Consider the following 57003-nt stretch of genomic DNA (forward strand, 5'->3'; position numbering starts at 1 on the left):
GCAATCGTCGGACGTCGAAGCGCTGGCCATGAGCGTTCCCGACAGCGGCGGGGTGATGCTGGTGCCGGCCTTCACCGGCCTAGGCGCGCCGCACTGGGATCCGTATGCGCGCGGCACCATCCTCGGCATGACGCGCGGCACCACGGCGGCCCATATCGCGCGCGCCGCGCTGGAGGCGATCGCTTACCAGAGCGCCGAACTGCTGGCGGCAATGCAGCTGGACGCCGCCTGTCCGGTGACCGAGATGCGCGCCGACGGCGGGGCGGCCCGCAACGACTTGCTGATGCAGTTCCAGGCCGACCTGCTCGGCATTCCCGTGGTGCGCCCGCGCGTGACCGAAACCACGGCCCTCGGCGCGGCCTACCTGGCGGGCCTGGCCTGTGGTTTCTGGAAGTCGCTGGAAGAGATCGGACAACAGTGGCAGGTCGAACGCCGCTTCGATCCGGTCATGCCTGTCGACCGGCGCGCCGAGCTGCTGGCACGCTGGGCACGCGCGGTGGCGCATGCGCAGGCATGGGCCACGCCGGAATAACCGATCTTGCATCGCTGCCAACGAGTGTTGCAGAAAACCAGCAAAATTGGCAGAGTCGAAAAAAGTGATGAAAATCATTTGATTCCGTACGGAAACGAGGTATCATATTTTCCGAGTTCAGCGATTTGTGCGGATCATGGTGACCGCCACTGACTACGGAGAATAATCATGTCGATCACGAAACGTACCCGCATCCTGGCAGCTGTCCTGGCAACCGTCCTGCCGTTTTCTACCGGTGTCGCCCAGGCCGCGGGTTCGAAGACTGCGACCTTCGATGTGACGATGCGCGTCGTGGCCGACTGCACCATCTCCGCCGCCGGTATCGATTTCGGCCAGACCGGCGTGATGGCCGCCGCCATCAACGGCACCTCGAACATCAATGTAACATGCACCAACACCACGCCTTACAATGTCGGCCTGGACGCCGGCACCGGCGCCGGTTCGACTGGCACCACCCGTTACATGGTGGGTGCTACCGGCGGCAACACGGATACCGTGGAACTCAAACTGTTCCGCCAGGCCGGTACCGGCCTGTGGGGCAACACCCAGGGTAGCGACACCGTCGGCGGGACTGGAAACGGTGTCGCCCAGGTGCTGACCGTGTACGGCGAGATTCCGAAGCAGAAAGCCGTCACCCCGGACACCTACAAGTCGACCATCACTGCCACGATTTATTTCTGATCATTGTTGACGGAGTTCTTGCATGCGGACTGTTCGTAGCGTTGCCCTGGCTGCGGCCCTGGCCTTCGGTGTGGTTGCAGGTATCGCGGCAAATTCAGCATATGCCGCCAACCTGCAGATTTCGCCGGTCTCGATCAGCTTCCAGCCGGGCCAGAACGCGGCCGGCATCCAGCTGCAGAACAACGGCGACACCCCGATCTACGGCCAGGTGCGCGTGTATGCATGGGACCAGAACGACGGCGCCGACGTCCTGACCCCGACCACCAATCTGGTGGCCAGCCCGCCGGTGATCGAGATCGCCGCCAACAGCGCCCAGACCATTCGCCTGGTGCGCCGCGCCGGTGCTGCCGCTGCCAATGGCGCCGAGCAGACCTATCGCATCCTGATCGACGAATTGCCGCGCGGCGACAGCCAGCAGGGCAACGTCGCGATCCGCCTCCAGTATTCCGTCCCCGCCTTCGTGCTGCCGGCCGACACCCAGGCCGCGCCCGCGCTCGAGTGGAGCACCTTCCAGCGCGCCGGCGCCTGGCACCTGCGCGCCAACAACAGCGGCGCATTGCACGCCCAGATCGGCGCCACCACGGTGCGCCTGGGCACCCAGAACATCGAACTGAGCAAGGGCCTGCTGGGCTATGCGCTGCCGGGCCGCAGCCGCGAATGGCAATTGCCGGCCGAGGTGGCGAAAGGCATGCCGGCGCCGCTGGCGATCCAGGCCACGGTCAACGCACGCGCGCAAAGCGCCAGCGCGGCCGTCGCGCGGGACTGATGTCCCCGCAATGCTGACCCGCCGCACGCGGTGGCGGGCGCTGCCCCCCGCCTGCCTGCTGGTCGCCAGCCTGACGCCGATCGCCGCCGCCGCCGCGACCCTGGCGGCGGGCGGCGCGTCCGCACCCGCACGCGCATCTGCATCTGCATCCGTATCCCCTGCGGCGTCCGGCGCCGCCGATCCCGTCACTGCCGCCGCTGCCGACAAGCTGGCCGCGCAGCCGGTCGAACTGTTCCTGGACGCCAGCATCGACGGCGAACGTACCGGCCTGCTGGTGTCGGTGATCCAGAGCGGCACCACGCTGCGTATGACGGTCGAGACGCTGCGCGAACTGGGCCTGGATCCGGCGCGCTTCGGCGTGGCGGACCGGGTCGACTTCGCGCTCGACGAGGTGCCGGGCCTGCGCTACCGCTACGACACCGCGGCCCAGACCCTCGACCTGAATCCCGCCGCCGCGCTGCGCGCCACCAACCAGCTGAGCGCGCGGGTTGCGCGCGCCAGCGCGCCGGCCCAGGCCAGCCGCGGCCTGCTGCTCAACTACAACCTGTTCGCGCAATCGGTCAGCGGCGCCGTCGCCGGCAGCGCCGAACTGCGCTACTTCGACCCGCACGGGACGCTCACCAGCACCGGCAGCGCCGTGCTGCGTGGTGAGCGCCGCGGCTATACGCGCTACGACACCAGCTGGGTGCGTCCGTTCCAGGACCGCCTCAGCACCCTGCAGCTGGGCGACACAGTGGCGCCGTCGCTGGGCTGGACCCGCGCGCTGCGCCTGGGCGGCATCGAATGGCGCCGCAACTTCGAATTGCGGCCCGACCTGGTAACCTATCCGGTGGCGTCGGTGGCCGGTTCGGCGGTGGTACCGAGCAGCGTCGACCTGTACGTCAACAACGTGCGCCAGTTCTCGACCGAGGTGCCGACCGGCCCGTTCGTGATCGACCAGGTGGCCGGCCTGAACGGCGCCGGCCAGGCCACCGTGATCACGCGCGACACCTTCGGGCGCCAGGTCGCCACCACGCTGCCGCTGTACGTCGACACCCGGCTGCTGGCGCGCGGCCTGAACGACTACGCGGTCTCGGTCGGCGCGCTGCGGCGCGACTACGGCCAGCATTCGTTCAGCTACGGCGGCCCGGCCGCGATCGGCTCGTGGCGCCATGGCTGGAGCGACACCATTACGCTTGAATCTCACGCTGAAGCGGGTCGCGGCCTGGGCCTGTTGGGCGCCGGCGTATTGGCCAAGGTGCCGGGCGCCGGCGTGGCCAGTGCCTCGCTGGCAGGGAGCAGCGGCCGTGTCGGTCAAAAAACGCGCGGCTGGCAGGCGGGCCTCGGCTACCAGTACGTGTCGCCGCGCTTCGCGCTCGACCTGCAATCGGTGCGCGCCAGCGCCGGCTACGGCGACCTCGGCGCGCTGGAGGGCACGCCGGTGCCGCGCGCGCTCGATCGCGCCAGCCTGAGCACCTCGTTCGCGGGCGGCCACAGCCTGAGCGCCAACTTCATCCAGTTGCGCATGCCACGGGCCTCGAGACCGATCCTGGTGCCCGACCCGCTCGGCCTGGGCGGCACCGTGGAGGAAAGCCCGGCGACCACGCGCACCGTGTCGCTGGCGTATTCGCGCAGCGTCGGCACGCGCGGCCACCTGAGCGTGAGCGCCTTCCAGGACCTGGAGCGGCGCGCCGAGCGCGGCATCAGCTTCACCTTCGGCATGGCCTTCGATTCGCGCATCTCGTTCAACACCAACGCCGGACGCCAGCGCGGCGAGAACGTGGCCTCGATGTCGCTCGGCCGCGCGCCCGACTTCGACGGCGGCATCGGCTGGGCGCTGCAGGCCGGCACCAACGGCGTCGCGCGCTACGACCAGGCGCAGGTGCAGTATCTCGGCTCGCACGGCCGCGCCACCGTCTCGACCCAGCGCGTGGGCGACACCCGGATCTCGAACGTCGACGTCAGCGGCGCGCTGGTGGCGATGGACGGCACCGTGGTCGCGGCGCGCCAGGTGGGCCGCGGCTTCGCGCTGGTATCGGTCGGCGTGCCCGATCTGCCGGTGTTGCAGGACAACCGCATGATCGGCCGCACCGATCGCGGCGGGCGCCTGCTGGTGCCGGACCTGATGCCGTACAGCGCCAACCGGATCGCGATCGACCCGTCCTCGCTGCCGCCGGACACCCGCATCGATATCACCAACCTCGACGTGGTGCCGCGCCAGTACGCCGGCGTGGTGGCGCGCTTCGCGCTCGAGCGCTTTGCGGCCGCCACCGTGGTGCTGGTGAAACCGGACGGCAAGGCGCCTGAAGTCGGCACCCCGGCGCGCCTGGAAGGCGGTGCGCAGGCGGCGGTGGTCGGTTACGATGGCGTGCTGTTCGTCGAAGGCTTACAAGAACAGAACCGGGTGCTGGTCGGCACCGGCAAGGACGCCTGCGAGGTGCGCTTTGCCTACAAGGCGGTGGCGGGCGAACTGCCGACCATCGGACCGCTGGTCTGCCAACCCGTGCAAGGAGAAACCAAATGATGACGCAATCCGTGCGGCCGGGCCGCTTCCTGAGATCGATGCTGGCGCCGTTGGCTGTGTTGGCGCTGTGGCTGCTGGCCGCCGCCGGCGCGCGCGCCGACACCTGCACCGTGACCATGACCGACATCGACTTCGGCCAGGTCAGCCCGATCGCGGCGCGCGACTACACGGCGCAGGGCACGCTGACGGTGACCTGCAACTGGACCCTGCTGTTGGGCCAGTCGGCGCTGCTGCTACCGGCGGCCAACGTCTGCGTCAATCTGGGCACCGGCAGCGGCGGCGGCACGGGCGACCCGCGCTACATGACCAACGCCGGCCGGCGCCTCGGCTTCAACCTGTACGGCGACCCGTCGTACACGCCAGCCTGGCTGTGGGGCGGCGCCGGCAGCAGCATCGGCGCCCAGCCGATCGCCGGCACCCTGGTCGGTCTGCTGGGGCTGGGCGGCGTCAACCAGAGCGTGACCATTTACGGCCGCATCCCGGCGTCGGCGCTGTCCGGCGTCGGCACCACCGGCAATGCCGACACGGTCTACATCAACAGCTTCGCCGGCCACGGCACGCTGCAGTATTCGTTCGGCGCCGGCAAGTCGTGCACCGCCGGCAGCACGGTCCCGTTCTCGTTCCAGGCGCGCGCCACGGTGGTCAACAACTGCGTGATCGGCACCAGCAACCTGACCTTCGGCACCGGCAGTCCCTTGAGCGACATGCGCACCAGCGCACCCCTGAGCGTCGCCTGCACCGCCAACAGCGCGTATCAGCTGTCGCTCAACGGCGGAACCTCGGGCAACCCGGCGGCGCGCACCATGATCAATGTCGCCACCGGCGAAAAAGTGAATTACCGGATATCGGCCACGCCGGACGGCCCGGCCTGGGGCGACGGCACCGGCGGCACCTCGGTCTACAGCGGCACCGGCAGCGGCGCCAGCCAGTCGGTGATGATGTACGGACTGGTGCCGAAGCAGAAGGCGCCGACGCCGGGGGATTACCGGGATACGGTGACGGTGCTGTTGACGTTCTGATGCGATGGACGAACCAGGGCAGCCCCAACAACCTATCCCAACCCGTCGGGGTCAGATCCGAAAAGTTGACACGAGCTGAGCAGTAAGTTCAAGGATTGCTGATGTGTTCGTGTCTACTTTTCGGATCTGACCCCGATTTTCTGTGTTCGGCAGTAATAACTTATTACCAGGTCATGCCTCCCGCATGCCGGGTGAAGCCGGCTTGCGGTATCCTGCATGCGTCCCATAGGGAGGCCCGATGAAAGCACTACCGATCGTGTTCGCACTTGGCTGCCTGCTTGCCGCCGGCGCCCAGGCCCAGCGCGTGGTTTCCGACCCCGCTGCGCAGCTGGAAAAGCAGGGCGTGCAAAAAACCGACCCGTTCGCCGGCAGTCACCAGCCATACCCGCGCGTCTATGGCGGCGACGCTGCCGCGCAACCGAACGACCATGTATTCCATGGCATGCGGCGCGATCCGCAACCGCTGGCCGGGGTCGAGGTGGCGCCCAACGTGGCGATCGAAGGCGGCGCCGTGCTGCTACCGGATCGTGGACTGCACCGCGTCGAGCCGGGCACCGAGAACGCGCCGATCGACCTCAAGGAGCGCGGCACCAGCAGCCACCTGGCCGCCAAATATGCGCTGCCCGAGAGCGATGGCGTGTCGGCTTACGGCAAGGTCGGCGTTGCGCACAGCGCGCGGCAAGTGGCCGGCAAATCGGTTACCGACACCGGCTTGTACACCGGCGCCGGCGCCAGGGTCAAGGTCGACAAGGCGACCACGGTCAGCGGCGAATACACGCGCCATGGCGACGCGGCCTCGAAGTTCGGGCGCCTGAGCAAGGATGGGATCAAGGCCAATCTGAAGATGGGTTTCTGACCCACCGGAGAAGGTCGATGCCGCCGGCGGCGGCATCGACGCGTCATGGCAGGGGGCTCAGCGCGCCTGGTCCGACGGCACCGCATGCAGCCAGCGCGCATGCACGAAGCGCGCCGCGTAGTCGAGCGCATAGCCCAGCAGGCCGATCAGGATGATCGCCGCCGTCAGTTCCGAATACGCCAGGCGGTCGCGCGTATCGAGGATGAAGTAACCCAGTCCCGCCGACACGCCCAGCATCTCGGCCGGCACCAGCACGATCCAGATGATGCCGATCGCCAGGCGCACGCCGGTGAGGATTTGCGCGGTAATCCCCGGCAGCACCAGGCGCCACACGACTTCCCACCTGGTCGCCGACAGCGAACGCCCCAGCAGCATCCAGTTCGGATCCAGCTGGGCCACGCCGGCCGCGGTGCTGAGCATCAGCGGCCACACCGCCGCGAAGGCCAGCAGAAAGTACACCGGCGCGTCGCCCACGCCCAGCACCATCACCGCCAGCGGCATCCACGACAGCGGCGAGACCATGCGCAGCAGCTGGAACAGCGGCGTGCCGGCCTGCGCGAAGGCTTTCGACATGCCGACCAGGATCCCCAGCGGCACCCCGACCAGGGTCGCGAACAGCAGGCCGATGCCCACGCGCTTGAGGCTGACGAGGACGTGCTCCCAGATATCCGGCCCGCTCACCATCGCGATGAAGGCGCGCCCGGTCTCGAGCGGCGCGAACATCGCCGCGATCGGCGTACGCGCCTCCAGGTGCTGCACCCCGAAACTCCACAGCACGACCGCGATCGCGAAGCCGACCAGCGGCCACAGAAAACGACCGATCATCGTCAGACCGCGATGGTTTCAGTGCGCAGCAGGTTGGCCGGCAGGCCGAACACGCCCGGACCGCCGGCGGCCGCGATCGATTTGCGCACGAAGCGGTCGTCGACCAGGTCTTTCGCCACGAACTTCGGATCGAGCTTGGTCAGGAAACTGGTGTCGCCTTCGACCTTGGTCTGGCCGATCGCCCGCACCAGCTCCTCGGTGTAGGAAGCGAACGGATACGGCTGGAAGTCGATGCGGCGCTGGTTCCACGCCGGATGCGCCACGATGCGGCGCTTTTCGTACTCGCTGTAGTCGGTGGTGGCCAGCACCTTGGTCAGCGCCTGCAGGTTGTGCGGGGTGTACTTGTTCGGACCGGTGCTGGCCAGCAGCTTGGCCGTCTCCAGCTGGTTCGAACGCGACCACAATTGGGCGTTGACGATGGCGTTGGTAACACGCTGCGACCATTCCGGCTTGTCGGCCAGGTCGCGCTCGGCCAGGAAGGTGACGCAGCAGGCGTGGTTCTTCCAGACGTCGCCCGAGAAGCGCAGCACCTTGCCGATGCGCGCGTTCTCGGCGGCGGCGTTGAACGGCTCGGCCACGATGTAGCCGGCGATCGACTTGGTCGCCAGCGCCGACACCATCTCGGACGGCGCCAGCACCACCAGATTGACTTCGTTCGGTTTCAGGGCCGCGCCGCGTGCGCGCGTGACGACAGTCAGCTTGTTCGCGGTGAGGAGCTTTTGCAGCAGGATGTTGTGGATCGAGTACCAGAACGGAATCGCCACCGTCTTGCCACCCAGGTCGGCCACCGAATTGATCTCGTTCTGCACCGTCAGCGCCGAGCCGTTGATGTGGTTCCAGGCCACCACCTTGGCCGGGAATTTCGAACCGTAGCGCACCCACAGCGTGGCCGGCGACAGCAGGTGGATCACGTTGACCTGGCCGGCGACGAAGGCCTCGATGATCTGGGCCCAGCTGCGGAACAGGCGCGGCGCCTCGACCTTCAGGCCTTGCGCTTCGAACAGCTTGCGGCCGTGCGCTACCAGGAGCGGCGCGGCGTCGGTGATCGGCAGATAGCCGATTTTGACAGGCTGGTCGTCGCCCTTGAAGTTCTGGGCCATGGCGTCACCCGCGAACAGCAGCGGCGCGCTAGCGCTGGCGCCGGCCAGCGCGGACATGCGCAGGAAGTCGCGCCGGGTCATGCCGCAGTCGCAGTCGGAGGAGAGGCAGATGTGGGGAGTGGACATGTTCTTTTCCATTATTCTTGAGGCCCGGTTCAGAGAGCGAGGTTCAAAGAGGGACGGTGGGAGTAACGCCGGCCTTGAGCGCGGCGACGATCTCGTAGCGCAGCGCGACCAGCGCGTCCGAATGTTCATGGCGCGGGCGCGGGATTTCCACCTTCCATTCGCGCACGATGTGGCCCGGCTGGCCCGCCATCAAGAGGATGCGGTCGGCCACCAGGATCGCTTCGTCGATGTCGTGCGTCACCAGGAGGGCCGCCGTATGCCAGCGGTGTACCAGGTCGACCAGCAGTTCCTGCATCTCGCTGCGGGTGACCGCGTCCAGCGCCGAGAAGGGTTCGTCGGCGAACAGCAGTTCCGGCTGGCGCGCCAGGGCGCGTGCCAGCGCCACGCGCTGGGCCTGGCCGCCGGACAGCTGGGCCGGATAAGCGTGCGCCCGCGCGCCCAGGCCGACCGCCTCGATCGCTTCGCGGATGCGGGCCTTGCGCGCTTCGCGCTCGATCTTCGGCTGGCGCGCGAAATCGAGGCCAAAGCCGACGTTGCCTTCCACGTCCAGCCACGGCAGCAGGCTCGGTTGCTGGAACACCAGCGCGGCGCGCGGATGCGGCTCGTGCAGGGCTTCGCCCAGGAAGCTGACGCTGCCCGCTTGCGGGGCGCTCAGGCCGGCCAGGCCGCGCAGCAGCGTCGACTTGCCGCAGCCGCTGCCGCCCAGCAGGCAGACGATTTCGCGCTTGTCGATGTTGAGCGAGATATCGTCGACCACGGTCTTGCCGCCGTAGCCGATGCGCAGCTTGCGCGCCGAGAGGGCTTGCAATCCGGCGGTGTGCAGGCCGGCCGCGCCTTCGGACAGGGAAGGGGAAGGAATCGACGCCATCATGCCTGCGCGTGCTTCTGCAATTCGGTCTGCAACTGCGTCAGGCTCGGCGTGACGATCGGGATGAAGGCCGATTCGCGCAGGCGCCGTGCGAAGCTGCGGTCGCGGTCCTGCAGGTAGGCGCGGCCGCCGCTGGCCTGCAGTTCGAGCATCACGGCCTGCTGCACGGTCTCGGCCAGTGCGATGCGCAGGCGGAAGGCGCCGGCGGCGGCGCTCTTGAAGCTGCCGTCCACGACGCCGGCCTTCAGCTGCGCCGCCTGCTGTTCGAGTTCGGCCTGCAGCGCTTCGACGCGCGGCAGCAGCGGGCCGCGCATGCTGGTGCAAAGGTCGTGCGCCGCGCGCAGGCTGGCGCGCGCCAGTCCGATCGAGAGGCCGCACTGCATGCCGAGGAAGGCCGGACGCACGCCCGGCAGCCAGGCGCGCGCATTCGGATGCAGCACTTCCAGTTCGCCGATCTGCACGCCGTTGATCTTCACCGCGGCGGTATTACTGCCGCGCAGAGCCATCAGGTCGAGGTCGGGGCTGCGCGCCACGCCATCGCTGTCGCTGACGAAGGCGACCACCGCCGGCGGCGCTTCGGCGCCGTCGGCATCGCTCATGTTGACGGCGGCGGCGGCGATGAAGCCTTCCTTGCGCAGGTTGGTGATCCAGGCCAGCGAGCCGTCCAACTGCCAGCCGTCTGCGTTCGGCGTTGCGGTGATTTGCAGCGACTCGATCCCGGACAGGAATTTCATCGCGTTCGACAGGCCGGTGGCGCCGCCGAATTCGCCGTTCACCAGCTTGGCCAGCCAGCGCTCGCGCAGGGCCGCGTTCGGGCTTTGCAGCAGGTATTCGATGAAGGTGCGCTGGCCCCAGAACACGAAGGCGGCGGTGACCGAGTATTCGCCCACGGCGGCGATGGCGTCGATCGCGTCGGCGGTGCTGCCGCCCTTGCCGCCCAGCGCTTCAGGCACGCCGATGGCGAACAGGCCGGCGCCGGCCAGGCGCGGCACCACTTCCGACGCCAGGTCGGCGCTGGTGTCGAGCAGGTCGGCGTTGGCCTGCAGCCACGCCACCAGATCCACCGGCAGCGACGAAGGTGCTTGACGGCTGTCCGGCATTAGATCGCTCCGCTGGCGAACGGTTGCAGCTGCGGGTTGATCGCGCTGCCGGCCAGCGAATTGGCGAAGTTGCACAGGGTGGCCAGGCTGACGCCGAGCACCACTTCCAGCGCTTGCTGTTCGTTGTAGCCGGCGCCCAGGAAGGCCTGGTAGGCCTCATGCGCGACGTTGCCGCGGGTGGCGATCACGGCTTCCGAGAACACGCGCACGGCGTCCAGTTTGGCGTCGCCGGTGTCCTGGCCCTGCTGCAGGGCGCGCACGGTGTCCACCGGCAGCTGCGCTTTTTTCAGGGCGATGGCGGTGTGGCCGGCGATGCAGAAGTCGCAGCCGTGGATGCGGGCGGCGGTGATCTGCACCACTTCGCGTTCCGGCAGGGTCAGGCTGGTTTCGGCATTGATGCCCGAGACGGTCATATAGGTCTGCAGGGCTTGCGGCGAGTTGGCCAGCACGCCGATCAGGTTCGGCAGGAAACCGTTATTGGCCAGGGCTTTTTCGACGAACGGGCGGCTGGCTTCAGGGGCGGTATCGACGGTGTGCAGGGTCAGACGGGACATGATGGTTCTTTCAAAAATAGGAGTGGCAGGTACTGCAGCTGGCTGATTCTACAAGCTGCCGGAGGAGGCCGTTGTCCGGGACCGGATGTCGCCTGCACGGGGCTGGGACGGCGGCCTCTCTGCGAAACGAATGCGGAAAGCGAAATGCTTTTACGAGTTACTGGATGCAGCTGCGCTAAACAATGCGCCAAGTGAACATTGTCGAGCTTTGCTCATGCAATACCAAATACATAAATTGGATATGCATAGAACATAATTGCATAAGAGCGCGTCCAAAGCAGGCGCGCAGGGGAGGGGAAACTTAGAAGTAGACGGTGACGCGCTGCTCGTCAGGGCCGGCGACGTGCAGCGACGGGGCCAGGCTGCTGTCCATGATACGGGTGCCGGTGCTGCTGAGGCGGTAGGGCGTGGCCGGGCTGGCGCAGTCGACGTTGACACGGGCGCCGGCGGCGACGTTCACCGAGCAGCTGGCCACCACCACCAGCCGCGCCTCGAACGATGCCGAGACGACGCGCGCGTCCGCCACGGCCGGCAGGGCCAGGGTGGCGGCGGCCAGCAGGGCCGCGAAGGGACGGGAAGCGCGCAACATGATGGTCAATGGCAGGAAAATCAGCGATGAAATGCATGATAGACCGTTTATGCCGACCCTGCGCGCTGGCCGGTTCGCTATTTAATTGATGACGGAAAGGCGCGGTTTCGGGTTTCGCGGAATTCGATGGCCGAAACCCGCGAGCATGGTGGCGTCGGCAAACTTTTGTTGACCATGCATTATCTGCGAGATAAGAAAAGATTTTGGATTTGCCGGATCATGAATAATTAGAGAATAGTCTCTAAAAGCAACACTTGTTGCTAATATTCAACCACTCAGCTTCTCGGCCGGCATCGATGCGATCAGCCCGGTGACCGCATCCATCAGTTCCAGTGGACTGAACGGCTTGACGATATACAGGTCGGCGCCGGCTTCCATCCCGACCGCGATATCGCTTTGCTGGCCACAGGCCGACAGCAGCACCACGCGGGTGGCGGCGGTGGCGGGGTCGCGCTTGAGTGCCGCGCACACGTCCAGCCCGCTCTCGCCATCGCCGAGCCAGATGTCGAGCATGACGATGTCGGGCCGCTCGGCCGCCAGCAGTTCGCGTGCCTGGGCCGCATTCGACGCTTCGACGATGCGTCCCAGCGACTGCAGGCTGAGCGAGATCAACAGGCGTAGCTCGTCCTGGTCATCGACCACCAGGATGGTCCTAGCCACGGGCGTGCTCCCCAAGCCGCGCCACGGACGAGCGCGGCGCATGCACCGGCAAAACTTGCAGCAAAAGTTGAAGTTTGGACATGACGGCGATCAGGCTCGACGGAACGCGTCGCATGCGTCCCAGCATACCAGTTATGCGTTTGCCTGGCCGCGCGCGAGTCCGTCCTTGACCGCGGTGCGCAGTTCGCTGAACGGCACCGGTTTCGGGAATACGGGAATGTCGGACGGCAGGCCCATGGCCTTGATCGTTCCACGGTCCAGGCCGCTGACCACGATCACGTTCATGCCGGCGGTACCGGTGTCTTCGCGCAGGGTGCGGATCATGCGGAAACCGTCCATCCCCGGCATGTTGAGGTCGCTCACCAGCAGGTCGGGGCGGTGCTCGCCGATGCGGATCAGCGCCTCGAAGCCGTTATGGGCCTTGATCAGGTCCATGTCCAGGCCCCAGCCCGCCATCTCGAGTTCATACAGACGCAGGATCAGCGGATCGTCGTCCACCACCAGCACGCGCGGCTTGCCCGGCGTGGCCGCTGCAGTAGCAACAGGCGTCTGCGCCGCCGCGCCCGGTCCGCCGCCGATCGCCGCACGCCGGCCGTCGACCAGGCGGTTGACCGATTCGAGCGTGATGCGGCGATGGCCGCCGGCGGTGCGCCAGGCCTGCAAGGTGCCGTTCTCAACCCAGAGCTGCACGGTCCGGTGCGACACGCCGAGGACGGCCGCGGCCTCCTTGGTCGAGCAGTAGTCTGCAGCGTTGTAATCTGCCATGCGCTCCGCGCTGCGCGGGCTGTCGAGGGGCTCTTTCATATTTTCTGATATTACGTATTCCGTTTCCCAAAGTCAAAAGCTTTACACGGTTTGACATCGAATGCCACACTCGACGCTTGTCTTTACGCAACATCCACGCGTGCAAAAGGGGAAAGCAGCGGCACCATTGCCGGGCATCACGGACAGTTACTCCAATCCGGTGCCGAACAAGCGAAAAATTTATTGCAATTATTTTATTTTTCGGTCTTTGCTTAATCAGGCTCCATTTAATAGCCGATATTAAAACGCCGCTGGTATGGTAATTGCTGTATGCATATACAGTAGTTTGAAAGATGAGCGAGTTGTTTCTTTGCGTCAATCTTTTACATATTATTGACGTTGATCAAACGTAAACATCGTCCTTACAACTCAAGCCGTACCTTCACTCTGACGGCTAAGTCCCTAATTTTACGAGGTATTTCGCTCGCGAGGGTTTCCCTGGTCGCGCCTAAGTCATTGGTTTCATTGGCAAAATTCGATTTCCGCCAGCGTGAATTCGCTTGACCGTCAACATTGCTTCCACTAAAGTGGGAAACAGTGTGAAAAAGTGTCGATTTGTGGGAGGTTTTGGAGAAAGTTCCCAAAACACCCGGCGCCCGACAAACAACGACAAACAACTCTCCAAACTAGGTAAATACGTGTTCCAGGGCGCGTCAGCGATCAATCTCGATGCAAAGGGACGGATGTCGATTCCGGCCAAGCATCGTGACGCCTTGACACTTCAGTGCGAAGGCCGCGTGACCCTGACCCGCCATCCGCATGGCTGCATCCTGTTTTTTCCTCGTCCCGTGTGGGAAGAGCACCGCAAGCAGATCGCCGCCTGGCCGATGTCGGCGCGCGCCTGGCAGCGTATTTTCCTCGGCAATGCCGTCGATGTCGAACTCGACTCGGCCGGCCGTGTGCTGATCTCTCCCGAACTGCGTGCCGCGGTCGGACTCGACAAGGAAGTGATGATGCTCGGCATGGGCACCCACTTCGAAATCTGGAATGCCGCCAAGCTGGCCGAAGACGAGGCCAAGGCGGTTGCCGAAGCCGAATCCGGCGGCATGCCCGATGTGCTATCCAATTTCTCTTTCTAAGGTGCCGATGATGGATGTAACGACGGTGCCCGGTTTCCAGCACCGCACGGTGCTGCTGGACGAAGCGGTCGATGCGCTCGACCTGACGGGCGCGCGCGCCTCCGGTATCTATATAGACGGCACGTTCGGCCGCGGCGGCCACAGCCGCCTGCTGCTGTCGCGCCTCAATCCCGACGGACGCCTGATCGCGTTCGACAAGGATCCGCAGGCGATCGCCACCGCGGAGCAGATGGACGATCCGCGTTTCTCGATCGTCCACGACAGTTTTGCCATGATGCACGACGCGCTTGCCGCGCGCGGCATCCACCGGGTCGACGGCATCCTGCTCGACCTCGGTATCTCGTCGCCCCAGGTGGACGACGCCAGCCGCGGTTTCAGCTTCCGCAACGATGGCCCGCTCGACATGCGCATGGATACCACGCGCGGCATGTCGGCGGCCGAGTGGATCGCGACCGCACCGCAAACCCTATTGGAAAAGGTGATACGTGATTATGGAGAAGAGCGGTATGCTTTTCCGATTGCAAAGGCGATTGTTGCTCGCCGCGCAGTCGAACCAATTTCGACCACACGACAGCTTGCCGCAATCGTGGCAGACACGGTCAAGAGCCGCGAAAAGGGCAAGGATCCGGCAACCCGCACCTTTCAGGCTGTCCGGATTTTCATCAATAAAGAGCTTGAAGACCTCGAAGCAGGTCTGACGGCGGCCTACGGCATGCTGGCGCCGGGCGCGCGCATGTCGGTGATCAGCTTCCATTCGCTGGAAGACCGCATGGTCAAGCAGTTCTTCGTTTCCAAGGCCAAGGTCGAGCAACCGGACCGGCGCCTGCCGATCCGCGCGGTCGACCTGCCGCAGCCGCTGATGAAGCTGATCGACAAGATCAAGCCGTCGGACGAGGAAGTGAACGCCAACCCGCGCGCCCGCTCGGCGGTGCTGCGCGTGGCCGAACGCCTGGGAGCGCCGGCATGAGTTTTAAATTGAACGCCTTGCTCGCCGCCTTGCTGGTCGGCTGCGCGCTGTCGGTGGTCAATGCGCGCTACCAGGCGCGCCACCTGCTGATCGAACTGGAGCGCCTGCAGCAGCACGCGCGCCAGCTCGACATCGACTGGGCCCAGCTCCAGCTCGACCAGTCGACCCTGGGCAAGAACGAACGCATCGAGGAAATCGCGCGCACCAACCTCGAGATGTCGCGCCTGACTCCGGCGCGCACCCAATACCTGACGGACGGCGGCCAATGACGCGCCCGAATCAGCGCTCATCGCAGCGTTCCAATGCGCGCGTCGCCGCCTCCAAGGGCATGGCCTTCACCAAGAGCCCGGTGCTCGCGGTGCGCCTGCCCGACTGGCGTTCGCGCCTGGTGCTGTTCGTCCTGTTCGTGGCCTTCGCCGCGCTGGGCATCCGCGCCGTCTGGCTGCAGGGCGTGTCGACCCAGTTCCTGCAAAAGCAGGGCAAGAGCCGCTACGAGCGCACGCTCGAGCTGCCGGCCACGCGTGGGCGCATCCTGGACCGCAACGGCGCCGTGCTGGCCTCGTCGCTGCCGGTGCGCGCGGTGTGGGCGATCCCCGAAGACGTCCTGGATTCGCCGCCGGAGAAGATCCGCGCACTGGCCAAGTTGCTCGAGATGCCGGAAGCCGACCTGCGCAAGAAGCTCGATTCCGACCGTACCTTCGTCTACCTGAAGCGTCAGGTCGAGATGCCGATCATCGCCGAGATCGAGAAGCTCAAGATCGAAGGCATCGACACCCGTAAAGAATATAAACGGTTTTACCCGCAAGGCGAAGTCATGACCCACCTGGTCGGCTTCACCAACGTCGAGGACAAGGGCCAGGAAGGGATGGAGCTGCAGCACCAGAAGACCCTGATGGGCGTGCCGGGCAGCCGGCGCGTGATCAAGGACCGCCTCGGCCACATCGCCGAAGACCTGGGCATGTTCCGCGAACCGCATCAGGGCCGCGACCTGACCCTGTCGGTGGACAGCAAGCTGCAATACATCGCCTTCACCAGCATCAAGAACGCGGTCGAGAAGTTCGAGGCCAAGGCCGGCGCCGCGGTGGTGCTCGACGTCCACACGGGTGAGGTTCTCGCTCTGGCCAACTACCCGACCTACAACCCGAACGACCGCTCCAAGCTGACCGGCGAGCAGCTGCGCAACCGCGTCATCACCGACACCTTCGAGCCGGGTTCGACGATCAAGCCGATCACGATCGCGCTCGGCCTCGAGACCGGCCGCATCAAGCCGGACACCGTGTTCGACAACAATCCGGGCTGGATGACCGTCACCGGCAAGCGTATCCGCGACACCCACAACTACGGCGTGCAGACGGTGAGCGGCATCATCCAGAAGTCGTCCAACCTGGGCGCGGTGAAGGTGGCGCAGCTGATCCCGCAGCAGGAAATGTGGGAGATGTATACCAAGCTCGGTTTCGGCCAGGCCCCGCGCTACGGCTTCCCCGGCGCCGCCGCCGGCCGCGTGCGTCCATGGAAGACGTGGAAGCCGATCGAATACGCCAACATGGCCTTCGGCCACGGTCTGTCGGTGTCGCTGCTGCAAATGGCGCGCTCGTACATGATCTTCGCGCGCAACGGCGACATCATTCCGCTGTCGTTCCTGAAGGTGGACGAACAGCCGGTCGGCCAGCAGGTCATCTCGCCCAAGACCGCGGCGCAGGTGCGCACCATGATGGAATCGGTGGTCGGCCCGGAAGGCACGGCCTCCAAGGCCCAGGTGGCCGGCTACCGCATCGGCGGCAAAACCGGCACCGCCGAGAAAATCGTCAACGGCCGCTACTCGCGCACCAACAACATCGGCTACTTCGCCGGCATCGGTCCGATGTCCAATCCGCGCTTCGTGATCGCGGTGATGGTCGACGATCCGCGCGGCGCGCTGCGCACCGGCGGTAGCGTCGCCGCTCCGACCGCGGCCGACCTGTTCGCCAATGCACTGCGCGCGGCCAACGTGCCGCCCGATTCGTCGATCACGGACATCATCATTCCGGAAGTCCCTCTAGAGGAGAGCATGTGATGGCCATGAGCCTGAACCACATCTGCGACTGGATCCGCTCCGCCTCGCCCGCGGGGCGTCTCGTTTCCGACTCGCGCCGCGTCAAGGCCGGCGACGTGTTCTTTGCCTATCCGGGCGAAGCGGCCGACGGCCGCCGTTATATCGGCGCCGCGATCGACGCCGGCGCCGCCGCCGTGGTGTACGAGAGCAGCGGCTACGAGTGGGATAGCGCCTTCACGCTGCCGCACCTGGGCGTGCCCGAACTGAAAAAGAACGCCGGCCCGATCGCGCATGCGGTGCTGGAGTATCCCGACAGCGCCATGTTCACCGTCGCCGTCACCGGCACCAACGGCAAGACCTCGTGCGCGCTGTGGACGGCGCAGGCGCTGGCGAAGCTGGGCGAGACCGCCGGCGTGATCGGCACCCTGGGCGTGGGACTCATCAAGGGCAAGGCCGAACCCCAGTTCGACGTCACCGGCTACACCACGCCGGACGCGGTGCTGCTGGCCTCGACGCTGGCCGACCTGAAGAAGAGCGGCGCGACTGCGCTTGCCATCGAAGCCTCGTCGATCGGCCTGGTGCAGGAACGCACGGCCGGCATGCACGTCGACGTCGCCATCTTTACCAACCTGACGCGCGACCACCTCGACTTCCATGGCGACATGGAGAGCTACGAGGCGGCCAAGGTCAAGCTGTTCGAGTGGGAAGGCCTGCGGCACGCGGTCGTCAACCTGGACGACGCGGCGGGACAGCGCCTGGTGGCGCACCTGCGCAGCAGGTTCCCGGCGCTGGCCGTCACCGGCTACACCCTCAAGGCCGATGCCGCGCCCGAAGGCGTAGCGGTGCTGCGCGCCAGCGGCATGCGCAGCAAGAGCGCCGGTACCGAATTCCAGGTCGAGACGTCGGGCGGCAACGCCACCGTGAAGACCCGCCTGGTCGGCAACTACAACGTCAGCAATGTGCTGGCGGTGCTGGGCGCATTGCTGGCCAGGGGCACGGGCCTGAAGGCGGCGGTCGATGCGATCGAGACCCTGGCGCCGGCGCCGGGCCGCATGCAGCAGATGGGCGGCCAGGATGCGCCGATGGTGGTGATCGACTACGCGCACACGCCGGACGCACTGGAAAAGACGCTGGAAGCGCTGCGCCAGGTGGCAACGGACCGCAACGGCCAGCTGTGGTGCGTGTTCGGCTGCGGCGGCGACCGCGATCCGGGCAAGCGTCCGCAGATGGGCCGCATCGCCCAGATGGCCGACCAGGTCCTGGTGACGAGCGACAACCCGCGCAGCGAAGAACCATCGGGCATCATCGCCCAGATCGTGGCCGGCATGAACCGCGAACATCCGGGTTCGCGCCTGCAGACGGTGGAAGACCGCGCCAGCGCGATCCTGCTGGCCGTGAAGCAGGCCGCCAAGCAGGACGTGATCCTGCTGGCGGGGAAGGGCCATGAGCCGTATCAGGAAATCAAGGGCCGCAAGATGCCGTTCTCGGACGCGGACCACGCGACGCTGGCCCTGAGCGCGCGGCTTACCATGTTGAGGACGAATTAATGCGCGGTATGCTCGCACAACTGGTCGACGCCATTCCCGGCGCCACGCTGATCGGCGCCGACGTGGCGTTCGACGGCGTCTCGACCGACAGCCGCAAGGTGGAAGGCGGCGCGCTGTTCGTCGCCCTGCGCGGCGAAACGTTCGATGCCCACGACTTCCTCGACCAGGTCGCGGCGCGCGGCGTGGCGGCGGTGGTCGTGTCGCGTGTGCCGGACGGCTGGACGCTGCCGGCGATCGTGGTGCCCGATACCCTGGTGGCGCTGGGCCGCATTGCGCACGTGTGGCGCGCCGGCTTCGATATTCCTCTGATCGGCGTCACCGGCAGCAACGGCAAGACCACGGTCAAGGAAATGATCGCATCGATCCTGGCGGCCGCCGTCGGGGAGGACGCGCGCCTGGCCACGCAAGGAAACCTGAACAACGAGATCGGCGTGCCGTTGACGCTGTTCCGCCTGGGCGACCAGCATCGCGCGGCGGTGGTCGAGCTGGGCATGAACCACCCGGGCGAGATCGGCCGCCTGGCCGCGATCGCGACGCCGAGCGTCGGCCTGGTCAACAACGCCCAGCGTGAGCACCAGGAATTCATGCACACCGTGGAAGCGGTGGCGCGCGAGAACGGCTCGGTGCTGCAGGCGCTGTCTGCGGACGGCGTGGCGGTGTTCCCGGGAGACGATACCTATACCGCGTTGTGGCGCGAACTGGCCACCTGCAAGGTGATCACGTTCGGCTTGAGCGATGCATGCGACGTGCGCGCAACCTACACCAGCAATGGTTTCGGCAGCACGCTGCAGGTGACGGCGCCAGGCACTCGCTTCGAACTCGCGCTGGCCGCGGCGGGCGAACACAATGTGCGCAACGCGCTGGCGGCGATCGCCTGCGCGCTTGGCGCCGGCATCGAGCAAGGTGCCATCGTGCGCGGCCTGGAAGCGTTTGCTCCGGTCGGCGGCCGTTTGCAAAGCAAGCGCGCGACCAACGGCGCGCTGGTGATCGACGACACCTACAACGCCAACCCCGACTCGATGCGCGCCGCGATCGACGTGCTGGCCGCCTATCCGGCGCCACGCATCCTGGTGGTCGGCGACATGGGCGAGGTCGGCGCCCAGGGTAAAGAGTTTCACGAAGAAATCGGCGCCTACGCTCAGGAGCGTGGCATCGAAACCGTGCTCGCAACGGGGGAGCTGGCGCGCGCGCTCAGCGCGTCGGGAGCACAGCATTACGAGCAGTTCGACGCACTATTGGCAGCACTGGATGAAAAGCTGGGCGGCAATACCACGACGACTGTGCTGGTGAAAGGCTCGCGCTTCATGAAGATGGAACGCGTGGTCTCGCACCTGACCGGATCAACCAACAAGGACGCCCATTAATCATGCTTCTCTGGCTTGCACAGTACTTCCAGGACTATATCGGTCCGCTGCGCGTGTTCAACTACATCACCTTCCGCGCGGTGTTCGCCACCATCACCGCGATTTCCATCGGCCTGCTGTGCGGCCCGTGGGTGATCAACAAGCTCACCGAACTGAAAGTCGGCCAGGCCGTGCGCACCTACGGTCCGCAGACCCACCTGAGCAAGCACGGCACCCCGACCATGGGCGGCGTGCTGGTGCTGATCGCGATCGGCGTCTCGACCCTGCTGTGGTGCGACCTGTCGAACCGCCTGATCTGGCCGGTGCTGGTGGTGACCTTCGGCTTCGGCGCCATCGGCTGGGTCGACGACTACCGCAAGGTGGTCTATAAAGACCCGGAAGGCATGCGTTCGCGCGAAAAATACTTCTGGATGTCGCTGATCGGCATCGCATCGGCCCTGTACCTGGCGTTCTCGGTCTCGGCCGCCAACCCGTGGGAAGTGGCGCAGCTGTTCTACGCCTGGGTGCAGTCGGGCTTCTCGATGGACCTGCCACCCAAGGCCGACCTGATCGTCCCGTTCTTCAAGACCATCAGCTATCCGCTGGGCGTGTGGGGTTTCATCGCGCTGACCTATTGCGTCATCGTCGGCGCCTCCAACGCCGTCAACTTCACCGACGGCCTGGATGGCCTGGCGATCATGCCGACCGTGATGGTGGGCGGCGCCCTTGGCCTGTTCGCCTACCTGACCGGTAGCGCGACCTTCTCGAAATACCTCCTGATCCCGTACATTCCGGGCGCGGGCGAACTGCTGATCTTCTGCGGCGCGATGGCCGGCGCGGGCCTGGCCTTCCTGTGGTACAACGCGCACCCGGCGCAGATGTTCATGGGCGACGTCGGCGCGCTGGCGCTGGGCGGCGCGCTCGGCACCATCGCCGTCATCGTGCGCCAGGAAATCGTCCTGTTCATCATGGGCGGCATTTTCGTGGCCGAGACGCTGTCGGTGATCATCCAGGTGACCTGGTTCAAGTACACCAAGAAGCGCTACGGCACCGGACGTCGCGTATTCCTGATGGCGCCACTGCACCACCACTTCGAACAAAAGGGCTGGAAGGAGACCAAGGTCGTGGTCCGCTTCTGGATCGTGACCATGGTGCTGATCCTGGTCGGTCTCTCGACGTTGAAATTGCGCTGATGAACTACGACGGCAAAACCGCATTGGTGCTGGGCCTGGGCGAATCCGGGCTGGCGATGGCGCAGTGGCTGGGCCGCTGCGGTGCGCGCGTGCGCGTGGCCGATACGCGCGCCGAGCCGGCGCGCCTGCCGGCGTTGCGTGAAGCAGTGGCCAGCGCCGAATTCGTCGCTGGCGCCTTCGATGCCGCGCTGCTCGACGGCGTCGACTTCGTCGCCGTCAGCCCCGGCCTGGCGCCGGAGCGCGAACTGGTCGACATCGTTCCGGCCGCCCGCGAGCGTGCAATCCCTGTCTGGGGCGAGATCGAACTGTTCGCCCAGGCGCTGGCGCACCTGCGCGCCGGGCAGGGCTACACGCCGAAAGTCATCGCCATCACCGGCACCAACGGCAAAACCACCGTCACCAGCCTGACCGGCCTGCTGTGCCGCCGCGCCGGCCTGTCCACGCGTGTGGCCGGCAATATCAGCCCGGCCGCGCTGGACGTGCTGCGCGAGACCATCGACGCGAACGAGCTGCCGCAGGCCTGGGTGCTGGAACTGTCGAGCTTCCAGCTGCACACCACTTTCAGCCTGCAGGCCGACGCCGCCACGGTGCTGAACCTGACCCAGGACCATCTGGACTGGCACGGCAGCATGGATGCCTATGCGGCAGACAAAGCGCGCATCTTCGGCACCAACACCGTGCGCGTGCTGAACCGCGACGACGCGCGCGTGATCCGCATGACCGCCGCCGACACCCCGGCCTTCACCTTCGGCACCGGCGAACCGCAAGCTGCCGACAGCTTCGGCCTGCTCGAAGAGCGCGGCGTGCTGTGGCTGGCCAACGCGGTCGCGGGCGAAGAGATCGAGAAGAAACGCAAGAAAGGCGAAGCACCGGAGCCGGTCGAAGTCATCGTCAACCGCCTGATGCCGGCCGACGCGCTCAAGATCCGCGGCCTGCACAATGCGTCCAACGCGCTGGCCGCGCTGGCCCTGTGCCGCGCCTGCGGCCTGCCGCTGGCGCCGCTGCTGCACGGCCTGCGCGAATACGCGGGCGAGCCGCACCGCGTGGAGCTGGTCGCCACCATCGATGGCGTCGACTATTACGACGACAGCAAGGGCACCAATGTCGGCGCCACCGTCGCCGCACTCGAGGGCCTGGGCAAGGCATTTACCGGCGAAGGCCAGCAGATCCTGTTGATCGCCGGCGGCGACGGCAAGGGCCAGGACTTCTCGCCGCTGGCCGCACCCGTATCGCGCCACGTGCGCGCCGTGCTGCTGATCGGCCGCGATGCCCCAAGCGTGCGCGCCGCGATCGAGCCGACCGGCGTGCCGGCGTTCGACCTGGAAGACCTGCCGCAGGCGGTGCGGCGCGCCGCCGGCCTGGCCAAGCCGGGCGACAGCGTGCTGCTGTCGCCGGCCTGCGCCAGCATGGACATGTTCACCAACTACGCGCACCGCGCGCAGGTGTTCGTCGACACCGTGCGCGAGATCGCCCTCGACCGGGGACAGGAAATCTGATGGCTTTCCAGCTCCCCTTCAAGTTTTCCGGCACTGCCAGCGATGCGGTCAACGCCGCCGCGGCGGTCGGCAAGCGGCCGTCCAAGATGATGGACTACGACCAGCCGCTGGTGTGGGTCACGCTGCTCCTGATGCTGTTCGGGATGGTGATGGTGTATTCGGCCTCGATCGCGCTGCCCGATTCGCCCAAGTTCCGCTACCTGGAAGACCGCAACGAATACTTCCTGTACCGCCAGATGATGTACATCGGCGTCTCGATCGTCGCGGCCTGGATCACCTTCAAGGTGCCGGTCGCGGTGTGGCAGAAGTGGGCGCCGATGATGTTCATCGCGACCCTGGTGATGCTGGCGCTGGTGCTGATTCCGGGCGTCGGCGTGTCGGTCAACGGCGCGCGCCGCTGGCTGTCGCTCAAAGTCATGAACCTGCAGCCGTCCGAGATCATGAAGATCGCGGTGGTGCTGTACGCCGCCGATTTCACGGTGCGCAAACAGGAATACATGCACAAGCTGACCAAGGGCTTCCTGCCGATGATGGTCGCGATCGGCCTGGTCGGCGGCCTGCTGCTGATGGAGCCCGATCTTGGCGCCTTCGGCGTGATCGTCTGCATCGCCATGGGCATCCTGTTCCTGGGCGGGATCAACATCGTCTGGTTCGGCGGCATCGGCGCGCTCTTGGTGATCATCTTTACCTCGATCATCGCGCTGTCGCCGTTCCGCCGCGCGCGCATGTTCGCCTACCTCGACCCGTGGGAAGAGGGCAATGCGCTGGACAAGGCCTACCAGCTGACGCACTCCTTGATCGCGTTCGGACGCGGCGAGTTCTTCGGCGTCGGCCTGGGCAGCTCGGTCGAGAAGCTGCACTACCTGCCCGAAGCGCACACCGACTTCATCATGGCCGTGATCGGCGAAGAACTGGGCCTGGCCGGGGTGCTGGTGGTGGTGGCGATGTTCTACTGGCTGGTCAAGCGCGCCTTCGACATCGGGCGCCAGGCGATCGCGCTGGACCAGGTGTTCGCCGGCCTGGCCGCGAAGGGCATCGGCATCTGGCTCGGCACCCAGACCTTCATCAATATGGGCGTGAACCTGGGCCTGCTGCCGACCAAGGGCCTGACCCTGCCGCTGATGAGCTTCGGCGGTTCGGGCGTGCTGTTCAACTGCGTCGGTCTGGCGATCCTGCTGCGCATCGATTATGAAAACCGGGTGCGCATGCGTGGAGGCCGTACATGACTAAACGTTTAATGATCATGGCCGCCGGCACCGGCGGCCACATCTTCCCCGGCATCGCGATTGCGCAGACCATGCGCGCGCGCGGCTGGGAAGTGAGCTGGCTGGGCACCGCCCACGGCATGGAAAAGGACCTGGTGCCGCAAGCCGGCATCGACATGGACACGATCGACTTCGCCGGCCTGCGCGGCAAGGGCCTGGCGCACACGGTCAAGGGCGCGTTCAAGATGGCGGCCAGCTTCCGTACCTGCCACCGCTACCTGGCCGCGCGCCGGCCGGACGTGGTGCTGGGCATGGGCGGCTACGTGACGGTGCCGGGCGGCCTGACGGCGCGCGCGCGCGGCGTGCCGCTGGCGCTGGTGAATGCCGACGCCGCGCTGCTGTTGTCGAACAAGACCCTGGCCCCGGCGGCGCAGCGCGTGCTGTTCGGCTTCCCGGCCGATTTCGGCAAGGCGGCCGGCAAGGCGGTGGTCACCGGCAACCCGGTGCGCCAGCAGATCCTGGATCTGCCGGCGCCGGCCGAACGCTTTAAAGACCGCAGCGGTCCGCTGCGGGTGCTGGTGGTCGGCGGCAGCCTGGGCGCGAAAGTCCTGAACGACAACGTGCCGGCGGCGCTGAAACTGATCGATCCTGAGCTGCGTCCGGTCGTGACCCACCAGTCGGGCAAGAAGAACATCGACGCCCTGCGCGCGGCCTATAAGGACGCCGGCGTCGAGGCCAATGTGGTCGACTTCATCGACGACATGGCCGGTGCTTACGGCCAGGCCGATCTGGTGGTCTGCCGCGCCGGCGCCATCACCGTGTCCGAACTGACCGCGGCCGGCGTGGCCAGCGTGCTGGTGCCGTTCGTGGCCAGTACCACCAGCCACCAGCGCGACAACGCGGTGTGGATGGACGGACAAGGCGCGGCGGTACACCTGCCACAAGGCGAACTGAATCCGCAGCGGCTCAAGAGCCTGCTGCAAACGACGCGCGAACAATGCCTGACGATGGCCCAGGCGGCGGCGCGCGTGGGACAGCGCGACGCCAACGAAGCGATCGCGCGCGAACTGGAAAAATTAGCGGAATTGAAGGCACGATGAAACACAAGATCAAGAACATTCACTTCGTCGGCATCGGCGGCAGCGGCATGAGCGGCATCGCCGAGGTGCTGCTCAACCTCGGCTACAAGGTGTCCGGCTCGGACCTGAACAGCAACGCCGCCAGCCAGCGCCTGGCCGAACTGGGCGCGCGCGTGTTCACCGGCCATACGGCCGAACACGTGTCGGGCGCCGACGTGGTGGTGACTTCCACCGCCGTCAATGAAGCCAATCCGGAAGTGGTGGCCGCGCGCGCCAACAAGACGCCGATCGTGCCGCGCGCGATCATGCTGGGCGAGTTGATGCGCCTGAAGCGCGGTATCGCGATTGCCGGCACCCACGGCAAGACCACCACCACCAGCCTGGTGGCGTCGGTGCTGGCCGCCGGCGGCATGGACCCGACCTTTGTCATCGGCGGGCGCCTGACCGCGGCCGGCGCCAATGCGGCGCTGGGCAGCGGCGAATACATCGTGGCCGAAGCCGACGAATCGGACGCGTCGTTCCTGAACCTGTCGCCGATGATCGAGGTGATCACCAACATCGACGCCGACCACATGGAAACCTACGAGCACGATTTCGAGAAATTGAAAGCCGCGTTCGTGAACTTCACGCACCGCCTGCCGTTCTACGGCCGCGTGATGCTGTGCATCGACGACCAGCACGTGCGCGCGATCCTGCCGCAGGTGACCAAGCCGGTCACCACCTACGGCTTCTCGGAGGAAGCCGAAGTGCGCGCCCTCGACGCGCATGCCGAAGGCGTGCAGATGCACTTCACGGTGCGCCAGGAAGGCTACCCGGATACCAAGTTCGTGCTGAACCAGCCCGGCATGCACAATGTGCTCAACGCCTGCTCGGCGATCGCGATCGCACGCGAGATCGGTATCGACGACGAATCCACCGCCAAGGGCCTGCTGGAATTTCGCGGCGTCGGCCGCCGCTTCACCCGCTACGGCGAAGTGGCCTTGCCGGCCGGCGGCAGCTTTACGCTGGTCGACGACTTCGGCCACCACCCGGTCGAGACCGAGGTAACGCTGGCCGCCGCACGCGCCGCCTATCCGGGCCGCCGTCTGGTGCTGGCGTTCCAGCCGCACCGCTACAGCCGCACGCGCGACCTGTTCGAAGACTTCGTCAAAGTGCTGGCCACGCCCGACGTGCTGCTGCTGGGCGACGTGTATCCGGCCGGCGAGGCGCCGATCGTGGCCGCCGACGGCCGCGCCCTGGCGCGCGCATTGCGCACCGGCGGCAAGACCGAGCCGATCTTCGTCGAGACCATCGCCGAGATGCCGGCCGCGATCATGAACGTGGCGCGCGACGGCGACGTCGTGCTGACCATGGGCGCCGGCTCGATCAGCGGCGTGCCTCACCAACTCACCAACGCAAAGGCTTGAATACCGTGACCAACACTACTTTCGACGCCGCCGCCTTCGGCAAGGTCGGCGTACTGTTCGGCGGACGTTCCGCCGAACGCGAGATTTCCCTCATTTCCGGCAACGGCGTGCTGCAGGCCCTCAAGAGCCGCGGTATCGACGCCCACGCCTTCGATCCGGGCACGCAAAGCCTGGCCGAACTTGCGGAGCAGAAGTTCGACCGTGTATTCATCGCGCTGCACGGCCGCTACGGCGAAGACGGCAGCCTGCAGGGCGCGCTCGAGCAGCTCGGCATTCCCTACACCGGCAGCGGCGTGATGGCCTCGAGCATCGGCATGGACAAGGTCACCACCAAGAAGATCTGGCTGACCGAAGGCGTGCCGACCCCGCAATACGCGATCGTCGATGCCGACAGCGACCTCGATGCCGTGGTGGCCAAGCTGGGCCTGCCGTTGATCGTCAAGCCGCCGCTGGAAGGATCGAGCATCGGCATCACCAAGGTCACCGAGATCTCGCAATTGCAGGAAGCGATCGCCCTGGTGGCGAGCATGGACGACGCGGTGCTGGCCGAGGAATTCGTCACCGGCCGCGAGTTCACGGTCGCCGTGCTGGGCCAGGGCCTTGCTGCGCGCGCGCTGCCGATCGTCGAGATCGTGGCGCCGGAAGGCAAGTACGACTACCAGAACAAGTACTTCACCGACGACACCCAGTACCACTGCCCGGCGCCGCTGCCGGAAGCGCTGACTCAGGAAATCCAGCGCCACGCCGTCAACGCCTATCGTGCCATCGGCTGCGAGGGCTGGGGCCGCGTGGACGTGCTGGTGCGCGAGAGCGACATGCGCCCGTATCTGCTGGAGGTGAACACCTCGCCCGGCATGACCACCCACTCGCTGGTGCCGATGGCTGCGCGCGCGGTCGGTATCGGCTACGAAGACCTGTGCATCGAGATCCTGCGTTCGGCGCGGCTCAAGATGGGCGGCAAGGGCAAAGCAAAGGAATAACGAACCATGTGGCATGACGTGCGCGCCCTGAACGCGACCGCCAGTTTCCTGACGGCGGTGACGGTGCTCGCCGCCCTGGTCACGGGCGTGTGGTGGTTGTCGCAGCGGCCGATGTTCGCGCTCGGATCGGTGACGGTGGAGAGCATGTACGGGATCGACCTGAAACACGTCAACGCGCTCACCGTGCGCAACGGCGTGATCGGCAAAATCCGCGGCAACTTCTTCACCGCCGACCTGGACCAGGTGCGCACCACTTTCGAGACCGTGCCGTGGGTGCGGCGCGCCACCGTGCGCCGCGAGTGGCCCAACGCGCTGGTGGTGGAAGTGGAAGAACACGAAGCGATCGGCACCTGGGGCGACGAAGGCCGCCTGCTGTCGGTGAAGGGCGACGTGTTCACCGCCAACATCGCCGAGACCGAGGACGAACTGGCGCTGCCGGCCTTCGAAGGCCCGCCCGGCACCGAGAAGGACGTGCTGGCGCGCTTCGCCCAGCTGCGCACCGCGTTCGCGCGCGTGCAGCTGGTGCCGCGCTCGCTGTCGCTGTCGGACCGCTACGCCTGGACCGTCCGGCTGGATAACGGCATGAGCGTCGAACTGGGACGCGAGCAGGACCGCAACACCTTGCAGAAACGCGTGCAGCGCCTGGTCGGCGTCTATCCGCAGCTGGTCGCCAGGCTGCAGGAAGGACGCATCGACACCATCGACATGCGCTATCCGACTGGACTGGCGCTGTCGTCGGCGGCCTTGAGCGTGCCGGCGGACGCCACCAAGCCGGTGAAAGCGGCGAAGAAAAAACCGGAAACCGGCAAGCCGAAAGCGGCAGCTCCGGCTACCCCGAACAACAAAACAACCAAGCAAATCTAGCAGGCGAACAGCAATGACAAAAGACGCGAAAAACCTGATCGTCGGCCTCGACATCGGCACCTCCAAGGTGGTGGCCGTGGTCGCCGAGGTGATGTCCGACGGACGCCACGAGGTGATCGGCCTCGGTCAGCACGAGTCGAAAGGATTGAAGAAGGGCGTGGTCGTCAACATCGAGGCCACCGTCGAATCGATCCAGCGCGCGCTGGAAGAGGCCGAGCTGATGGCCGACTGCAAGATCCGCAACGTCTACGCTGGCATCGCCGGCAGCCATATCCGCTCGTTCAATTCGAGCGGGATGGTGGCGATCAAGGAGAAGGAAGTCACCGCCACCGACGTGGCGCGCGTGATCGAAACGGCCAAGGCGGTGAACATCCCGACCGACCAGCAATTGCTGCACACGGTGCCGCAGGAATTCATCGTCGACAATCAGGAAGACGTGCGCGAACCGATCGGCATGAGCGGAATAAGGCTCGAAGTGCGGGTCCACATTGTCACCGGTGCGGTGTCTGCAGTGCAAAACATTGTAAAGTGCGTGCGCCGTTGCGGACTCGAGGTCTCGGACCTGATCCTGCAGCCGATGGCCTCCGCCGACGCGGTGCTGACGGTCGACGAGAAGGAACTGGGCGTGGTCCTGATCGACATCGGCGGCGGCACCACCGATATCGCGGTGTTCTCGGACGGCGCGATCCGCCACACGGCGGTGATCCCGATCGCGGGCGACCAGATCACCAGCGACGTCGCGATGGCGCTGCGCACGCCGACCGGGGAAGCAGAAGATATCAAGATCCGCTACGGAGTGGCCAAGCAGGTGTTGGCCGATCCGGGCGAGACACTCGAAGTGCCAGGTCTCGGTGACCGCGGCCCGCGCGCTTTGTCGCGCCAGGCGCTGGCGGCCGTGATCGAGCCTCGGGTGGAGGAACTGTTCGCGATGGTGCACCAGGTGGTGCGCGAGTCGGGCTACGAAGGCGTGCTGTCGTCGGGCATCGTCCTTACCGGCGGCAGCGCCATCATGCCCGGCATGATCGAGATGGCGGAAGACATCTTCCTGAAACCGGCGCGCCTCGGCACGCCGGACTACCGCGGACAACTGGCAGATGTGGTACGCAGCCCACGCTACGCCACCGTGCTCGGTCTTTTGCTGGAAGCGAAGAAGCAGTACCTGCGGGGGCATATCGTCACTCGGCAGGACGGGTCGGTGAAGGCGGTCTGGCAGCGGATGAAAGAATGGATAGCCGGGAATTTCTAAGCACTTGGTAACAAATTTGGTAGCGAAAATTCGTCACGGGTACAAGGTTTTTAAATACAATCGCTAGTTACCGGCATGAGGCAGCGCATCAAGCACGCTAAGGCTTCGTCCCTGGAACAGCATTTCTGAAAATAGGGAGTCATCATGGAGTTCGATATGGTTGATAACGCAGCACTGGGGACCGTGATCAAGGTCGTGGGCGTCGGCGGCGCCGGCGGCAACGCGGTCCAGCACATGATCAATAAAGGTGTGTCCGGTGTCGAGTTCATCGCCGCCAACACGGACGCGCAGGCGCTGGCCGCCTCGAGCGCCAACAACGTCATCCAGATCGGCGAGTCGGGCCTGGGCGCGGGCATGCGTCCGGAGATCGGCCGCCAGCTCGCCGAGCAGTCGCGCTCGCGCATCGAGGATGCACTGCGTGGCGCGCACATGGTCTTCATCGCTGCCGGCATGGGCGGCGGCACCGGCACCGGCGCCGCCCCGATCGTGGCCGAAGTGGCCAAGACCATGGGCGCCCTGACCGTGGCCGTGGTCTCCAAGCCGTTCTCGTACGAAGGCCAGAAGTGCATGGACGTGGCCGAAGAAGGCCTGGAAGAACTGACCAAGCACGTCGACTCCCTGATCGTCATCCTCAACGAAAAGCTGGAAGACATCTACGAAGACGAATCGATGCTCGACTGGATGAAGCACGCCGACGACGTGCTGAACAACGCGGTGGCCGGCATCGCCGAAATCATCAACGTGCCGGGCCATATCAACGTCGACTTCAACGACGTCAAGACCATCATGGGCGAGCAGGGCAAGGCCATGATGGGCACCGCGACCGCCGCCGGCGTCGACCGCGCGCGCATCGCCGCCGAACAGGCTGTCGCTTCGCCGTTGCTGGACGGCATCGACCTGTCGGGCGCCAAGGGCGTGCTGGTCAACGTGACCGCATCGCGTGGCCTGAAGGGCAAGGAGATCAAGGAAGTCATGGCCGCCGTGCGCGCCTTCGCCGCACCGGACGCCTCGATCGCACAGGGCATCGCCTACGACGACGCGATGGGCGACGAGATCCGCGTGACCGTGGTCGCGACCGGCCTGGGCAAGAACAAGAAGTCGATCTCGCTGGTCCAGCCGCAGCAGCAGCTGCGCACCGGCACCTACGACGCACCGGTGATGCAGGGTGCGGCGGCGGTGGCCGGCGGCCTGACCGCAGGCAAGGCCAGCGCCGACGCCCTGGGCGGCATGAAGCAGCCGGCCGTGTGGCGCCGCGAGCAGGCCTCCGAGCAGGTGCAGGCGATGCAGCGCAATGGCGTCGAGACGTACGATATTCCGGCGTTCCTGCGCAAGCAGGCTGACTAAGCCGTAACTCGCCCATGAGTGAAAAGGCCAGCGCAAGCTGGCCTTTTTGTTTTGTGCGCCGGCCGGCGATCCTCAGCACGCCATTCCCGGATCGGCGATAATGACAAGATTCCCAAAACATCAACAAGGAGCACACATGACCATCCAGATCGGCGCACGCCTGCCTGAAGGCACCCTGGCCGAATTCATCGAGACCGAAACCGAAGGCTGCACCCTGGGCCCGAACACCTTCCAGGTGGCGGATCTGGTCAAGGGCAAGAAGATCGTCATCTTCGGCCTGCCGGGCGCGTTCACCCCGGGCTGCTCGGTGCAGCACGTGCCGGGCTACGTCAAGCACGCCGACGCTCTCAAGGCCAAGGGCGTCGACGAAATCTGGTGCATCTCGGTCAACGACGCCTTCGTGATGGGCGCCTGGGGCCGCGACCAGAAGGCCACCGGCATCGTGCGCATGCTGGCCGACGGCAATGCCACCTTCACCAAGGCGCTGGGCCTGGACAACGACTTCTCGGCGCACGGCATGGGCACGCGCTCGAAGCGCTACGCGATGCTGGTCGAAGACGGCGTGGTCAAGACCTTGGATATCGACGCCAAGGGCGTCGAAGCGTCGAGCGCCGAAGCGATGCTGCAAAAGCTCGGCTGATTCAAGGCGCCGACCGCAATCGAAACGGCGCTGCGGCGCCGTTTTTTGTCTCTACCCATATCAGGAAGCAAGCCATCGTGAAGCGCCCCTCCGGAAACCTGTACAGCATCTACGCCATGCTGCTCGCCGTCTTCATGTTCGCGCTGATGGACACGGCGATGAAGCTGCTGTCGGCGCGCTATCCGGCGCTGCAGGTGGCGGCGCTGCGCGCCCTGTGTTCGCTGCCATTGGTGGCGGCCTACGTGGCCTGGCGCGGCGCCTTCAGGGGGATATTCCGGGTGCGCTGGTCGATGCACCTGCTGCGCGGCGTGCTCGGGATCCTGATGCTGGCACTGTTCGCCTACGGCCTGCGCCAGCTGTCATTGGCCGAAGCCTATTCGATCTTCTTCATCGCGCCGGCCCTGATCACGGCGCTGTCGGTGCTGCTGCTCAAGGAACGCGTCAACCTGGCGCGCTGGATCGCGATCGGCGTCGGCATGTGCGGGGTGCTGGTGGTGCTGCGTCCGAGCGGAGCGGGCTTCCTCACCGTCGGTGGGCTGGCGGTGCTGGCCTCGGCCGGCTGCTATGCAATCTCCGCGATCACGGTGCGCGTGCTGGCGCGCACCGACCGCAACGAGCACACGGTGTTCTGGCTAATTGTGCTGATCGCGGTCGGCGGCACGGCGCTGGCGGCGCCGAACTGGGTGCCGATTCCTGCGAGCGAGATTCCGCTCTTGAGCGGCCTGGCGCTGTCGGGCTTCATTGGCCAGCTGGCGATCACCGAAGCCTTCTCGCGCGGCGAAGCGTCGAGCGTGGCGCCGTTCGAGTACTCGGCGCTGGCCTGGGGCGTCGGCATGGACTGGCTGCTGTGGCGCGCGCTGCCCGACAGCTGGACCCTGCTGGGCGCGGCCATCATCATCGGCAGCGGCCTGTATCTGATCCGCCACGAGAAAGAGCACGTCGAGGCGGAGCATCCCTGACCAGACTAGCTGCGGCGCAGGCGCACCGCGCCGGCCAGGCCGAAGCCGGCCAGCACCAGCGCCAGCGAACCCGGTTCCGGCACCTCGGCGGCGCCTTCGAAGCTGAAGTCGTCCATCACATACGACCCCGGCACGCCGCTGGTCACGACCACGGTGTCGATCGCGCTGCCCCAGCCGGCGGCCAGGAAGGCCGGCGCGCTCGACAGTTGCAGCAACGCCGAACTGGCCACCAGCTGGCCGCCGAAGTACAGGTCGAACTGCACGCTGCCGTCCTCGTAGCCGGCGAACCAGGCGCCGTTGAAGACCGTCGGCGCCAGGAAGCGGATGGTGCTGGCGACCGGCCCGCCGTTGTTCCAGTCTTCGCTCCAGTCGGTCGTGACGCGGCCCTGGCCGGAGTGGGGCGTGAACGGCGCCGATTCGCCGGTGAATACCGACATGCCGGCGTTCGACCAGTCCAGTCCACCGTAGTTGCCGGGAACGGAAGCGTAGCCGTCGGGACCGACGATGTCGTCGAAGGTCAGCACGGTGGCCGAGGCGAAGGGCGCGCACAGGGCAAGGACGGCGCTCAGTGCGAAGTTGCGAAGGGTGGAAGACATGGCGTTCCTTTCTATTAGATGATTCAGACGCGGCCCAGGGCCGGGTCGCTGACCGTGTGGCGGCCGGTTTCGACGCGGCCGGCGAAGCGCCGCAGGTAATCGGGCTGGCTTGCTACCGTCACGCTGAAGTCGTACCAGTAGCCGTTGGCCGCGACCGGAATGCGCACCGTCAGCTCGGTGCGCGGTGCCAGCGTGTGCTGCTGGCGCAGCGCCGCGTAGGCGTTGGCGTTGAGGACGAAGGTGCACGGCGCCGTGCCGGCATTCACATAGCGCAGCACCAGTTCGCCGGTGGCAGCGTCGCAGCGCACCTGGACGTCCGGGCGCGGCTGGCCGGCCGCCACGGCGCGCATGGCGCTGCCCGTGAAGTGGCGGTGGTAGCCGTTCGGCCCCAGCACCCACAGGTCGTAGGCGCCGCCGACCGCCGGCGTCCACACGTCAAGCAGCGACTTGCCCGCTTCGACGGTGTAGCGGCGCGGGATCGCCGCCAGGTTCTTGCGGTCATACACGTGGAACACGGCGCCCTGGCTGCCGCTGTTGATGAAGGTGAGCGCCACCCGCGCGGCCGCCATGGTGGCGCCGGGCTGCACTTCGCAAATGGTCGCCAGTTCATACGGCAGCGCGCGCGACGGCCGGGTGCCGGCGGCCTGCTGCGGCATCTGCGGCGCGTTGGGCGGCGCGATCTGCGCCAGGCGCTGCTGGGCGGCGCGCAGGGCGTCGGCCTGGCTGCGGCTTCTGCGGCCGTTCAGCACCGGCAGCACTTCGTCGTTGGGCGTCTTGAAGTTGAAGGCGCTGGTCAGGTCGCCGCACACGGCGCGCCGGAACGGGCTGATATTTGGCTCGCGCACGCCGAAGCGCGCTTCCAGGAAGCGCAGCACCGAGGTGTGGTCGAACACCTGCGAGTTGACCCAGCCGCCGCGGCTCCAAGGCGAGATCACGTACATCGGCACGCGCGGACCCGGGCCGTAGACGCGGCCGTCGGCGGCCGGCTGCCTGGTGCTGCCGAGCGGGCGCGGGTGGGTGTAGTACTCGGGGCCCATATCGCCTGCCGCCAGCGTGGTCTTGCCGGCGTAGCCGCCCTTGCCGTCGGGCGAGGGCGCCGAAGGCGAAGGCACGTGGTCGAAGTAGCCGTCGTTCTCGTCGAAGTTGACGATCAGGACGGTCTTGCTCCACACCTCGGGGTTCGCGGTCAGCGCGTCCAGCACCTCCTGCAGGAACCAGGAGCCCTGCACCGGGCTCGATGGGCCGGGGTGCTCGCAGTAGATCGACGGCGCGTTGATCCACGAGACCTGCGGCAGCTTGCCCTCGCGGATGTCGCGCTTGAAGGCGTCCAGGTACTGCTCGGGCGCACTGCCGGGCAGGGTGTTGGCGATGCCTTTATAGAGTGGATTTTTTGCGTTGTCGGTGGCGGCGTCGTAGGCGTGGTAGGGCAGGGCCTGGCCGGTGTTGGTGTAGGGCTGGTTCGGTGCGCCGCCGCTCGATACCGGGAAGCCGGAGGCGAGGTTGGCGCGCTTGAACTGGCGGAACGCGCCGAGCATGTTGTCGCCCCATTCGTCGGGCATGTTCTGGTAGCTGATCCAGTTGACGCCGGCCGCTTCCAGCCGTTCGGCGTAGGTGGTCCAGGTGTAGCCGGTGTCGACGCCGCTCGCCACGCCGTCGATCGCATCCCATTCGTTGGTGACGAAGGCGGTGCCGGTCGGCACCGCGCCATTGGTACCGGTCAGGAAAAACGAGCGGTTCGCATCGGTGCCGGTGTGCATCGCGCAGTGATAGGCGTCGCACACGGTGAAGGCATTGGCCAGCGCGAAGGCGAACGGAATCTCGGCTTCCTTGAAGTAGCCCATCGAGATCGGGTTCTTGTAGCGCGGCCACTGGTCCATGCGGCCGTTGTCCCAGGCCAGCTGGCTGTCGAGCCAGTCGTGCGGCGTGCCGTTGGCGCGCTGGGCATTACCTTTGCTGCCATCCAGGTGGAACGGCATCATCAGGTTGCCGTCGGCCTTGCGCTGCTGCCACACGCTGCGGCCCTCCGGCAGCGGGATCGGGAAGCGGTCGCCGAAGCCGCGCACGCCGGCCAGGGTGCCGAAGTAGTGGTCGAAGGCGCGGTTTTCCTGCATCAGAATCACCACGTGCTCGACGTCGCGGATGGTGCCGGTCTTGTTGTTGGCGGGGATCGCGAGCGCGCGCTGGATCGCGGGCGGGAAGGCGGCGTAGGTGGCGGCGGCGATGCCGGCGCGGGCGCTGTTGTGCAGGAATCTGCGGCGTGATGTCATGGCGTGGTTCCGGTGCGGAGACGTTGATCGGCAAGCGTTTGTTGTCGCGCAGCTAACGCTGCGAACGTCGCCAATGTAGCTTTCCTGCATGACCGAGCGATGACATCCAGACAATGCATGCGAGCCCGAGCTGAGAGGCGCGATCAAGCAGCGTGGCGCCCTTGCCACGGTCGTTTCCGCCAGGGAATAGGGGCCGTCAGCGCGCCGTAAATCGCTGGGCTATAATCGATTCATGCTGAAACAACGAACCATCAAGGAACTGGTCCGCACCACGGGTGTGGGCCTGCACTCGGGCCGCAAGGTCGAGCTCACCCTGCGTCCGGCCGCGCCCGACACGGGCATCATCTTCCGCCGCGTCGACGTCGATCCGATCGTCGAAATTCCGAGCAGCGCCGACGTGGTCGGCGACACGCGCATGGCCTCGGTCGTGATGAAGGACGGCGTGCGCGTCTCGACCGTCGAGCACGTGATGTCGGCCTGCGCCGGCCTCGGGATCGACAACCTGTACATCGACGTGACCGCCGAAGAGATCCCGATCATGGACGGTTCGGCCTCCTCGTTCGTGTTCCTGCTGCAGCAGGCCGGCGTCGAAGACCAGCCGGCGCTGCGCAAGTTCATCCGCGTGCTGAAAGACGTCGAGGTACGCCAGGGCACCGGTAACAGTGAAAAATGGGCGCGCCTGTCGCCGCACGACGGCTACAAGCTCGACTTCTTCATCGAATTCAACCACCCGGCGGTGGACGGCACCATGCAGCGCGCCACGGTCGACTTCGGCGACATCACTTATGTGCGCGACGTGGCGCGCGCGCGCACCTTCGGCTTCATGCAGGACGTCGAGAGCCTGCGCGGCATGGGGCTGGCGCGTGGCGGTTCGCTGGAAAACGCGATCGTGATGGACGAGTACCGCATTCTGAACGCGGACGGGCTGCGTTATGAGGACGAGTTCGTGCGGCACAAGATTCTGGATGCGATCGGCGACCTGTACCTGGTCGGGCATCCGCTGCTGGCCAGCTATACGGCGCACAAGTCGGGGCATGCACTCAATAACGACCTGCTGCGCGCTTTGCTGGCGCAGCCGGATGCGTATGAGATCGTGACCTTCGATTCGCTGAAGGCGGCGCCGGTGTCGTATGTGGAGCAGGTAACGCGGGAGTGGGCGCTGAGCTGATTTCAGGTTGTCGATCAACGTAGCGGCCGTAATCATCGATTGGCGGCCGCTGCTGTTCTGGACCCGGTGCAGTCAGCACCCAATCAGCAATACCGTCACTTCCGCTTCGCCGCCAGCGCCCTGAGCGCCGCCACCAGATCCCGGTTCTGCTTGTTATCCGGCAGCGACTCGGCCAGTTCCTCGAACGCCTGCACCGCCGTCGGCGGCAGCTCCAGGTTGCGCATCTGCGGTTTGTCGGGCAGGGCGCGCGTTACCTGTACCTTGATCCGCATCGATTCCACCTGCCAGCCGCGCCCCAGCAGCGTCGCCTGCAATTTGGGCAGGTTCTGCTTGAGCCGCGCCGCCAGCGCCGAGCTGGGCACGGCCATGGTCAGCACGCCTTCCTGGAACGACAGCACATCGCAGTTATTGAAGATCGCCGGCAGCGCCGCGGCGCAGTCGGCCTGCAGGCGCGCCATCCGGTTCACTGCCGGCAGCAGGCTGGCCATGCGGTCGTTGGCGCGCAAAAAATCGGTGGCGACATGCGAGGTCCCCCGGTTTTTGGTGCCGAAGATGTGGAAGGGGCGCTTGGGAGGAGATTGCTGCATGGCGGGACCATACCACAGCGCGCGCCATTTGCAAGGAGGCGCAGCCGCGGATGTCGCCCCGGTACATCGTCGCGCCCCGGCGCACGATGTCCAGCCATGATGCATACTGATAACATTTTCATACGGACACGTCTTGTTATCCTGCCCATCATCCCCAAGTGTGGCCGGATCGCATGATAAAATCAGTAGTTATTTGCCTAACGCGGTCTTTGGTGCGTATCAGTTTGATATCATCTTGGCTCCCATCCTGGCTGCCTTTGCGGCGTATTTTTTAGAAACTAAGCATGTCATTCCTGACCCAGATTTTCGGCAGCCGTAATCAGCGACTGCTCAAGCAATATCAAAAGACCGTGCGTCAGATCAACGCGCTCGAGCCGCAGATGGAGCAGCTGTCGGACGCCGAACTGCAAGCCAAGACCCCGGAATTCAAGGACCGCCTGGCCAAGGGCGCGACCCTGGACGACATCATGGTGGAAGCCTTCGCCGTCTGCCGCGAAGCGGCCAAGCGCGTCATGAAGATGCGCCACTTCGACGTTCAGCTGATCGGCGGCATGGTCCTGCACCAGGGCAAGATCGCGGAAATGGGCACCGGCGAAGGCAAGACCCTGATGGCGACGCTGGCGGTCTACCTGAATGCGCTGTCCGGCAAGGGCGTGCACGTCATCACCGTCAACGATTACCTGGCGCAGCGTGACGCCGAACAGATGGGTCAGCTGTACGGCTGGCTCGGCCTGTCCACCGGCGTCAACCTGTCGCAGCTGGACCACGGCAGCAAGCAAAGCGCCTACGGCTCGGACATCACCTACGGCACCAACAACGAATTCGGCTTCGACTACCTGCGCGACAACATGGTCTATGACCTGCGCGAACGGGTACAGCGCGGCCTGAACTTCGCCGTGGTCGACGAAGTCGACTCGATCCTGATCGACGAAGCGCGTACCCCGCTGATCATCTCCGGCCAGGCCGAGAACCATACCGACCTGTACCACAAGATCAATTCGCTGCCGCCGCAGCTGACCCTGCAGATCGGCGAAGAAACGCCGGACGGCAAGGGCAAGATCGAAGTCCCGGGCGACTACACCAAGGACGAAAAAGCGCACACCGTGCTCTTGACCGAGGCCGGCCACGAAAAGGCGGAAGCGATCCTGACCCAGATGGGCCTGCTGCCGGAAGGCGCCTCGCTGTACGACGCCGCCAACATCACCCTGATCCACCACCTGTACGCCGCCCTGCGCGCGCACGTGCTGTACCACAAGGACCAGCACTACGTGGTGCAGAACGGCGAAGTGGTGATCGTCGACGAATTCACCGGCCGCCTGATGACCGGCCGCCGCTGGTCCGACGGCCTGCACCAGGCCGTCGAATCGAAGGAAGGCGTCAAGATCCAGAACGAGAACCAGACCCTGGCCTCGATCACCTTCCAGAACTACTTCCGCATGTACAGTAAACTCGGCGGCATGACCGGTACCGCCGACACCGAAGCCTACGAATTCCAGGAAATCTACAGCCTGGAAACCGTGGTGGTGCCGCCGAACCGTCCTTCGCAGCGCAAGGACCGCCAGGACCAGGTCTATAAAACGTCGCAAGAGAAGTACAACGCGATGCTGATCGATATCCGCGACTGCTACGAGCGCGGCCAGCCGGTGCTGGTGGGTACCACCTCGATCGAGAACTCGGAACTGCTGTCCGGCATTCTCACCAAGGCCAACCTGCCGCACAACGTCCTGAACGCCAAGCAGCACGCGCGCGAAGCGGAGATCGTGGCCCAGGCCGGCCGTCCGAAGATGATCACCATCGCCACCAATATGGCGGGCCGCGGTACCGACATCGTCCTGGGCGGCAACGTCGGCAAGCAGATCCAGATCATCGAAGCGGACCTGAACCTGTCGGACGCGCAAAAAGCGGCCCAGGCGCAGACCCTGCGCGACGAATGGCAGTCGCTGCACGACCACGTGGTGAACGCCGGCGGCCTGCACATCATCGGTACCGAACGCCACGAATCGCGCCGTGTCGACAACCAGCTGCGTGGCCGTTCCGGCCGCCAGGGTGACCCGGGTTCCTCGCGCTTCTACCTGTGCCTGGACGACGCGCTGCTGCGCATCTTCGCCGGCGACCGCGTGCGCGCGGTGATGGACCGCCTGAAGATGCCGGAAGGCGAACCGATCGAAGCGGGCATCGTGACCCGTTCGATCGAATCGGCCCAGCGCAAGGTCGAAGCGCGCAACTTCGACATCCGCAAGCAACTGCTGGAATACGACGACGTCGCCAACGACCAGCGCAAGGTGATCTACACCCAGCGTAACGAACTGCTGGAGTCGACCGACATCAGCGAGATGATCACCAGCCTGCGCGCCGGCGTGTTCACCGACGTGGTGCGCAGCTACGTGCCGGCCGAATCGGTCGAAGAGCAGTGGGACATCAAGGGCCTGGAAACCAGCCTGGCCACCGAGTGGAACCTGGTGGTGCCGCTGCAACAGATGCTGCAGGACGAGCCGAACCTGAACGACGACGACATCCTGGAGCGCGTCCTGGCCGCGGCCGACGAGGCCTACAACGGCAAGGTCGGCATCGTCGGCAAGGAATCGTTCGGCGGCTTCGAGCGCAACGTGATGCTGCAAAGTGTCGACACCCACTGGCGCGAGCACCTGGCGGCGCTGGACCACCTGCGCCAGGGCATCCACCTGCGCGGCTACGCCCAGAAGAACCCGAAGCAGGAATACAAGCGCGAAGCGTTCGAGCTGTTCGGCGGCATGCTGGACCAGATCAAGAACGAAGTGATCCGCACCGTGATGACCGTGCGCATCCAGACCCGCGAGGAAGTCGAAGCGGCCGAAGCGGCGATGGCGGCGCAGGTCGCGGCGCTGGAAAACGTCAACTACCAGCACGCCGACTTCAACCCGTCGGCCGCGCCGGAAGAGCTGCTCAATCCGAACCCGACCCCGAACGCCGCCGGCGCCCCGGTGGCGGCCGAGGACCACAGCACCTACATGGGCATCAAGGTCGGCCGCAACGACCCGTGCCCGTGCGGCAGCGGCAAGAAGTTCAAGGCGTGCCACGGCAAGCTGGCGTAAGCGGCTGAGGTGGGAACGTAAAAAAACGGCCGGAGCGATCCGGCCGTTTTTTTTCGCTCGCGCTACGCCTTTTTCTTTTTCTTCTTCTGTTCTTCCTGATACTGCTGGAAGCGCTCGATATGCTCTTCGCGGCGCAGCACCTTCGATTGCGGGTCGAGCGTGTAGGTCGCGCCGGCCGGCACGGTGATGCTGCCACGGCCGTCCGTCATCGGCAGCGTCACCACCTTGCCGCCGACACGCACGTCGAGCGGCATCGGGAACGGCGTGTTCTTTTCGGTCTTCCACGCCAGCTGCAAGGTGTCGCCACTGCGCGTCGCCTTCAGCTCGGGCAGGGCGGCCTGGTACAGGTAGGCCTGGAAGAACCAGTTCAGGTCCTTGCCGCTGTTGCGGTTGGCGATGTCGATGAATTCACGCGTGGTGCCGTAGCGCGGCATCAAGGAACCCGGACGCGGGTCCGGCGTTCCGTACACGATCTCGCGCACCGTGCGCAGGAACACCTCGTCGCCGACCAGGCCGCGCAGCGTGTGCATCACGAGCGAGCCTTTCATGTAGATGTCCAGGCCCGGGCCGCCCTTGTCGAGGTCATACACTGCTTCTTCGGTCATCGGCTTGCCGGCCACGATCGGCGCCTTGTTGCGGATCGCCGCGCGGTGCTGCTGCAGCGAGGCGTAGTATTCCTGGTCGCCGCGCAGGTACTGCATGTACAGCGGCTGCATATAGGTGCCCAGGCCTTCGTGCAGCCACATATCGTCCCAGTTGGCGTTGGTCAGCTGGTTGCCGAACCACTCATGGGCGAATTCGTGCTGCATCAGGTCGTCGTAGCCGAACGAGGTCTTGGCGTATTCGTTGCCGTAGGCGTTGATGGTCTGGTGCTCCATGCCCTTGTGCGGGGTCTCGACCACGCCCATCTTTTCGTCGCCGAACGGGTACGGTCCCACGGTGCTCTCGAAGAAGTCGAGCATCGGCGTGATCTCGGCGAACAGCTCGCGCACCTTGCCCTCGCTTTGCGGCAGGTACCACATGCGTAGCGGGATGGTGTTGCCGTAGCGGCTCTTGTAGTCGCCTTCCAGCAGTTTATAGGGGCCGACGTTGATCGAGATGCCGTAGGTGCTCGGGTTCTTGGCGCGCCAGTGCCAGGTGCGCCAGCCGTCCTTTTCATCCATCCCGAGCGGGACGCCGTTGCCGGCCGCGACCAGCGGCGCCGGCACCGTGATGTGCGATTCGACGATCTTCGCCTTGCCGGTCGGGTGGTCGATGCAGGGCCAGAACAGGTCGCAGCCTTCGCCCTGCACGGCGGTGGCGACCCACGGCTGGCCATCGGCCGTCTTGGACCAGACAAAGCCGCCGTCCCACGGCGCGCGCTTGGCCACGTGCGGGGTGCCGTGATACTGCACCCGCACCGTGGTCTGGCGTCCGGCTTCCAGACGCTGCGGCAGGTCGACCGTCAGCTTGCCTTCCGGGTTGCGCCACTGGCTGGCCGCCAAAGGCTTGCCGTCGACTTCGATGGCGTCGATCGGCAGGTTGCGGTCGAGGTCCAGTTCGATGCGCGTCACCGGGGCGCGCGCGCCGAAGGTCAGCGCCACGTCGCCGCGGATGGTGCGGGTGGCGGGTTCGACGCGCAGCTTGAGGTCGGCTTTCTCGAAATCGAGCTGCAGCTGATCAAGGCTGCGTTCGGCGCCGGAACTGGCGGTGGTGTCGGTCAGCGGCTTCGGCTGCGTGGCGCAGGCGGCCAGCAGGCTGGTGGTACATACAAGGGCGATGCGTTTCATCGGATGGATCCACGTTTTGATAATCTTAGGAAAGATATCACAAGGGAAACAAGTCGCAGCCAAGAAAAAGGGCCGGAGGTGATGTCACCTTCGGCCCCGATCATGACAAGCCGCCGCGGCGGCCTTGGCTTATGCGCTCAAGCGCAGCTGCAGACCCTTGTCGCTGTACACCGGCGTGACGGTGAAGCCGTCGACCGTGATGGTGTCGAACTTGCCCGTCAGGCTACCCGCGCTGATCACGGTGAGGGTGGTGCCGGCGGCCGGCTTGTAGCCGTCCGCGAACTTGATGCGCAGGGTGCCGCCGCCGATGGTGACGGTGCGGGTGGCGTTCAGCTGGCCTTGCGACGCGCCGACGCGCAGTTCCAGCGTGGCGCCGCTCAGCTGGGTGTACTTGCCGCCCACCACCAGGGCTGCCGGTGCGTTGACGATCACGGTGGCGCCGCCGGCGACGTGGACATCGCCGGTCCCGAACGCCGTGCTCGACAGGGCTTCGAGCGTGCCCGCTTCGAGCTGGGTGCCGCCGGTCCAGCTGTTCTTGCCGCCCAGCTTCAGGGCGCCGCTGCCTTGCTTGACCAGCTTGCCGCTGCCCGAGATGTCGTTGCGCCAGCGGTCGCTCGCGTGGAAGCCGCCCTTGCCGGCGTCCATGTTGACGACCACGTTGCCTTTGATCTCGCCGTAGCCTTCGGCGGCGGCGAACAGGTTCAGGCGTCCCCAGCCTTCGGCATCGTCCAGGGTAGGATAGCCGGACGCGATCGCAGTCGTTTTGAGGACGACCCTGCGCTGGGCGTCGCTCAGGTAGGGCAGGCGGGTTTCCAGCAGCACTTCGGCGCCTTTCGGCACCACGGCCGGCTTGTTGGCGGCGCCGGTCTGCGGCAGGCCGTAGGTCATGCGGCGCACGTAGTTGGCGCGGCTGGCGGCGTAGTCGGCGAAGCGGTCGGTGGCCGGGGTACCCGAGGTGGCAAAGGCCGGGAAGTTGGCAGCGGTGGTATTGGTCAGCTTCATCAGGGTGGCGTGGGCCTGGGCCACGGCATCGGCGCGCACCGAGGCGCCGGCCGCGATCATGTTCGATGCGGCGACGGCCTGCGCCTGCACGCGGCCGCTGATCACGTCCAGCGGCGAGTGCATGCCGGCCAGGATGCGGCTCTCGCCCAGCTCCAGGCCGCGGCCAACCAGTTCCTGGTAGCGCTCCGGCAGCACATAGGCCATGGCCATGGCATTGCGGGTGGCTTCGGCCGAGTGGCCGCTGGTGAAGCCGCCGTCGGTGGCGGGCGTCGTGCTCTTGGCCGGCTCCAGCTGCGGCACCACCGCCACCTGGCTGCTCCAGCGGTACGGACGCGCATACTTGTAGAAGCGCTTGGCCGGCTCGGTCGAACCGTTGTTGCCCATCGAGTTGACGAAGTCGATCACCTTGCCGAATTCGGCATTCGCGGCGCCGCCGACGCCGTTGTTGTTGCCGCCGTCTTCGTACTTGACGGTGGTGGCGTCGACCGGCATGTCGTTGATGGTGGTGGTCTGGCGCGCGGCGCTGCGCCAGGCATCGGTGAGCGGGCCCATGCCGGCGGTCACGCTGTAGCCCTTGCCGCGGCGGTCGTCGAGGTAGGCCAGCAGGCTTTGTTCCGGCGTGCGGTTGCGGGTGGCCTGCACCACGTAGTCGATGTTGGCGTTGTGGACTTGCGCGTTGACGATCGTGCCGCCGTTGGTGCCGTCGTTCGGCACGCCGGTCCAGGTCGAGGCGACGACGGCCGGGAAGCCGTCCACCGCCGGCGCGCTCTGGCCGGCGTCGACGATCTCGGTGAGCGGCTTCCAGATCTCGAGCATGCCACCCAGCACGCGCACGCCGGCGTTGGTGGCGAGCATCGCGTAGCGAGCGTCGCCGCGCTGGTTGGTCGCAGCCGTATCCACGAATGCCGTCACCGCCGGCACCGGCGCGGTGTCGGCCGCGCCCTGGTCGGCCGGTGCGGCCGGGATCACGGTCGCGACTTCGCCGGCGCTGTTGTCGTGGTCGGAACCGCCGCAGGCGCTCAGCGCGAGGGCGGCGCCGATGGCGATGGCGAGGGGGAGGCGGCGCAGCGGTGCGGCGTGGTGCATGTGAGACCCTTCAATTTTGGTGGTGGGACGGAAAATTGAAGCGCATCTTAGGCACCGTCTGTGACGCGGTGATGACGGGATGGCAAGCGGGGATGCGTGCCGCCAGGAGCAGCAAGTTTTGTAACTAACTGACTGAGGCGGTCGACGATGCGATGTCAGCTGACCCAGTAATCGATCACCAGCGAACGTTCCAGGCATTCACCCAGCGTCCCCACGAAGCGCTGGTGCTCCGGATGCTCCAGATAGGCGTCGCGCGCCTCATTGCTGGCGAAGGTCAGCGTGAAGCAATGGGTGAATCCGTCGTTCAGTCCTTCCGGGCTGACGTTGGTGCCGCATTCATAGGACTGGATGCCGGGGATCAGTTCGGGCAGGGCGGCGAAGCCGGCGACGACCGCGTCGACCTGCGCGGCTTGGGCGTCGGACTTGAAGGCGAACAGGACGACGTGGCGCAGGACGCGCGATTGGGTAGCAGGCATGGCTGTTTTTCGGATGAGTGAATGACGGCCGATGGTAGCGGTTTTCAACGGCGGGCGTTGCGCGCCAGCGAAGGCCGTGTTCAGCCGTATTCACTTGCATCCATTCGTCTCCAGTCCGTGTCCATGTCCGTGTCTATGTATCGGCGGACCGGACTGGCGCACGATGCAGGCGATGGAAGCGCGCTTACTGAATGCGGCGGCGTTTCCTCGCTGCGTACAGCAGGGCCAGGCCGCCGGCCAGCATCGCGCCGGTGGCCGGTTCCGGGACATCCACGGGACCGGCGTCCAGATCCGTCACCGTCAGCGTATAGGTGCCGGAACCGAAGGAATCGACCAGGCTGAAGGTCCCCAGCAGGAAGGTGGGCGCGAACTCCGAGCCGGTATAGAGCTGCGGACCGTCGACGACCACCAGCGTGAAGTCGTTGTAGTAGTCGTAGAGTTCCAGGCCCCCGTTCTGCTCGCCGTTATAGAAGTACAGATCGATGACGCCGAAGATCGAACCCGGGAAAGAACCCGCGGTGTCCCAGTACACCAGTCCTTCTCCTTCTGAGGCATCGTCCGGCTCGGCGTTCGAGTCGAGCTGCCAGCTGGCGGTGTAGTCACCGGTCAGATTGAATTGATACAAGCCGGCATGGGCTACGCCGGCTGACAGCAGCAGGGCAACGACGGACACGTTTCTCAACATCTTCAACAATGTGTGCAGCATGAGAACTCCTGAGGGAAGGATGGACTGAAAGCCTGTCCCGGTCGGCGAAACAGGCTTGTATGGATGAGCAAGTACCATGCCTGTTTGTGCGCTGCACATAGGTGATTGATTAATCGGAGTAAATAATAAAGTGCACTTCCGCTGGATATCAATGTGTAATATTTTCCGACGATAAATGACATGAAAACTGAAGGGGGCTCGGATTCTGCTGATGCGCCGGCATGCATGCACAGGTCCGCAGCGCTCGTGGCGGCCGGTCATGCTGGCTCGCATCGCGCGCCGCTGGCGGTACAATAACGAATTCGACAATTTTTCCAACGAGATCATCATGGCCGTCAATTCCCCTCTGCCCATCGCTGCTGATTTGAAGCCGGTCGCCGGCATCGAGATCGGTTTCGCCGAAGCCGGCATCAAGAAGCCCAACCGCAAGGACGTGCTGGTCATGAAGCTGCTTGAGACCGCGACCGTGTCCGGCGTGTTCACCCTCAACCGCTTCTGCGCCGCGCCGGTGCAGGTCAGCAAGGCCAATCTGGAAGCCGTCAGGAATGGCGCCGCGCCGATCCGCGCGCTGGTGGTCAACACCGGCAACGCCAACGCCGGCACCGGCGAGCAGGGCCTGGCCAACGCCAACGCCACCTGCGCCGAACTGGCCAAGCTGCTGAACATCGAGCCGGGCCAGGTGCTGCCGTTTTCGACCGGCGTAATCCTGGAACAGCTGCCGATCCAGAAGATCGTCGCCGGCCTGCCGGCCGCCGTGTCGAACCTGAAGGCGGACAACTGGTTCAACGCGGCCGAAGCGATCATGACCACCGACACCCAGCCGAAGGCGGCGTCGCGCACCGTCACCATCGGCGGCCACACCGTCACCATGACCGGCATCAGCAAGGGCGCCGGCATGATCAAGCCGAACATGGCCACCATGCTTGGCTACCTGGCGTTCGACGCCAAGGTCGCCCAGCCGGTGCTGGACGAACTGGTGAAACACGCGGCCGACCACTCGTTCAACGCCATCACCATCGACGGCGATACTTCGACCAACGACTCGTTCATGCTGATCGCCACCGGCGCCGGCAGCCTGCAGATCGACAGTGCCAGCGGCGCCGACTACGAAGCACTGAAAGAAGCCGTCACCGACATCTCGCGCAACCTGGCGCAGCAGATCATCCGCGACGGCGAAGGCGCGACCAAGTTCATGACCATCACTGTCGACGAAGGCCGCGATGTGCTTGAATGCCGCAAGATCGCCTACGCGATCGCCCACTCGCCGCTGGTCAAGACCGCCTTCTTCGCATCTGACCCGAACCTGGGCCGCATCCTGGCCGCCGTAGGCTACGCCGGCGTCGACGACCTCGATGTCACCAAGCTCGATCTGTACCTGGACGACGTCTGGGTCGCCAAAGCGGGCGGACGCAATCCGGATTACAAGGAAGAAGACGGCCAGCGCGTGATGAAGCAGTCCGAGATCACGGTGCGCGTCAAGCTGGCGCGCGGCGACGCCACGGCCACGGTCTGGACCTGCGACCTGTCGCACGACTACGTGTCGATCAACGCCGACTATCGTTCCTGATCCGATGACGACGCTGGACCAGTTCTTGCGGCGCGCCGAGAGCCTGCTCGAGCGGCTCGAGGCGGTGCTGCCGCCGGCCCATCCGCGCGAGCCCGATTGGAAACGCAGCTTCGCCTTCCGCTGGCGCCGCCGCGCCAATGGCGGCGCCTTCCTGCAGCCGGTGCTGCATGCCTCGAACATCGCTCTGCAAGACCTGCACCACGTCGACGCGCAGAAGCGCCAGATCGAGCAGAACACGCGCCAGTTCGTCACGCGCCGTCCGGCCAACAACGTGCTCCTGACCGGCGCGCGCGGCACCGGCAAATCGTCCCTGATCAAGGCCTGCCTGAACGCCTTCGCCGACCAGGGCCTGCGCCTGATCGAAGTCGACAAGGCCGACCTGGCCGACCTGCCCGACATCGTCGACCTGGTCGCCGGCCGGCCCGAGCGCTTCGTGATCTTCTGCGACGATTTGTCGTTCGAAGAGGGTGAAGCCGGCTACAAGGCGCTCAAGGTGGCGCTGGACGGCAGCATCGCCGCGCAGTCGGACAATGTGCTGATCTATGCCACCTCCAACCGGCGCCACCTGATGCCGGAAAAGATGTCGGACAACGCTGGATACAAGCACGGCGAGGACGGCGACCTGCACCCGGGCGAGACGGTCGAAGAGAAGATCTCGCTGTCCGAGCGTTTTGGATTGTGGCTGTCGTTCTATCCGTTCCGCCAGGACGACTATATCGAGATCGTCGGCCACTGGCTGCAAAGCTTCGGCTGCACGCCAGAGCAGGTCGAAGCGGCGCGCGCAGAGGCGCTGCAGTGGGCCTTGCAGCGCGGCTCGCGTTCGGGCCGGGTGGCGTGGCAATTCGCGAAGGACTATGCCGGCAAGCTGCCGGAGGTTAAAAGCAAAGAATGACTGAAACAACAGCAAAACCGGTCGACGTCGCCGTCGGCATCCTGATGCGTCCCAACGGCGACGTGCTGCTCGGCCAGCGGCCCGACGGCAAGCCGTACGCCGGCTATTGGGAGTTCCCGGGCGGGAAAGTCGAGCAAGGTGAGGACATCTTCGCCGCGCTGCAGCGCGAGTTCATGGAAGAACTGGGTGTGCAGGTGGTCAGTGGCGACGCCTGGTGCTGCGTCGAGCATGTGTACGAGCATGCGCACGTGCGCCTGTATTTCTACATTTGCCGCGAGTGGACCGGCGAGCCGCAAAGCCTGGAAGGGCAGGCCTTTGCCTGGCAGGGCGCGTACGGCGTTAGCCCGCTATTGCCGGCGACGATTCCGCTATTGGAGTGGCTGGATCGCGTGCGTTATCCCGAGCGCGCTTGAAGGCTGTTTAACTAACGCTCACTGTATTCGGTAGCGTGGACGGATTCTTCGTCCACGCGTTCAATCCCGCGCCGGATACGGGAAATTATCGCTCGTCTTGCGGCTCGTCCTGCGAATCGAGCGGCGCGGCGCCCGGAATGGCGTACTTCTCTTCGGCCCAGGCACCCAGGTCGATCTGCTTGCAGCGCTCGCTGCAGAAGGGGCGAAACTTGTTCGAATCAAGCCATTCGACTTTCTTGGCGCAGGTGGGGCAGGCTACAACGGTCATGATCAGAAATTACAGAGAGTCAGGTCGAACGGCACGTCTTCTTCCAGGGCCTTCGGCTTGCAGTCGCCGTCGTGGCTGGTGAAACGTACCCACAGCATGTACTTGTTGGCCGAGATCTCGGGAATCGCGCCGAGCGATTCGTCCAGGGTCAGGCGCAGCATCTGGTAGATTTTACCCTGTAACATCTGCTGGTAGCTGCCCGCGGTGGCGATCATCTTGACCGGCAGGCCCGAGTTGCGCAGCAGGCGCAGTACCAGCGCCAGCGCATCCAGCAGCGGCGCCAGCGGGCCGAACCAGCCCATGATGTCGGCATGGCGCTGCTCCGCCGGGCGCTTCTGCCAGGCGTAGTAGGACGGCAGGTCGAATTCGCAGGCGCCGCCCGGAATGATGGTGCGGCCGCGGATGCTCATCAGCCATTCGTTTTCGCGCACGTTCTGGCCGGTCTTGCCCTGGCTTGCCACCAGCGCGCTGCTGGCCGCGTCCAGTTCTTCCAGCACGGCGTCGAGAGTGTCGGTGGCGACTGCGGGATTGCTGCGGTAGGCCAGCAGGCTCTGCTTTTGCCGCTCGAGTTCCTGCAGCAGGTCGGACTTCAGATCGGCGCGGCCGGCCACTTCCAGCATGTCGAAAATCGTGGACAGCGCCACGTGGTGCTGCATCGGGTGTTCCTGGCGTACAAAGAACTTGAACTTCTCGTACAGATCTTCCAGCCGCAACAACGTGCGAATCCGCTCGTTGAAAGGATATTCGTAGACGATCAAAATGACATTCCTCTGAATGTAGGCTGGATGGCAACTATGTGATTCTGAACCATGCGGGCCAAAATTACAAACCCTGCATCACTCTTGTTACACACTCAATGCAAGATAGCGTTCATGCAAGCGCACGACCTGGGGCCGCAGGGCCTCGATGCCGCGCTCGTTGTCCTCGTTGTCGATGACATCGTCGGCCGACGCCAGGCGCTGCTGGCGCGTGACCTGGGCCGCCATGATGGCGCGCACCGCGTCGGCCGAGAGCCCGCTGCGCTGCATCACGCGCCTGACTTGCGTGTCTTCCGAGCAGTCGATGGCCAGCACGCGCGAGACCCGCTCGCGCCAGGTGCCGGACTCGATCAGCAACGGCACCACGTAGATCACGTACGGCCCGGTGGCGATCGCGGCAGCCGCGGCGGTGGCGTCACGGATGCGCGGGTGCAGGATCGCTTCCAGACGCGCGCGCGCGGTGGCGTCCGAAAACACCAGCGCACGCATGCGCGCGCGGTCGAGTGCGCCCTCGGGCGTGGCGAAGTCGGGGCCGAATTCGGCCAGGATGGCCGGCATCGCCGGCCCGTGCGGCGCGGTCAGGCCGTGGGCGATGACGTCGGTGTCGACGATCGAGGCGCCCAGTTCGGCGAACAGGTCGGCCACGGTGCTCTTGCCGCAGCCGATGCCGCCGGTGAGGCCGACCGAGAATGCCCGTTGTTGGGTCGGCGCGTCCACCTCAACCCACCAGGCTGCGCGTGAAGCCGCCCAACTGCTCGCCGTACAGCATGGCGATCATGCCGGCCGCGGCCAGGTAGGGGCCGAACGGGATCGGGTTACTGCGCTCGCGCTTGGCGAACACGATCAGGCTGATGCCCATGACCGCGCCGACGATCGACGACAGCAGGATGATGGTCGGCAGCATGGTCCAGCCCAGCCAGGCACCCAGTGCGGCCAGGAGCTTGAAGTCGCCGTAGCCCATGCCTTCCTTGCCCGTGACGAGCTTGAACAGCCAGTACACGGCCCACAGCACCAGGTAGCCGGCGGCGGCGCCGATCACCGCGTCCTGCAGGGGAACGAAAGTGCCGTTGATGTTGATGAGCAGGCCCGCCCACAGCAGCGGATAGGTGAGGTCGTCTGGCAGCAGCTGGGTATCGAAGTCGATGAAGGTCATCGCAATCAATAGCCACGCGAACAGCAGGGTCGCCATGCCGGCCGCGCCGCTGCCGAAGGTCCACACCAGCAGGCCGGACAGGGCCGCGGTCAGCAATTCGATCGCCGGATAGCGCGGCGAGATGCGTGCCTTGCACTTGCGGCACTTGCCGCCCAGGGCGATGTAGCTGACTACGGGAATGTTCTCGATCGCCGTGATCTGGTGTCCGCAGCAGGGGCAGGCGGAGCGCGGCACCATCAGGTTGAAGCGGTCCTGGTGCGGCAGCTCCTTGCCGCTTTCCTGCGCCACGTAGTTGTCGGACTCGCGCTGCATCATCTTCGGGATGCGGTAGATGACCACGTTCAGGAAGCTGCCTACAAGCAGGCCGAGCAGGGCGGCGACCAGGGTGGGGCCAAGGCTGGCCGGAAGCGCGAACAGGAATGATTCCATGGGCATGACGGTTGGTTGATTCGGACGGCGCCGGGCCGGTACATGCCGCAGCAATGATGATTCTTTACATCAACCCCATTGTAGGGGGTTTCGCGGCATTTTGCGAAGGCCATCCGCCAAATGGTCACAGGGATTCAAACCGCATGTTCCGAAAATTGGAATTAATTGTTGCTTTCGCTCGGGCACACTGCTTCGTGCTGGTTTCAGCAAACGTCCGCACCTTTCTGGAGAACATGATGAGTAAAGTACAGCAGCAACAGCAACCAAAACCGTCGACGACGGTACGAGACGCAGCGCGCGTTCAAGCGGCTGCAGCGAAGGCCTCGGGAGGCACTGTCTCCAAGGGAAGCCAATCCGCTCGCATGCAGGCAGCGGCGGCGCGCAATGGCACCAAGTCGGGCGCAAAGTAAAGGAGAAGGGCATGCCGAGCCAACATGAGCAGGACAACCGCAGCGACCAGCTGAATCCGAATAACGACGCTTACTGGCAGTCGCGCGGCAACGATGAACGCCCTGATGATTGGGAGGATAAGCTCGACAGTGCTGCTTGAGCGCTGGACTCCTCGATTAGGCGAGTTGGCCACGCGACTTCGCCGAACCGGAGACCGTCTTTAATCAGGCGGTCCCGGTTGTATTGCCACCAAGTCCTGTAGCCCTCGGCGCACGTAATGACACTGCTGATCCGTTTACCGTCTTTGCGTCCCAATAGTGGACTAAACAGGTGCGTGCAGACAAACATCGGCCTTGGTGCCGCTGGGTAAAAACCTTCCCGGTCGGGCTCAAGTCCCGCTATCCAAACTTCTTCGAGTTGCGCCAATGTTAAGCGTGTGGTCTCGTCGCGCCAACTTACAAGACGCGCTTCGCCAGTGTTTGACCAGGCAGCCAATTCCTTTACCCGCGGTGCAAAGTTGGGGAGACGCGACTGGCGTCGCCACAATAATAGGAATCCAATGAAATCTAGTAGCCGTGCTGTAGCGGTCTCAAAAATTCGCCTGCGCGGCTGTTGCCCATTTCGTAAAATTCGGCCCGTCCCGGATTGGATCTCGATATCAGGCGCGAAGCGCGGCATCACCAGTTCGAACAAGGGATGGGCCTGCATGGTTTCACCGAAATAACCGGAACAGAATTCCAAGTCCCAACAAGAAAGAACGTGGAATAGCAGCGCTTCGTGCAAGGAACCTGCAGCGCCGAGCAGCGTCGCCGTATCGGAACATGCGGCCATCCGATGACGTAGCACGGCAATATCGTCCACGCCTTCGCCCGTGGGGCAGAAGGTAGCGAGCCATTCCAGCATGTCGATCAGGACAGCGCGCACGTCGTGGCTGCTGTCGCGTATTGCCGCGTTGGCCAGTCGTGCACAGTTGCGGTCGAAATGCGCTGCTATTGCGATTGTTCGCTGGCAGTATTCGCCATAGCGTGGACTGAAGTAATAGATCAGGTCGGCGGCGGGAAGCGGCACGCCCGCTTTTCCGGAGGGGCTATTGGCGAGGATGGCGTGCGCTTCTTCGGACGTCCACTCGCCAAGGCGTACCAGGCGCTCGGCCGACATGGTGGTCAAACGTTGTTTCAGCGCCTCGTGTTCATCATTGGTCGGTTCCCAGCCATGCTTGATCCGGTCACGCCACGTGCGCTCAGACGTGCCCGAGAAGTTGCCCAGCACGGTCGCCCACTTTTGTCCTAGCAGGCGTTCGTAGATATCGATCGCGAATTGGTTGAACATGGCATTACGCGCATTGGCATTAATTTACACCACCGAACCCAGCTTGAAGATCGGCAAATACATCGCAACCACCAGCCCGCCAATCAGCACGCCGAGAATCACCATGATCAGCGGCTCCATCAGCGACGACAACGCCGCCACCGCCTCATCCACTTCTTCCTCGAAGAAATCCGCCACCTTGCCCAGCATCGCATCCAGCGAGCCCGACTCTTCCCCGATCTGCACCATCTGAATCACCAGATTCGGAAACACATCGGTATTCTGCATCGACGCCGTCAGGCTGGTGCCGGTGCTGACCTCGGTCTGGATCTTGCGCGTCGCTTCCAGGTACACCGCGTTGCCCGAGGCGCCGCCGACCGAATCGAGCGCTTCCACCAGCGGCACGCCGGCCGCGAACATGGTCGACAGGGTGCGGGTCCAGCGCGCGATGGTCGCTTTGCGGATCACCTCGCCGAAGATCGGCAGGCGCAGCAGCAGGCGGTCCATGGTCGCCTGCATCTTCGGCGAGCGGCGCCAGGCCTGGAAGAAGAAATAGATCGCGGCGAATAGCGAACCGAAGATCAGATACCACCACTCCACGAAGAAGGCCGAGATCGCCATCACGATCAGGGTCGGCGTCGGCAGGTCGGCGCCGAAGCTTTCGAACACCTGCTTGAAGGCCGGCACCACCCAGATCATGATCACGGCGGTCACGATCAGCGCCACCGCCAGGATCGCGATCGGATAAGTCATGGCCGACTTGATCTTGCCCTTCAGTGCGAGCGTCTTTTCCTTGTAGATCGCCAGGCGCGTGAGCAGGTCTTCCAGGATACCGGCCTGTTCGCCGGCGCCCACCAGGTTGCAGAACAGCGGATCGAAATACAGCGGGAACTTGCGGAACGCGCGGTTCAGGCTGGTGCCGGTCTCGACGTCGTTGCGCAGATCCTGGATCAGCTTGGCCATCGACGGATTGGCGTGGCCCTTGCCGACGATGTCGAACGATTGCAGCAGCGGTACGCCGGCCTTCATCATCGTCGCCAGCTGGCGCGTGAACATCGTGATGTCCTTGTCGGTGATCTTCTTGCCGCTGCGATAGACCTTCTTCTTGACCTTGGTGACCATGATGCCCTGGCGGCGCAGGGTCACGTTGACGATCGCCTGGCCGCCGGCGCGCACCTCGCCGCGGATGGTGCGGCCGTTCTTGTCCTTGCCTTCCCAGGCGTACACGGACTCCTTGACCTGGGCGCCGCGGCTGCTCTTGGGTTGGGGGGAGGTTGCCATGTGATTGCTGTTCCTGTGGTGGTGGCGGTGAGGTCGTTATTCGTTGGTACAGCCGAGCACTTCTTCCAGGCTGGTCAGACCCTGCTTGACTTTCATCAGGCCCGAGCGGCGCAGCGAATTCACGCCTTCCTTCTCGGCTTGGGCCGCGATCTGCATCGAGTTGCCGCTGGCCAGGATCAGCGCTTCGATCGCGGGCGAGATCGGCATGATCTGGTAGATGCCGACGCGGCCCTTGTAGCCCGAACCCAGGCAGCGGTCGCAGCCTACCGGGCCGTAAGGGCGCCAAGAACCGTCGACATCACCTTCGCGGTAGCCGGCCGCCAGCAGCGCTTCGTCGCTGATCTCGAGCGGCTGCTTGCAGCTGCACAGGCGGCGCGCCAGGCGCTGTGCCGTGATCAGGATCACCGACGAGGCGATGTTGAACGGCGCCACGCCCATGTTCATCAGACGCGTCAGCGTCGACGGCGCGTCGTTGGTGTGCAGCGTCGAGAACACCATGTGGCCGGTCTGGGCCGCCTTGATCGCGATGTCGGCCGTTTCCAGGTCGCGGATCTCGCCGACCATGATGATGTCGGGATCCTGGCGCAGGAACGACTTCAGCGCCACCGGGAAGGTCAGGCCGGCCTTGTCGTTGACGTTCACCTGGTTCACGCCCGGCAGGTTGATCTCGGCCGGGTCTTCGGCGGTCGAGATATTGATGCCGGGCTTGTTCAGCAGGTTCAGGCAGCTGTACAGCGACACCGTTTTGCCGGAACCGGTGGGGCCGGTCACCAACACCATGCCGTAGGGGCGGGTGATGGCGTCCAGCAGCAGCGCCTTCTGGTCCGGATCGTAGCCGAGCGCGTCGATGCCCATCTGGGCCTGGGTCGCGTCCAGGATACGCATCACGGTCTTTTCGCCGAACAGCGTAGGTAGCGTGCTGACGCGGAAATCGATGGTGCGCGTGGCCGACAGCAGCAGGCGCATGCGGCCGTCCTGCGGCACGCGCTTTTCGGCGATGTCCAGGCGCGCCAGCACCTTGATGCGCGAGACCAGTTTTTCGCGGATCGACAGCGGCGGCGAGGCGTGGTCGCGCAGCACGCCGTCCACCCGCAGGCGGATCCGGTAGTACTTTTCGTAGGGCTCGAAGTGGATGTCCGAGGCGCCCATCTGCACCGCGTCGAGCAGGATCTTGTTCAGGAAGCGCACGATCGGCGCGTCCTCGACGTCGGCGCTCGGCTCGACCGAGACCGGCTGCTTGTCGTCCTCGGCGAACTCGATCTCGGCGTCGTCGCCGGCCAGCTCGCTCAGGTCCTGCTCGGCGCCCTTGGCGATGCTGGCCAGCAGCGCCAGCAGGGCGTCGTGCGGCACGATCACCGGTTCCACCGTCGCTTCGCTCTGGAACTTGATCTGGTCCAGGGCCTGGCTGTTGGTCGGATCGGACAGCGCCACCGACAGCTTGTTGCCGCGCTTGGCCAGCGCGATCACGCGCTGCGCCTGCATCAGCTTGGCGTCGATGGCGGCAGCGGGCAGCGACTCGGGCGCGAACGCCGCCAGGTCGAGCAGCGGATAGCCGAAGGTCTCGGCGCAGAACGCGGCCAGCGCGCGCGGCTCGATTGCGCCGCTGGCCAGCAGCACGTCGATAAAGAAGGTCTTTTCCTGCGCCGCCTTCTTGTTCAACATGTCGGCCTGCACCGCGCTCAGGCGATTGGCTTGCACCAATGCCCGTGCCAGTCCCGCAAGCGGGGTGCCGACCGTCGTGTTGTTGGGAAGGACTGCTGACATAGGAGCAATATAAGCGGTAGCGGGAACCGGGGTTGAAACTTCGGGAGACGCGACAAAGCGCCGGAGGTGCTAACCATCCGGCATACTCAAGGGATGATGCCCACGGGCACTACTTTTGTAAAGCGTTTGCTGCAGGGACAGATGCGTGCTTACCACGTAGCCGAAATGGCATGCGGACGGTCTGACAACAGGCCCGGCGGCAGGATCGCTTGAAACGGATGAGCGGGTATTGCGCTGCGTAGAGTGACAGCGCAGAGAACGCGTGGCTTCAGGTGTTGACGAAGAAAAAACAGACTTGGCAGAACGGCCAGCACCATGGCCACATCGGCAAGCCGCGCAAATTTTTGTAAAAATGCGGACTTGCCGGGTGGGCCTTGCCTGATTTAACGCGCCAGTGCCAGGCGCGCCTTGCCGGCGCCGATGGCAGGTGCCGGCGCATTGTCGAGCTTGAATACCGCCAGCGCTTCGGTCAGGTGGCCGGTCTGGGCGGTCAGCGATTCGGCCGACGCCGCCGCTTCTTCGACCAGCGCCGCATTTTGCTGGGTCATCTCGTCGATGCTGCCGATGGCGCGGCCGATGTCGTCGATGCCCGCGCTCTGGCGTGCGCCGGCGTCGCGCATCTCGCTCATGATGGCCTGCACCTTGCGCACCGATTCCACGATCTGCGCCATCGTCACCCCGGCCTGGTCGACCAGCACGCTGCCGGCATCGACCTTGGCCACCGAGTCGCCGATCAGTTGCTTGATTTCCTTGGCCGCCGCCGCCGAACGGTGCGCCAGCGTGCGCACTTCGCCCGCCACCACCGCGAAGCCACGGCCCTGCTCGCCGGCGCGCGCCGCTTCCACCGCCGCGTTCAGCGCCAGGATGTTGGTCTGGAACGCGATGCCGTCGATGGTCGAGATGATCTCGACGATCTTGCGCGCCGACGCGTTGATGTCGCCCATGGTGGTCACCACGCCGTCCACCACTTCGCCGCCGCGGGTGGCGAAGCCGGTGGCCGATTCGACCAGCGCGTTGGCCTGGCCGGCGTTGGCCGCGTTCTGGCGCACCGCGCCGGTGAGTTCTTCCATCGCGCGTGTGGTGCGGTCCAGGCTGGCCGCCTGCGATTCGGTGCGCTGCGCCAGGTCGACGTTGCCGCTGGCGATCTCGCTGCTGGCGCTGGCGATGGTGTCGGCCGAATCCTTGATGCCGGCCACCAGGCCGGACAGGCGGGTGCGCATTTCCTTCAGCGAGGCCAGCAGGCTGGCATCGTCGCCGGGGGCGGTGCGGATGTCCATCGACAGGTCGCCAGCGGCCACCGCCTGCGCGATGGTGCGCGCGTACTCCGGCTCGCCGCCCAGCTGGCGCCAGATCACGCGCACCACGAACCACGACACGATGGCCAGCACCGCGATCACCAGGAGGGCGGTGAGCACCATCGACACCACCACCTTGCGCACGTTGTCCTGGCTGGCTTCGATACCGGCGGTGAACTGCTGCTGCGCGGCCTCGACCGACTTGGCCAGGTCGGCATTCAGCGTCGCCAGTGTGGCCTGCATCTTGCCGACCGTGGCTTGCGGGTCGCCTTGCTCCAGTTCGAGCATGATGCGCGCCGACGACAGGGCCGGCGCGTAATAGGCGTCGAATTCCTTGGCAAGGCGCGCGCCGTTGTCCTGCTGGCCGGGAATCGCGGCCAGTTTGTCGAGGCGG

52 protein-coding genes (2 of these 52 cut by a window edge) are annotated in these 57003 nt (G+C 65.4%); 29 read left to right on the top strand and 23 right to left on the bottom strand.

Annotated features, from left to right (window positions below; translation table 11 throughout):
* From glpK to RTQ83_RS04030, 6 genes are all read left to right on the top strand, one after another.
* Positions 1-532, top strand: the 3' end of a protein-coding gene (glpK, locus tag RTQ83_RS04005) for a glycerol kinase GlpK (RefSeq protein ID WP_312511389.1). The gene continues 968 nt to the left of window position 1, outside the view; 532 of the gene's 1500 nt are visible here — the last part of the coding sequence; its start codon lies off the left edge, out of view; it ends in the stop codon at positions 530-532.
* Between the two features lie 168 nt (positions 533-700).
* The gene (locus RTQ83_RS04010; protein WP_312511391.1) at positions 701-1213 is read left to right on the top strand and encodes a spore coat U domain-containing protein; all 513 of its coding nucleotides are present in this window, start codon (positions 701-703) and stop codon (positions 1211-1213) included.
* Positions 1214-1235: 22 nt separating this feature from the next.
* Entirely contained in the window at positions 1236-1979 is a 744-nt protein-coding gene (locus RTQ83_RS04015) for a fimbria/pilus periplasmic chaperone (protein WP_312511392.1), read from the top strand.
* 10 nt (positions 1980-1989) lie between these two features.
* A complete protein-coding gene (locus tag RTQ83_RS04020; RefSeq protein WP_312511393.1) occupies positions 1990-4482 on the top strand; it encodes a fimbria/pilus outer membrane usher protein in 2493 nt (830 codons plus the stop codon).
* Positions 4479-5501, top strand: coding sequence for a spore coat U domain-containing protein (locus RTQ83_RS04025; protein ID WP_312511394.1), 1023 nt, complete (start codon positions 4479-4481; stop codon positions 5499-5501). Before RTQ83_RS04020 ends, RTQ83_RS04025 begins: the two co-directional genes overlap by 4 nt.
* 238 nt (positions 5502-5739) lie before the next feature.
* On the top strand, positions 5740-6357 hold the full coding sequence (locus RTQ83_RS04030; RefSeq protein ID WP_312511395.1) for an outer membrane beta-barrel protein: 618 nt from the start codon (positions 5740-5742) through the stop codon (positions 6355-6357).
* Positions 6358-6414: 57 nt separating this feature from the next.
* Here RTQ83_RS04030 and RTQ83_RS04035 read toward each other — a convergent pair whose 3' ends face one another.
* From RTQ83_RS04035 to RTQ83_RS04070, 8 genes are all read right to left on the bottom strand, one after another.
* Positions 6415-7182 (bottom strand): ABC transporter permease, encoded by a 768-nt coding sequence (locus tag RTQ83_RS04035; RefSeq protein ID WP_312511396.1) that lies wholly within the window; start codon positions 7180-7182, stop codon positions 6415-6417.
* A gap of 2 nt (positions 7183-7184) precedes the next feature.
* Positions 7185-8408 carry an ABC transporter substrate-binding protein gene (locus RTQ83_RS04040; protein ID WP_312511397.1) on the bottom strand — a complete coding sequence of 408 codons (1224 nt, stop codon included), beginning with the start codon at positions 8406-8408 and terminating at the stop codon, positions 7185-7187.
* A gap of 43 nt (positions 8409-8451) precedes the next feature.
* On the bottom strand, positions 8452-9279 hold the full coding sequence (locus RTQ83_RS04045; protein WP_312511398.1) for an ABC transporter ATP-binding protein: 828 nt from the start codon (positions 9277-9279) through the stop codon (positions 8452-8454).
* A complete protein-coding gene (locus RTQ83_RS04050; RefSeq protein WP_312511400.1) occupies positions 9276-10376 on the bottom strand; it encodes an acyl-CoA dehydrogenase family protein in 1101 nt (366 codons plus the stop codon). The genes RTQ83_RS04045 and RTQ83_RS04050 overlap by 4 nt, the downstream gene beginning before the upstream one ends.
* On the bottom strand, positions 10376-10930 hold the full coding sequence (locus tag RTQ83_RS04055) for a carboxymuconolactone decarboxylase family protein (protein ID WP_312511401.1): 555 nt from the start codon (positions 10928-10930) through the stop codon (positions 10376-10378). The genes RTQ83_RS04050 and RTQ83_RS04055 overlap by 1 nt, the downstream gene beginning before the upstream one ends.
* A 301-nt stretch (positions 10931-11231) precedes the next feature.
* Complete coding sequence (locus RTQ83_RS04060; protein ID WP_312511402.1) at positions 11232-11519, bottom strand: hypothetical protein; 288 nt, start codon at positions 11517-11519, stop codon at positions 11232-11234.
* Positions 11520-11786: 267 nt separating this feature from the next.
* Positions 11787-12179, bottom strand: a complete 393-nt coding sequence (locus tag RTQ83_RS04065; RefSeq protein WP_312511403.1) for a response regulator — start codon at positions 12177-12179, stop codon at positions 11787-11789.
* A gap of 132 nt (positions 12180-12311) precedes the next feature.
* Complete coding sequence (locus tag RTQ83_RS04070; RefSeq protein WP_312511404.1) at positions 12312-12983, bottom strand: response regulator; 672 nt, start codon at positions 12981-12983, stop codon at positions 12312-12314.
* A 638-nt stretch (positions 12984-13621) separates the two neighbouring features.
* Here RTQ83_RS04070 and mraZ point away from each other — a divergent pair.
* The 17 genes from mraZ to RTQ83_RS04155 all read left to right on the top strand — a co-directional run bounded on the left by mraZ (position 13622) and on the right by RTQ83_RS04155 (position 32363).
* Positions 13622-14062 (top strand): division/cell wall cluster transcriptional repressor MraZ, encoded by a 441-nt coding sequence (gene mraZ, locus RTQ83_RS04075; RefSeq protein WP_290416968.1) that lies wholly within the window; start codon positions 13622-13624, stop codon positions 14060-14062.
* Between the two features lie 10 nt (positions 14063-14072).
* Complete coding sequence (gene rsmH / locus RTQ83_RS04080) at positions 14073-15029, top strand: 16S rRNA (cytosine(1402)-N(4))-methyltransferase RsmH (RefSeq protein WP_312511572.1); 957 nt, start codon at positions 14073-14075, stop codon at positions 15027-15029.
* The gene (gene ftsL, locus RTQ83_RS04085) at positions 15026-15298 is read left to right on the top strand and encodes a cell division protein FtsL (protein WP_312511406.1); all 273 of its coding nucleotides are present in this window, start codon (positions 15026-15028) and stop codon (positions 15296-15298) included. Before rsmH ends, ftsL begins: the two co-directional genes overlap by 4 nt.
* Positions 15295-17082 carry a penicillin-binding protein 2 gene (locus RTQ83_RS04090; RefSeq protein WP_312511408.1) on the top strand — a complete coding sequence of 596 codons (1788 nt, stop codon included), beginning with the start codon at positions 15295-15297 and terminating at the stop codon, positions 17080-17082. The genes ftsL and RTQ83_RS04090 overlap by 4 nt, the downstream gene beginning before the upstream one ends.
* Positions 17082-18608 carry a UDP-N-acetylmuramoyl-L-alanyl-D-glutamate--2,6-diaminopimelate ligase gene (locus RTQ83_RS04095; RefSeq protein ID WP_312511409.1) on the top strand — a complete coding sequence of 509 codons (1527 nt, stop codon included), beginning with the start codon at positions 17082-17084 and terminating at the stop codon, positions 18606-18608. Before RTQ83_RS04090 ends, RTQ83_RS04095 begins: the two co-directional genes overlap by 1 nt.
* The gene (gene murF / locus RTQ83_RS04100) at positions 18608-19972 is read left to right on the top strand and encodes a UDP-N-acetylmuramoyl-tripeptide--D-alanyl-D-alanine ligase (protein WP_312511410.1); all 1365 of its coding nucleotides are present in this window, start codon (positions 18608-18610) and stop codon (positions 19970-19972) included. Before RTQ83_RS04095 ends, murF begins: the two co-directional genes overlap by 1 nt.
* Before the next feature lie 2 nt (positions 19973-19974).
* Positions 19975-21144, top strand: coding sequence for a phospho-N-acetylmuramoyl-pentapeptide-transferase (gene mraY, locus RTQ83_RS04105; protein WP_312511411.1), 1170 nt, complete (start codon positions 19975-19977; stop codon positions 21142-21144).
* Complete coding sequence (gene murD / locus RTQ83_RS04110) at positions 21144-22640, top strand: UDP-N-acetylmuramoyl-L-alanine--D-glutamate ligase (RefSeq protein WP_312511413.1); 1497 nt, start codon at positions 21144-21146, stop codon at positions 22638-22640. Before mraY ends, murD begins: the two co-directional genes overlap by 1 nt.
* Entirely contained in the window at positions 22640-23866 is a 1227-nt protein-coding gene (ftsW, locus tag RTQ83_RS04115; protein ID WP_312511414.1) for a putative lipid II flippase FtsW, read from the top strand. The genes murD and ftsW overlap by 1 nt, the downstream gene beginning before the upstream one ends.
* Positions 23863-24945: an undecaprenyldiphospho-muramoylpentapeptide beta-N-acetylglucosaminyltransferase gene (murG, locus tag RTQ83_RS04120; protein ID WP_312511415.1), complete on the top strand. Its 1083-nt coding sequence runs from the start codon at positions 23863-23865 to the stop codon at positions 24943-24945. Before ftsW ends, murG begins: the two co-directional genes overlap by 4 nt.
* Positions 24942-26330, top strand: a complete 1389-nt coding sequence (gene murC / locus RTQ83_RS04125; RefSeq protein ID WP_312511417.1) for a UDP-N-acetylmuramate--L-alanine ligase — start codon at positions 24942-24944, stop codon at positions 26328-26330. Before murG ends, murC begins: the two co-directional genes overlap by 4 nt.
* A gap of 5 nt (positions 26331-26335) precedes the next feature.
* Positions 26336-27310 carry a D-alanine--D-alanine ligase gene (locus tag RTQ83_RS04130; RefSeq protein WP_312511418.1) on the top strand — a complete coding sequence of 325 codons (975 nt, stop codon included), beginning with the start codon at positions 26336-26338 and terminating at the stop codon, positions 27308-27310.
* A 6-nt stretch (positions 27311-27316) separates the two neighbouring features.
* The gene (locus RTQ83_RS04135) at positions 27317-28174 is read left to right on the top strand and encodes a cell division protein FtsQ/DivIB (RefSeq protein ID WP_312511419.1); all 858 of its coding nucleotides are present in this window, start codon (positions 27317-27319) and stop codon (positions 28172-28174) included.
* Between the two features lie 13 nt (positions 28175-28187).
* Complete coding sequence (gene ftsA / locus RTQ83_RS04140; RefSeq protein ID WP_312511420.1) at positions 28188-29420, top strand: cell division protein FtsA; 1233 nt, start codon at positions 28188-28190, stop codon at positions 29418-29420.
* 144 nt (positions 29421-29564) lie between these two features.
* Positions 29565-30764 carry a cell division protein FtsZ gene (ftsZ, locus tag RTQ83_RS04145; RefSeq protein ID WP_290416915.1) on the top strand — a complete coding sequence of 400 codons (1200 nt, stop codon included), beginning with the start codon at positions 29565-29567 and terminating at the stop codon, positions 30762-30764.
* A gap of 136 nt (positions 30765-30900) precedes the next feature.
* Positions 30901-31404 (top strand): peroxiredoxin, encoded by a 504-nt coding sequence (locus tag RTQ83_RS04150; RefSeq protein ID WP_312511421.1) that lies wholly within the window; start codon positions 30901-30903, stop codon positions 31402-31404.
* 116 nt (positions 31405-31520) lie between these two features.
* Positions 31521-32363: a DMT family transporter gene (locus RTQ83_RS04155; RefSeq protein WP_312511574.1), complete on the top strand. Its 843-nt coding sequence runs from the start codon at positions 31521-31523 to the stop codon at positions 32361-32363.
* A 5-nt stretch (positions 32364-32368) separates the two neighbouring features.
* Here RTQ83_RS04155 and RTQ83_RS04160 read toward each other — a convergent pair whose 3' ends face one another.
* Both RTQ83_RS04160 and RTQ83_RS04165 read right to left on the bottom strand, forming a co-directional pair.
* Positions 32369-32959, bottom strand: a complete 591-nt coding sequence (locus tag RTQ83_RS04160; protein ID WP_312511422.1) for a PEP-CTERM sorting domain-containing protein — start codon at positions 32957-32959, stop codon at positions 32369-32371.
* 23 nt (positions 32960-32982) lie between these two features.
* Positions 32983-35226: a phosphocholine-specific phospholipase C gene (locus RTQ83_RS04165; RefSeq protein WP_312511423.1), complete on the bottom strand. Its 2244-nt coding sequence runs from the start codon at positions 35224-35226 to the stop codon at positions 32983-32985.
* Positions 35227-35458: 232 nt separating this feature from the next.
* Here RTQ83_RS04165 and lpxC point away from each other — a divergent pair, with 232 nt between their 5' ends.
* A complete protein-coding gene (gene lpxC / locus RTQ83_RS04170) occupies positions 35459-36394 on the top strand; it encodes a UDP-3-O-acyl-N-acetylglucosamine deacetylase (protein WP_312511424.1) in 936 nt (311 codons plus the stop codon).
* A gap of 95 nt (positions 36395-36489) precedes the next feature.
* Here lpxC and RTQ83_RS04175 read toward each other — a convergent pair whose 3' ends face one another.
* Complete coding sequence (locus tag RTQ83_RS04175; protein ID WP_312511425.1) at positions 36490-36981, bottom strand: DciA family protein; 492 nt, start codon at positions 36979-36981, stop codon at positions 36490-36492.
* Positions 36982-37265: 284 nt separating this feature from the next.
* Here RTQ83_RS04175 and secA point away from each other — a divergent pair, with 284 nt between their 5' ends.
* On the top strand, positions 37266-40052 hold the full coding sequence (gene secA / locus RTQ83_RS04180) for a preprotein translocase subunit SecA (RefSeq protein ID WP_312511426.1): 2787 nt from the start codon (positions 37266-37268) through the stop codon (positions 40050-40052).
* Between the two features lie 62 nt (positions 40053-40114).
* On the opposite strand, the gene RTQ83_RS04185 is transcribed toward secA, so the two are convergent.
* From RTQ83_RS04185 to RTQ83_RS04200, 4 genes are all read right to left on the bottom strand, one after another.
* On the bottom strand, positions 40115-41821 hold the full coding sequence (locus tag RTQ83_RS04185) for a M1 family metallopeptidase (protein ID WP_312511427.1): 1707 nt from the start codon (positions 41819-41821) through the stop codon (positions 40115-40117).
* A 129-nt stretch (positions 41822-41950) separates the two neighbouring features.
* On the bottom strand, positions 41951-43909 hold the full coding sequence (locus RTQ83_RS04190) for a phosphatase PAP2 family protein (RefSeq protein WP_312511428.1): 1959 nt from the start codon (positions 43907-43909) through the stop codon (positions 41951-41953).
* Between the two features lie 155 nt (positions 43910-44064).
* Positions 44065-44385, bottom strand: a complete 321-nt coding sequence (locus RTQ83_RS04195; protein ID WP_312511429.1) for a Dabb family protein — start codon at positions 44383-44385, stop codon at positions 44065-44067.
* A 184-nt stretch (positions 44386-44569) separates the two neighbouring features.
* Positions 44570-45058 (bottom strand): PEP-CTERM sorting domain-containing protein, encoded by a 489-nt coding sequence (locus RTQ83_RS04200; RefSeq protein WP_312511430.1) that lies wholly within the window; start codon positions 45056-45058, stop codon positions 44570-44572.
* A gap of 361 nt (positions 45059-45419) precedes the next feature.
* Between RTQ83_RS04200 and argJ the strand changes: the two genes are divergently transcribed.
* From argJ to RTQ83_RS04215, 3 genes are read left to right on the top strand one after another with little or no spacing between them, the layout of a single operon-like run.
* Entirely contained in the window at positions 45420-46658 is a 1239-nt protein-coding gene (gene argJ / locus RTQ83_RS04205) for a bifunctional glutamate N-acetyltransferase/amino-acid acetyltransferase ArgJ (RefSeq protein WP_312511575.1), read from the top strand.
* A 4-nt stretch (positions 46659-46662) separates the two neighbouring features.
* A complete protein-coding gene (locus RTQ83_RS04210; RefSeq protein ID WP_312511431.1) occupies positions 46663-47550 on the top strand; it encodes an ATP-binding protein in 888 nt (295 codons plus the stop codon).
* The gene (locus RTQ83_RS04215) at positions 47547-47963 is read left to right on the top strand and encodes an NUDIX domain-containing protein (protein ID WP_312511433.1); all 417 of its coding nucleotides are present in this window, start codon (positions 47547-47549) and stop codon (positions 47961-47963) included. Before RTQ83_RS04210 ends, RTQ83_RS04215 begins: the two co-directional genes overlap by 4 nt.
* 85 nt (positions 47964-48048) lie before the next feature.
* Here the strand turns inward: RTQ83_RS04215 and yacG are convergent, their stop codons facing one another.
* The 4 genes from yacG to RTQ83_RS04235 form a co-directional block, all read right to left on the bottom strand.
* Positions 48049-48231: a DNA gyrase inhibitor YacG gene (gene yacG, locus RTQ83_RS04220; RefSeq protein ID WP_312511434.1), complete on the bottom strand. Its 183-nt coding sequence runs from the start codon at positions 48229-48231 to the stop codon at positions 48049-48051.
* Positions 48232-48233: 2 nt separating this feature from the next.
* On the bottom strand, positions 48234-48989 hold the full coding sequence (gene zapD / locus RTQ83_RS04225; RefSeq protein ID WP_312511435.1) for a cell division protein ZapD: 756 nt from the start codon (positions 48987-48989) through the stop codon (positions 48234-48236).
* A gap of 87 nt (positions 48990-49076) precedes the next feature.
* Positions 49077-49706, bottom strand: a complete 630-nt coding sequence (gene coaE / locus RTQ83_RS04230; RefSeq protein ID WP_312511436.1) for a dephospho-CoA kinase — start codon at positions 49704-49706, stop codon at positions 49077-49079.
* A 1-nt stretch (position 49707) separates the two neighbouring features.
* Positions 49708-50577, bottom strand: a complete 870-nt coding sequence (locus RTQ83_RS04235) for an A24 family peptidase (protein ID WP_312511437.1) — start codon at positions 50575-50577, stop codon at positions 49708-49710.
* A 47-nt stretch (positions 50578-50624) separates the two neighbouring features.
* Here RTQ83_RS04235 and RTQ83_RS04240 point away from each other — a divergent pair, with 47 nt between their 5' ends.
* Entirely contained in the window at positions 50625-50981 is a 357-nt protein-coding gene (locus RTQ83_RS04240; protein WP_312511438.1) for a hypothetical protein, read from the top strand.
* Positions 50982-51051: 70 nt separating this feature from the next.
* Here RTQ83_RS04240 and RTQ83_RS04245 read toward each other — a convergent pair whose 3' ends face one another.
* From RTQ83_RS04245 to RTQ83_RS04260, 4 genes are all read right to left on the bottom strand, one after another.
* Positions 51052-52290, bottom strand: a complete 1239-nt coding sequence (locus tag RTQ83_RS04245) for a hypothetical protein (protein ID WP_312511439.1) — start codon at positions 52288-52290, stop codon at positions 51052-51054.
* Positions 52291-52314: 24 nt separating this feature from the next.
* The gene (locus RTQ83_RS04250; protein WP_312511440.1) at positions 52315-53550 is read right to left on the bottom strand and encodes a type II secretion system F family protein; all 1236 of its coding nucleotides are present in this window, start codon (positions 53548-53550) and stop codon (positions 52315-52317) included.
* Positions 53551-53586: 36 nt separating this feature from the next.
* Positions 53587-55314, bottom strand: coding sequence for a type IV-A pilus assembly ATPase PilB (pilB, locus tag RTQ83_RS04255; RefSeq protein ID WP_312511441.1), 1728 nt, complete (start codon positions 55312-55314; stop codon positions 53587-53589).
* Between the two features lie 383 nt (positions 55315-55697).
* A protein-coding gene (locus RTQ83_RS04260; RefSeq protein ID WP_312511442.1) for a methyl-accepting chemotaxis protein crosses the window boundary here: on the bottom strand, positions 55698-57003 show its 3' portion. It continues 263 nt past the right edge of the window; only the last 1306 of its 1569 coding nucleotides appear in the window; the start codon falls outside the window, past its right edge — the gene reads right to left on this strand; it ends in the stop codon at positions 55698-55700.

The organism is Massilia sp. (assembly GCF_031995545.1).
GTDB lineage: Bacteria > Pseudomonadota > Gammaproteobacteria > Burkholderiales > Burkholderiaceae_D > Telluria.

What these genes read in the sequence shown, in the direction of transcription:
- RTQ83_RS04090 (WP_312511408.1), top strand. Translation starts at nt 15,295, where the DNA reads ATGACGCGCCCGAATCAGCGCTCATCGCAGCGTTCCAATGCGCGCGTC.
- secA (WP_312511426.1), top strand. Translation starts at nt 37,266, where the DNA reads ATGTCATTCCTGACCCAGATTTTCGGCAGCCGTAATCAGCGACTGCTC.
- RTQ83_RS04010 (WP_312511391.1), top strand. Translation starts at nt 701, where the DNA reads ATGTCGATCACGAAACGTACCCGCATCCTGGCAGCTGTCCTGGCAACC.
- RTQ83_RS04175 (WP_312511425.1), bottom strand. Translation starts at nt 36,981, where the DNA reads ATGCAGCAATCTCCTCCCAAGCGCCCCTTCCACATCTTCGGCACCAAA.
- ftsZ (WP_290416915.1), top strand. Translation starts at nt 29,565, where the DNA reads ATGGAGTTCGATATGGTTGATAACGCAGCACTGGGGACCGTGATCAAG.
- RTQ83_RS04050 (WP_312511400.1), bottom strand. Translation starts at nt 10,376, where the DNA reads ATGCCGGACAGCCGTCAAGCACCTTCGTCGCTGCCGGTGGATCTGGTG.
- RTQ83_RS04215 (WP_312511433.1), top strand. Translation starts at nt 47,547, where the DNA reads ATGACTGAAACAACAGCAAAACCGGTCGACGTCGCCGTCGGCATCCTG.
- RTQ83_RS04155 (WP_312511574.1), top strand. Translation starts at nt 31,521, where the DNA reads ATGCTGCTCGCCGTCTTCATGTTCGCGCTGATGGACACGGCGATGAAG.
- RTQ83_RS04160 (WP_312511422.1), bottom strand. Translation starts at nt 32,959, where the DNA reads ATGTCTTCCACCCTTCGCAACTTCGCACTGAGCGCCGTCCTTGCCCTG.
- RTQ83_RS04055 (WP_312511401.1), bottom strand. Translation starts at nt 10,930, where the DNA reads ATGTCCCGTCTGACCCTGCACACCGTCGATACCGCCCCTGAAGCCAGC.
- RTQ83_RS04095 (WP_312511409.1), top strand. Translation starts at nt 17,082, where the DNA reads ATGGCCATGAGCCTGAACCACATCTGCGACTGGATCCGCTCCGCCTCG.
- RTQ83_RS04235 (WP_312511437.1), bottom strand. Translation starts at nt 50,577, where the DNA reads ATGCCCATGGAATCATTCCTGTTCGCGCTTCCGGCCAGCCTTGGCCCC.
- RTQ83_RS04070 (WP_312511404.1), bottom strand. Translation starts at nt 12,983, where the DNA reads ATGAAAGAGCCCCTCGACAGCCCGCGCAGCGCGGAGCGCATGGCAGAT.
- murD (WP_312511413.1), top strand. Translation starts at nt 21,144, where the DNA reads ATGAACTACGACGGCAAAACCGCATTGGTGCTGGGCCTGGGCGAATCC.
- RTQ83_RS04045 (WP_312511398.1), bottom strand. Translation starts at nt 9,279, where the DNA reads ATGATGGCGTCGATTCCTTCCCCTTCCCTGTCCGAAGGCGCGGCCGGC.
- RTQ83_RS04030 (WP_312511395.1), top strand. Translation starts at nt 5,740, where the DNA reads ATGAAAGCACTACCGATCGTGTTCGCACTTGGCTGCCTGCTTGCCGCC.
- RTQ83_RS04210 (WP_312511431.1), top strand. Translation starts at nt 46,663, where the DNA reads ATGACGACGCTGGACCAGTTCTTGCGGCGCGCCGAGAGCCTGCTCGAG.
- RTQ83_RS04240 (WP_312511438.1), top strand. Translation starts at nt 50,625, where the DNA reads ATGATGATTCTTTACATCAACCCCATTGTAGGGGGTTTCGCGGCATTT.
- RTQ83_RS04040 (WP_312511397.1), bottom strand. Translation starts at nt 8,408, where the DNA reads ATGTCCACTCCCCACATCTGCCTCTCCTCCGACTGCGACTGCGGCATG.
- argJ (WP_312511575.1), top strand. Translation starts at nt 45,420, where the DNA reads ATGGCCGTCAATTCCCCTCTGCCCATCGCTGCTGATTTGAAGCCGGTC.
- RTQ83_RS04060 (WP_312511402.1), bottom strand. Translation starts at nt 11,519, where the DNA reads ATGTTGCGCGCTTCCCGTCCCTTCGCGGCCCTGCTGGCCGCCGCCACC.
- RTQ83_RS04020 (WP_312511393.1), top strand. Translation starts at nt 1,990, where the DNA reads ATGCTGACCCGCCGCACGCGGTGGCGGGCGCTGCCCCCCGCCTGCCTG.
- RTQ83_RS04165 (WP_312511423.1), bottom strand. Translation starts at nt 35,226, where the DNA reads ATGACATCACGCCGCAGATTCCTGCACAACAGCGCCCGCGCCGGCATC.
- RTQ83_RS04150 (WP_312511421.1), top strand. Translation starts at nt 30,901, where the DNA reads ATGACCATCCAGATCGGCGCACGCCTGCCTGAAGGCACCCTGGCCGAA.
- RTQ83_RS04245 (WP_312511439.1), bottom strand. Translation starts at nt 52,290, where the DNA reads ATGTTCAACCAATTCGCGATCGATATCTACGAACGCCTGCTAGGACAA.
- murG (WP_312511415.1), top strand. Translation starts at nt 23,863, where the DNA reads ATGACTAAACGTTTAATGATCATGGCCGCCGGCACCGGCGGCCACATC.
- ftsL (WP_312511406.1), top strand. Translation starts at nt 15,026, where the DNA reads ATGAGTTTTAAATTGAACGCCTTGCTCGCCGCCTTGCTGGTCGGCTGC.
- RTQ83_RS04185 (WP_312511427.1), bottom strand. Translation starts at nt 41,821, where the DNA reads ATGAAACGCATCGCCCTTGTATGTACCACCAGCCTGCTGGCCGCCTGC.
- murC (WP_312511417.1), top strand. Translation starts at nt 24,942, where the DNA reads ATGAAACACAAGATCAAGAACATTCACTTCGTCGGCATCGGCGGCAGC.
- RTQ83_RS04195 (WP_312511429.1), bottom strand. Translation starts at nt 44,385, where the DNA reads ATGCCTGCTACCCAATCGCGCGTCCTGCGCCACGTCGTCCTGTTCGCC.
- murF (WP_312511410.1), top strand. Translation starts at nt 18,608, where the DNA reads ATGCGCGGTATGCTCGCACAACTGGTCGACGCCATTCCCGGCGCCACG.
- RTQ83_RS04015 (WP_312511392.1), top strand. Translation starts at nt 1,236, where the DNA reads ATGCGGACTGTTCGTAGCGTTGCCCTGGCTGCGGCCCTGGCCTTCGGT.
- ftsW (WP_312511414.1), top strand. Translation starts at nt 22,640, where the DNA reads ATGGCTTTCCAGCTCCCCTTCAAGTTTTCCGGCACTGCCAGCGATGCG.
- rsmH (WP_312511572.1), top strand. Translation starts at nt 14,073, where the DNA reads ATGGATGTAACGACGGTGCCCGGTTTCCAGCACCGCACGGTGCTGCTG.
- lpxC (WP_312511424.1), top strand. Translation starts at nt 35,459, where the DNA reads ATGCTGAAACAACGAACCATCAAGGAACTGGTCCGCACCACGGGTGTG.
- RTQ83_RS04135 (WP_312511419.1), top strand. Translation starts at nt 27,317, where the DNA reads ATGTGGCATGACGTGCGCGCCCTGAACGCGACCGCCAGTTTCCTGACG.
- mraY (WP_312511411.1), top strand. Translation starts at nt 19,975, where the DNA reads ATGCTTCTCTGGCTTGCACAGTACTTCCAGGACTATATCGGTCCGCTG.
- RTQ83_RS04190 (WP_312511428.1), bottom strand. Translation starts at nt 43,909, where the DNA reads ATGCACCACGCCGCACCGCTGCGCCGCCTCCCCCTCGCCATCGCCATC.
- pilB (WP_312511441.1), bottom strand. Translation starts at nt 55,314, where the DNA reads ATGTCAGCAGTCCTTCCCAACAACACGACGGTCGGCACCCCGCTTGCG.
- RTQ83_RS04250 (WP_312511440.1), bottom strand. Translation starts at nt 53,550, where the DNA reads ATGGCAACCTCCCCCCAACCCAAGAGCAGCCGCGGCGCCCAGGTCAAG.
- RTQ83_RS04035 (WP_312511396.1), bottom strand. Translation starts at nt 7,182, where the DNA reads ATGATCGGTCGTTTTCTGTGGCCGCTGGTCGGCTTCGCGATCGCGGTC.
- yacG (WP_312511434.1), bottom strand. Translation starts at nt 48,231, where the DNA reads ATGACCGTTGTAGCCTGCCCCACCTGCGCCAAGAAAGTCGAATGGCTT.
- ftsA (WP_312511420.1), top strand. Translation starts at nt 28,188, where the DNA reads ATGACAAAAGACGCGAAAAACCTGATCGTCGGCCTCGACATCGGCACC.
- RTQ83_RS04025 (WP_312511394.1), top strand. Translation starts at nt 4,479, where the DNA reads ATGATGACGCAATCCGTGCGGCCGGGCCGCTTCCTGAGATCGATGCTG.